Genomic DNA, 57,671 nt, shown 5'->3' on the forward strand with positions numbered 1-57,671 from the left:
TTGGTGAACAGCTTGTAATATTCGTCGTTGCTAATCTTTTTCATGACGCAAGATTACAACCCAAACAGTAATCAGAAAATATGGGGTTTATCGGACGGATACAAATCACTTCTTTGTTGATGCTTCATGAAATACTGTAGATAAGACTTAAGACCATAAATCCCACTGTAAATAAGGTTGTCTAACTCTTCAGATTTACCCAATTGGTCTTTTATTTGACTTTGAAAATTTTCAGAAACAGGTAGGTAATCAAACACTGGGATTCCAATAAACCCTTCTGATAAACAGGGCATAAAATCTTCATTAAATTTTCGTAATTTATTTTTCTCTGGTCGACTTAACGTTTCGCCTTTTGCCGATTTTATAGCTAATCTTCCATATTCGGCTGAAACAGGAAAAATTTTGGGATTTTTTATACTGAAATTTTCTTTTAGATACTCTTCAGTTTTCTTTAATTTATATACTAGAGGTTCCTTATCAGGATCAAGATCATCAATTCTATTTAAAATGAATATTATTCTATCATTACTATTTTTATGTTTCTTTAAAAATTCACTAATTTCTCTGAGAGTACCCAATTCGTCATTTGTTCTTAGCTGAGTAGCATTAAGAATATACATCAAAATTGGTTTATTCTTTTCATCTTTTAAATATGTGTATGTTGCTTCTCTATGATTTTCATTTTGAGAATTGTTAGGACCAGGAGTATCAATAAAAAACACATCCATACCAAAAGTCTCAAATTCAAAAACAGGCCCTTCAAGAAGTATTTCAAGTTTCGATTCAGGGTCATTAGCCTTTTCATTATGTTTTGATATCCAATTCTCGTCGATATTATCTTCAACTATATCAGAATCACCATTTATCACTTGACCTTTGAAAAAATCTAAATTGTTATTGATTTTTAATTTGCATATAGTCGCTGTTGTTGCTTCATTTTTTGTCGGAAGAATACTTTGTCCAATTAGTGCATTGAGTAAAGTCGATTTTCCAGCGCTCATTGTGGCTGCTGCAACTATATTTACCTCTTGTTGATGTTTTTGGATTATATTGTCTTTAATTTTCTCGAATTCTTTACTTACCAATTCATCGTTACAATTAAACAAAAAACTTTCAAAGCTTCTCATCAAATCATAAATTTTATCTATATCAAAAACCTCAAAAGAGTAATTTATATCGATTTTTTCATTTTCGTCAAGATGCTGTAATCCTTCTATTTGTCTAATAATTTCTTGCTTTTCAAATTCATCACATTTAATAAATACCTTAAATGAACGTTCATTTATTGAATCAGCATATTTGTTGAAAGCTTCTTCAGTCCAATTAAAAATTCTTTCTTCTTTTCCTATTTTTAAATTGATGAAATCATTGAAACTTGTATTAGAATAGTCGAAAGTAGACTCAATTTTAAACTTGTAAGTTACTGGACTGTAGTCTATTTTTAAAGTATGCATAAATAATATTTTTTTTAGTTTTTAATTAACCCTACCCAACCTTCACCACATCCAAATGTGCTGAATTTACTGCATTGGCTTTGCGGATATCCACATCGTACATGCGCTTGAAAGCATCGACAACGCGCTCACCTCTTTCGTGATTGAGAGGGTAGTGGGCTGCGTGATCCATAACCACATCTACTGACATGCCTTTTATAAGACGGACTCCGTTGCGGAACATAGGTTGCTTAACAGTGATTTTGAATAAAGCCATTTGGGTGAAGTTTTATCTAATTCAAATATATTTTTTTGAACAATACCAATCCGAAAGAATATATATCTGTCTGGATCTGATGTATATCTGTAGGTTTTTCGATTAAAAGTGTTGAAAAATACCTGTCTTCTCTAAAAGTTGGGCGAAAGGGAGGAGGAAGTAATCAATTAGAAAAAAATGAATAAGGTAGTTAAGGGTTAATAGTTAATGATTAAAAAAGTGACTTAGAAGTGAAATTTATAATTCTCCACCGCTTAACGGTTTTAACAATTAACGCACTTAGCGCTTAGCTTTTATGAATTTATCGCGTTACTCGGGATCTGGACTTGAACTTCGGTTCCTGACTCACTAGAAACAACCTCTATAAACTGTTTTTCTGCTCCAAAAATCAAAGCAATTCGCTTGTTGACCAATTCCATACCTTTTGATTCACGAAGTTGGTTGGTTTTTACCTTTTTGATGCCCACTCCATTGTCCTTTACGGTGCAGCGTAGCATTTGCTCGTCTTCTTTGCTAAATATAATCCGCAGGACAGGGTTCGGATGGTTGTGTGGAAAAGCATGAACAAACACATTCTCTATAATAGGTTGCAACAGCATAGGAGAGACGTAAACATTCTTGACTTCCAAACCCTCCTCAACTTTTATAGACCAATCCACACGGCCTCCCATGCGCTCGTTTTCAATCTCTATGTAGGTTTCGAGGTAGCTGATTTCTTCTGACAGGGAAATGTAAGCTTGTGAACTATTGGAAAGTGTTTTTCGGATCAATTTTGAGAATTTGCCCATAAACTCCATAGCCAAATCCACATCATTATTCAAAATGTAATATTGTATGGAATTGATGGCATTGAAGATAAAATGTGGATTCATCTGACTTCTCAAAGCCTCTAATTTCGTCTCGGAGAGTTGCATTTGAATGTCAAGCCTTATAGCTTCTTCCCACTTTAGTTTTCTAATTCTTGCTTTGTATATCAAAAATGCAAGACCTATTATGAGCATGATAAAAAGTGAAATTACCCATGGATTTTGATAATAAGGTCTGAGAATTTGTAAATCAAATAGCGTAAATATGGAAGTTTGACCTGTGTATTGATCATAAACTTCTACTTCAATCTGATAGGTTCCTGCTGGTAAATAAGAAAGAAAAAGTTGAGGTTCAGGACTGAAAGGACTCCATTCATCATCATACCTCAAGCGATAGCGGTACATGAGTTTCTCCGGATATTTGCTTCCTACTGCTTTGAATTTCAATAGAATCGTATTTTTGTCATGCGGGAGTCTAAGTTGATCGTATTTATAGGTAAACCATAAATAATCTTCTTCAGGGACAGGCTCTTGATTGATTTCAATGTATGACACTGCCAATTGAAATTGATTTGTTTCGGGCTCCAAAATCGAAGGTAGGTGAAGTGTATAATAGCCACGAGTTGTCCCTATGTAAAGCAAATCATCAATCACTTTCGCTGTTTTGAAAAGCATATGAATCAAGCCTTGTTCATCATCGAGCACACTTACATTTCATTTATGGTAAATATTCAGCCCTTGTTCGGTACCGATCAGCAAGTGATCCTGATAAGATTCAAGAAATAGAACCGTCTTTCCGAGAATTTTATTCCTGTCGATAGTTTCTAGAATTTTTAGCCCATTTCGATCCTCAGCCACATAAATCGAATCAAATTCCGTTGCCAAGACCAACTTCCCTTCTTTGGTAATGTGCATTTGCTTGATTTTGGATATCTCAAGTTTTCCGGAATTTTTGTACGAGTAGAAACCTTTTTTATCATAATGAAACAATCCTTCAAATACTGAAGAAAAATAGGTTTTTCCTCCATATTCTAAAACCTGGGTTACATTGGTAGGAGTGTTGGGCTGATTTTGATAAGGAAAATAGGTATAAGTCATTTGACTCAAATCCTCATAAATACGGACGCCACCATAAGGGTTTGTTTCTATAAATTTCCCTTCTGGGGTAAATCCAATTTTGAATGTATGAACAGGGACGTAAATAAGAATTCGACCAGTAAGATCAATTTGAAAAACCCCAATATTGCTACTGACCCAATAGCTATTTTGATTAAACTTCAATTCGTAAAAAAGAACATCTTCCGCAATTGTCTGATAGTCCAATTCATAAAAATCATCTTCGTATTTGGGAAGCTTGCTTTTATTAAGTTTTACATATTCATCTACTACTTTTTTAAGCTCGGATTTACTCAGACTTTTGATTGGCTTACCTTCAAAACTTGTGATAGAAAGTCCACCTTCATGGAGAATCGCCTTTTGATTTTTTTCAAAAGAAAAGCCTAACACTTCTTTATTTTCAAATTCATAATAAAGAATGTTTTGATCAAGATTCACTTCGTAAACTCCTTGTTCCAATGAACCAAGATAAAGAATCTGTTTTTCAGTATTATATGCTAAAGAAAGGATGTCAGTTGCATCTACATCAAAAGTTTTAGATATAGATTTTAATATTCCATCTTGAAGATTAAAAACCCCACCATTATTGGCATAAATCCCCCAAGCAGCTAGATAAAATTGATTTGTCCCAGCATTTAAATAATCCCAAACGATGGACTGACCGAAAGATCGAAGTGGTTTCTTACCCGCAATTAGATCTTTGATTTCAAATTCATCAATATGACCTTTATTACTCAAGTAAATTTGAGCCCCATTCAATCCTATGGCATAAATCAATTGATGTTCACTGACTTTCTCGATTTGCGGTTCGCTCAGTTCGGGATCTAAACGATAAATCCCCATTCCATAGGTCGTATAGTAGAGCATTCCTTCATGCAAAAAGAAACCTGAAATATAACTTTGAGGACTATTTAAGAGACTATTCTCTAAAGGTTTGATCTTGTCTGTTTTGATATCGATGATAGAAAGACCGTTTTCTGTCCCGACAAAAATCTTTTCCTTGTATGGGAAAAAGTGTCTAATTCTAGCGTCAATTAGACCAGAATCTAATGGAAAAGAAGTAAATCTTTCTCCATCAAATTTGGAAACTCCACCACCATAACTTCCAAACCACATTTGACCTTTACTATCTTCAGCTATTGCCCAGCAGCTTCCAAAAGCCAAACCATCATCGGTAAAGAAGTTTAGAAATCTACCATTTTCCTTTACGGAAATCCCATTTTCTGTACCAACCCAAAGCAAACCCCTTGAATCTACATATAGCGCTCTGACTGCATTATTTGGCAAGCCATTCAAAGTGGTGTATTGAAATGTCGGGTATTGCTGCGCTGTGCTCAAAAAGGGGAGGAGCAGGCAAAGAAAAAAGAAGAACTGAATGATTCTATTCAAAATATTTAAAGATATTAGTCCTCATTCGGATAGAAACAGATATTTTTTCCTCGTTTTTTAAATGGAGGAAGTTATTCTTCTTATCATATTTATCTATAAATTTCCCATTGACCAAAAAACTTTGATGGACTCTTATAAACCGTTCATCGGCCAACTGCTCTTCAATACTTTTTAGGTTTTTAGATATTAAAATTGTTTTAGCGTTTTCGAGATATATATAAGAATAGTTTTTCTCTCCTTTTATATATAAAATTTCATCCTTATGTAGAAAATGCTCAAATTCTAGCGTAGTAAATTTGATAAGATTGTTATCTTTTTTTTGAGGAATAACCTGATCAAGTCTTGATGACAAAGCAGCTTCTTCCTGCCTTGTCTCGAATTTGATCAAGGCTGATTTTAATTCTAGTATTTCTATAGGCTTCAACAAATAGTAAAATGCATCATGTTTGATGGCGCGAATGGCGTGATCGTCATGGGCAGTAGTGAAAATCACTTCGAAATCAAAAGAGCCCAATTCATCTAAAAGATCGAACCCATTTTTTTGAGGCATATTGACATCTAAGAATAGTAAATCAGGCTCTTCATTGCGAATTTTCTCTACAGCTTCATCCACAGAATGACAAGTAGCGATGATATCATACTTCCCAGGAAAAACATGATGAATCATCTTACTGAGCAAATCTTGCGCGTGTGTTTCATCATCTACTAAAACAACTTTGTACATAACAACTCCAAATTAAATAATCAATAAAAGAATAGTCTTTTGGGAGTTTTAAAAGCTAAAAAATAAAACTCGCCGGAAACTATGAGCAATTTATAGATTTATAAGTTAAAAAGAATTAATTCAGGTGTTTTTTAGGCCCATATCAATTGCTCCAAAATCTACCCTAAGAATAAAAATAGGTCAACTACTGATCTTGAGTTGTTGACCTATTTCTTTTAAAAAAATCTTATATAAGATTTATAAATGGGGATTTTAACAAAACTTATTTCTGCGTAATCCTTGGATTTAGCTCCACTTTCGTTCCTTCAGATTTTTTTCTCATACGCATGTTGATCAACTCTACACTAAGAGAAAAGAAAACAGCAAAATAGATGTAACCTTTTGGAACTTCTACATGGAACCCTTCGACTAACAGCATAAATCCTATCAAAATTAAGAAGGACAAGGCCAATACTTGAAGGGTGGGGTTCTTGTTGATGAATTTGCTGATGCGCCCAGCAAATACCATCATTACAATCATGGCAATGATTACTGCAATGATCATCACAAGCACCTCATCCACCAATCCCACAGCTGTTAATATACTGTCAAAGGAAAATATCACATCGAGCAGGATAATTTGAAAGATCACTTGTGAAAGTCCCTTGGCAGAATTGGCTTTGACTTCTTCGGCTTTTCCTTCCATCTTATGATGGATCTCCACAGTAGATTTGAATAACAAGAACAAACCTCCAAAGGCTAAAATCAAGTCTTTACCACTTAAATTAAAGTCAAATAGCGAAATTAAAGGATCGTTGAATTTGATGATATAAGATATTCCCAAAAGTAAACCAATCCTAAAAATCATTGCGAAAGCTAGCCCTAGAACCCTAGCTTTTTCTTGTTGATGTTCTGGTAGTTTATTCGAGATAATTGAAATAAAGATGATATTGTCCACACCAAGGACTATTTCTAGAAACGTCAGTGTAGCAAGAGCAATCCAAGTTTCAGTTAATAAGAAGATTTCCATTTATGATATATGTATGATTTTCAGAATGATAATCAAAACTTAGGAAATTCATTTCAAACTCCCTAAGTTCTTTGAATTAAATTATGCTTAATACGGCCCGCTTGGGAAGGAGCAAATCACCTTTTAAGCAGATGCTTTCATCTGTCAAAGCCCAAATGGTCGTTTCGATTTGATATGCCTGATTACTTAAATCCAAGAAGGTTAATTTAACTTTTCCATGTTCTAAATTGCCAAGTAAAAGAGCCTTTTCGAGTTCCCTATCGCGGGTTTTGATTTCCAAATCACTATGAAGAACTTCTTCTTTCGGGAATCTAATTTTTATTATATCCTCTTTCTGAATTAAAGTGGGTTGGTTCATATAGCGATCCGATTATTTTTCTGCTGATTTTTTACTAAAGATTGCAAGGTTGCTTCCCATTTCTTGATTATAATTGGTTCTCCAACCAAGTCTGAGAAAATTTCCCCATCATAGAATTCTAAATCACCTATTATTTTCCCATCATAATTGATCAGTTGTAAGCTTAAAGCATCAATGATTTTTCTGCTGTTACCTTTTGTTCCGATCACTCTGGAAACCTCATGAATTTTCACATGATTTACTTTATATAAATCAATTAAAATCGGATTGATTTCATTTAAGTTAGAGATATAGATCAGTTTATTTTTTTGTGTATCAATGCCAATAAAATAGCGATTTCTCCACTCTTCTTGCTCACTTAGACTGAGATCGTGATTTTTGAGGAACTCAGTTAATTTATTCGACTTTTGAGCCTTTTCTTTTTTTACTTTTTGGCTATTGAGATAGAAGGGGATAGCGAAAGCAACCATGCCAGCTACTGCCATGATTAATGTAATTATATCAATTTCAAACATTTTGATAAGAGTTTTTGGCAGGAAATATGACCGGCCTTGTTTATGATTTTATAAAATCTAGTCAAAGGACTAGTAGATTGGATCAAGCTATAAAGCTCAATCCTTGTAAAAAAAATAGGCTTACCAAAAGTAATGTGTAGGAAACTTTAATGCTTTAATATCAAAATTCAAATCAACTTTTTGGCTGATTTTAAAAATAGATTTAACCTGATTCTCAAAATGATTGATCGACGATTTATAGAAATTTCCTAAACATTCTCCACCACCAAGAGTGCCTTTGGAAGTAACAATCACCAAATGATCGGAGCTAGAAGCAAAAAGCAAATCACCCGAGTATTCACCTAAGTATGAGTTTGAATAAAGTTCAGCGGACTCCTCTGAATGCACCTGCTCAACAACTGAAAAATACGGCATCACCGTCCCTTGAATCATCAAGGAAATCAGAAGGGTAATTCCAATAAATTGCTTAAAATAGGTGTTCATTTTTAGATGCACTTAGCTTAGATTCTACACTCAAATTAGATACCAATTATTGATATCTTTTGGATGGTTTTGATTTATTTATACTTGCTAAGATAAATATTCAAATATTGAAGGCGCATTTATTTCTCAGGAGTTCTGAGCACCTTAATTAGGAAATATAAAGTAGCTGAGATCACCAATCCTTGAGTGATGATCAGCATAAGCAAGGCTGTGTTATTCATAATTTTTCCTTCCTTCTTTTAAGCGTTTTTGATGAGACAAAAAGACCAAGTAACAGATAAATACGAAGAGACTTATCAAGAGTACCCTAGCCATATTGATAAAGAATATTTTCTTTTTAATAAATGCTATATCCAATTGATTAGTAGAGTTCTGTAACTGCTCTTTTAAACCAAAATTGGTTATGTTTTTGATCAAGGAACTGTTATCCAAAACCCATGTTCCACCATTCAAAACATTTGAAATGCTATCCATCCATTCATTTTGATAGGGTGTGATTAATGAACTCAAAAATACCATCAACAGTAACAAAGGTGTGATGTATTTGATGATAAATTTATAGACCTGTGGAATCTTGATATCGGAGCCTTCATTGATTTCATTCCAGCCTTTGTTGATCCCAAAAACCCAAGAAAACAAAACTGCTTCCAATAAAGCAAATACTACCAAACTGACGGTTCCAGCCCAATAATCATATTCATCAAAAACGCCATATTGGTAAAGTAAAACGGTAGGTAAACCCATAATGAGTGCCAAGGCGCCAAATGACCAAGCACCTTTCTTTTTTCCCCAACCAAATTCATCTTTCATAAAACCCATCCAAGGTGTCCCCATAGCGAGCGAGGAAGTAATTCCTGCAAAGAATAAAAGTCCAAACCATAATACTCCTGAAAAAGCCGCAGCAACCTCACCCCATTGCTGAAAGAGAAAAGGCATGGTCTGAAAAGCCATCCCAAAGCCCGCATTCTCCAAAACCCAATCCAATCCCAAATAGCCAGCAGCTATAGGAATAACAATGCTGCTTCCAAGCACCACTTCAACAAACTCGTTCATAAAACCAGCAGAGACCGCGTTCAAAGCAATATCTTCATTGGCCTTGATATAGGCAGCATAACATTGAATAGTCCCCATACCCACCGATAAGGTAAAGAATATCTGTCCAGCTGCAGCAAGCCATACTTTTGGATTTGAAAGAGAATCAAATTGTGGAGTCCAGAGGAAATTCAAGCCATCCCAAGCATTTGCATCAGGAAAAAGCTCTGATTTCCCAGATTCTCCCAGCGTCAAACCTCTCACAGCTAAAATAACACCGAATAAAATGAGCAAGGGCATTCCAATTTTAGCTACTTTTTCGATGCCTCCTAATCCCTTGGAAAGAATAAATATATTTAATGTCAAGACTAAAATATAGAAAAATACCGCTTCAAATGGAATGCCTGTACTTGTAGTAAAGACATCCACATAGGAAGTAAAGAATATGGCTACATCTGATTGGGACATCCCCTCAAATGTTCCAAATACAGCATGTAGCACATAAACTAAACTCCAAGATTCTATATAAGTATAATATGCCACCACAGCGATGTTGGTGAAGATTCCAAAAACACCCACATATTTCCAAATCTTAGCTTTCCCCATGCCATCCATGATGTAGGGTGTACTGTGGTTATTGAATTTCCCTCCATATCTTCCTGATGACCATTCGATCAAAAGAAGTGGAATTCCCATCAACAAGAAGCAAATCAGATAAGGGATAATAAAAGCTCCGCCGCCGTTTTGAACAGCTTGAACAGGAAACCTCAGGAAGTTACCCAAGCCAACAGCATTTCCCGCCATCGCTAAGATTAGTCCCAACCTAGAGCCCCAAGCCTCTTTTGGCATTAACTTATTTTCCATAAAGGATAAATTTGAATTGAATCAGATAAAATGATGAAGATTAAAATCGATAGAAACTCACTTTTAAAATTGAGTTCTCAAAAATTCAATAAAAGAATAGATAGGGATGTAAAAAATCCAAGATTTTCGGAACTACCAAAGAGGATGGTTCAATGATATTAAAAGAAATGGTATTTAAAATTTGCTCAGGGCGAACAGGACTTGACAGACCAAAATCTTGACTGTTTATTTTGTTCTTTGAAAGGAATGAAATAGAATTTATTGAAGGTAAAAGCGCTTCTAAATTACCTAAATGAACATCGATTTCAGTGTTTGTCGTAACGAATGTTCCTTCATCAGAAAGCTCTAATTTGCAAGTATCCTCTTCTTTACTAGAAAAAGTATCTAAAGCCAAGACCTGAACTCCCAAGAGTACTAAGAGGAGTAAAAAAGCAAATTCAGATTTTTTCACAAGGAGCCTATAAATAACCGCATCAAATGTAAATGAAATTTTTACTTAATTATTAAAGTTGAAAAAATATTTATTTCAGGAAATTATTTCATTTTAAAAATGCCTTATACCAAATAGAAACGGCTATTTCGCATTTTTAAGCATTTCATATTTCTTCTGCTTATCCTTCCATCTTTTCATAGCATACTGTTGCATATCTTCAACCCGATCTTTTTCATCTACAATTTCAAATCCAAGCAATGATTCGATAATATCTTCAAGTGTAGTAATCCCATCCATTCCGCCATATTCATCTGTGATCAAGGAAATATGTTCTTTCTTCTGAAGCAGTTCATCCCATGCGTCAAATAAGGTCATGTCTTCGGGAAAAGTAATTATATCTCTTCGGATATCTTTTAGCTTTAAATCAAACTGATCTTCAGCTAATTTTTCAAAAACCAATTCTCGAAAAATATAACCTGTAATATTATCTCTATGATCTTGATAGATAGGTATTCTTGAAAAGTGCAAAAATTCCTTATTCTTCAAAAATTCCTGCATTGACATATCTTCGTTTGCTGTAACGACCACAATTCGAGGCGTCATTACTTCTTTGATTTTTATGCTTTTAAGCTTGATGAGGTTTTGAATTATTTTATTTTCCTTATCACCGAAGATCCCTTCTTGCAAACCAATACTCGCTAAAGCTGAAATCTCTTCTCTACTCGTAGTAAATTCTGCTTTTTCTCTTGAAAGGAGTTTTGTCAAGATAGAAGAAAGCCAAACCAAAGGATAAGTTATAAAAATCATTCCTTTGATAATTTTAGAGGAAATGCCAACTAATTCTCTGCTATAATTTGCTCCCAAGGTTTTGGGTATAATTTCAGTAATTACTAAAATCAGTATTGTCAAAACAGCTGAAACCAAACCAAAATATCCTTCTCCAAAAACAATAATTGCTTGTGCACCGACACCAGCAGCACCAACGGTATGTGCGACCGTATTCAATGTTAAAATTGCTGACAAAGGCTTATCGATATCTTCTTTGAGTTCGATCATCGAATTAGCTGACTTATCTCCATTTTGAGCATTTGATTTCAGATAAGAAATCGGAACGGACAATAAGACAGCTTCCATGATTGAGCATAAAAAAGAAGTAACAAGTGCAATGGCTAAATAGGTGAGTAAAAGTATCATGTGTTTTTCAGTGATAATGAATGCAATAATTTTTTTATTGTCTCAAAACTAGACAAAAGCAATCAATTATTAGCAAATCTATAGTAAAGTCTAATAAAACAAAAACTCGTGGATTTTTGAATCACCAAAATATATCATTAATCAGATTTTGAATTTTTATATGTTCTTATGGATGTTTGAAGGTATTCAATGGCTACTTTTTCATCTTTAACAGATAGAATTTCCACCTTACCATTTCCTTTATAATTTGCCAGCCAAATCTGTAAAATTTCCAAGATTCCTGGATAAGTGGCCTTCAATTCTTCCAAGGTGTTGACTCTCTGCAAAGGACCATGAATAGGTACGGCAATCAGCTTCCCATCTGCCTCACCACTGTCCATCATATCTATCAAACCTATGATTTTGCACTGAATTACTTGACCTCGAGCTATATTTTCTCCAAGAACAAATACATCAACAGGATCACCATCTCCTCCCAATTCTTCTGAAAGCAATGTCTGTGGAACAAAGCCATAATTCGCAGGGTAGGAGAGATAGTCGATGATGCGCATAGAATCACTAGATATCATTTCCCATTCCAACTGACCTGACAATTTATTGACTTCCCATTTTTGGCTGGTACCTGCCGGAATTTCGATGACAACATTCACCAGAGAATCGGAAGATCTCGGAGCAATACCATGAAGCAGATTAGTACTGACATTGTCATTTTCATGTTTTTCTGAGACTTGGCAAGAAAGAAGACAAGAAAGAGAAAAGGCAAAAAAGAAGTTTTTCATCTAAGCTGAAATTTGAAGTTTATTTAGCAAAGGTAAATAGTTTAATGTTTCCTATCTGTTAAATGGCAGCTCATTTACCCAATGAAAACCTCTGTTCATTAAGAGATAATCCTTTTTCAACTTTCGTTTTGCGGTGATTTGATATTTATTGGAGCTAATTTCTCCATGGATTTTATAATTTCCATCCTCCAACTCAGTAAGAATAAATCGATACGGATCTTCCTGTTCTTGACTTTCAATAAAATTGATTTCTCCTTCATTCCATATGTGCTCGATGGTATAATAGTTCTTAGTTTTGGCTTTATTTAAAGTCATGATGGTCTTACCCTGAATAAAAATTTTATCCCAATGTGCTGATTCTGAAAGACCAGGTTTATTTTCAATCTCAAAGGAGATCACTTCGTAAACTCCTTCCCATTCATTGAGGAAAGTTCGAAAAGATTGACTTCTCACATGCCCTACTGCTAAACTTAAGGGAATAAGCCCTACAAGAATGATTTTTGCAGCAATATATGCCCCCTTTTTCCATTTGGTATTGAAGAAATATAAAGTAGGTTTAATGCGCACTTGCTGATGTAAAATGAAGAAACCAAACAATGCCTTTAGACTTGGTAAAAGAATCAAAATAGAAAAGAATAGGAGATGACCTGAGAAGAGTTTGACAGGAACATCAAATGCAAGATTAACGATAAAAATATTAGTGCAAACAGCTATCGAAACCAACGCTCCTAAAATGGCTGTTCTTCTAAATAGCAATAAAAACCCTGCTAAAATCTCAGAAACACCCATAAATCCTTTGTACAAATCTGAATATCCAAAAAATCTCCATGCAAGACCCATTGGGGAAGATTCACCATAAGTTGATTCTAATGCGATTAAAGACATACTTGGAAACTGTCCTTGTAAAAACTTGACCACTCCATAAGAGATTAATGTCAATCCAACAAAGTATCGGGCATAGATAATCATCCAATTGTACAATCTGTTGATATGATCATGCTTTCTGACGAAAAAATAAAGAATCAGCGCCACAAGAAATCCAAGTGTAGCATAACTTATCAGTGCAATGTAATCGACCGTAGTATCTCCACTTCCATTCATAGCGATATATTTCAAATCTATGAATCCCAAGATTTCTCTACCAAAAAACAATGTGAATTTTGCTTTTAAGGCCTCTACATATTTACTGAAAAACTCATAACCATAAGGAATGTAGCTGGCTGGAAAAGGAAAGCAATAGATGAAAATGTAAAGACTTGTGAAAAGCTTTAGAAAATTGATCGAAGTTCTACAGAGTTGATTCATAAAGAATGGTTTATAATTCAACAAATTAAGACAAAAATCACTTTTTGCTTATCTTAAAAATTCTAAACACCTCTTAAATATTCTAAAAGCGATTCATGATATCACAAGACCGATGTCTTACTTTCATAAAATCAGGTATCCACTTCATCTCGTTTAGCTGGTTTTCCATTATCAGAAGAGTTCTTCTCTTCTTTCCCTTCACTATTTTTGTATTCTTCTTTTCTAGGTGGTCTTGCTCCCTTAGATTCTCCTGGGGTGTCTCTATTGGAGCCTTTATCTACTCCACTATCACCCTTCTTTTTGACCATTAAAATAGATGGCAGCACTCTTTTGAATTTGTTGATCGAAGTAAGCATGTTGGCTTTGATTTAGTTACAATTCATTTCATTCAACAAACTCAATAATCGATCCACATCCCAAAGGTTCATAGGTTCTAAAATATTAATCTGACTTTAGGGAATTTCTCTAAATTTTATAAACTGAATATCATACCAATAGCAGGTAAAATAAAAATAAAACCATCATTCTGGCACCTTATTAATTCTTTTTCGTAGAAATAAGAAGATAAAAGAAAAACAGCTATGCGAAACTCCTCAAAAAAAATTGCCTTGTTTTTATTTGTAATTCCTTTTCTTTTTAGCTGCACCGCACATTATGTAGCAACATGGCAAAATTACGATGAAGGTGCCGTCATTACTGAAAACAATAATTATACAATCAAAAATGACACAATAGGGGTCTCTCACATATTTAATAATCCAAATGGATCTATCTCGCTTAGAATTGAAAATTATACTGATCAATCCATGTTAATTAACTTAACAAAATCTGCTCTTGTCATTAATGGTAAAGCTTACAACTATATAGATGGAAAATCCACCTTTTTTGGAAGGTTGGATTACTTTGCAAGTCCTGTAATCCCGACTACAGGAACTTTTGAGGGAGAAATTTCTTCAAAGACAAATACAATATTTATCCCAGCAAAAACTTACGTAACTGGACAGTTCACTAATATCAGACAGGAACTTTTAAATGAAGTAGGGGATAATTATAAGGGAGTCAGTGGAGACTACCCTGTTTTCAATCAACATATACCTACCAAAATTATTTTTTATAAAAAAGAAGAAAGTCCACTTAATTTGACGAGTAATATCAGTTACTCTATTTTAGATGACAAGAATAATCCTGTGTTTACAAACCGAGTTACACAAAGCTATTATTTGTCAAGAGTTGCAAAAGCAAATTCTTTGTCAAACCAGCAATTAAATAACAATTTACTCACACGTGAGGACATGTCGAGCTATAGCATTACGAAAGGGGAAAATACAGCGGGGGTGTTAATTCTTTTGGGAATCGTTGGTTTGGCTGTACTTGCTGCAGATGTCGACGAGCAATGATAAAATTTAGCCATATCCACTTTTACAATAGTAGTCAAACAAAATGCTGTTATTTAAATCAATAGAAGCACTGATAACTAATCGACCGATAACGACAGCTATTATCCGCATGATTATTTGTGAAAAAAATCATATACTAAAGTCATTGTAGCTAATCATTTTACATAATAATATTGGTATTTATCTACTTTTTTCTAATTTGGATCGGTTGAAAGTCAAAAAACCAAATTTTGTCCGTTTTAGAACATAAATTTTAATCTTGAAAAATCTTATCTTATGAAAAACTCGCTCTATCTCACATCTATATTTTTAATGTTACTTTTCTATTCTTGTGACTTTCGTGTCTCCGAATACAAAGGAGAATCCATTGAAAAGGAAATGGATATTAAAGAATTTTCAAGTCTTCATGTAAAAGGAGCATTTGAAATTATTCTTATTCAAGGAGATAAAGCAGAATTGAGATTTGAAGGAAATGAGGAACTAATCAATGAAATTGAAATTGATCAAATTGAAGATCAACTATCCATTATCTTAAAAACGGACAAGAGCAAGACCTTCAAAAAAAATGAACTGAAAATTTTTATTACTTTGACAACCTTAGAAAATTTAGTTTTTGAAGGAGTGGGAGAGATTAAAACTGATGGATTTCTTGCGATTGAAAAAATTGAAATCAATGGCAAAGGGGTTGGAAATATAGAATTGAATCTTGATGCACAAGAAATAATTACCGAACTCAACTTTGTCGGCAATATGAAGCTTGTAGGATCCGCAGAACAAGTTTTTCTCTCAAATGAAGGTATTGGAAATATCGATGCGGCAGAATTGATTGCTCAAAATATGGAGATTATAAGCAGTGGAATCGGAGCAGTTTCAGTTTACTGCGAAAATGAATTGTCAATAGAAGTTAATGGTATTGGAAGTGTCACCTACGCAGGAAACCCAGAAGTAATCTCTGAAAAAGTCTCCGGCATAGGCAAAATCAACCGTAATTAACATTTACTAATTTTACAATCTGTCACGACGGACAAGTTTTTTCAATTTTGTAATCTTCCAATCCATTATTTCACAACTGTTCTTGGAATAGCAGCAGGTAATCTACTTAACATTTCATTGTTGAGAAGTTGCGTACTGTTGGTGAAACTGGATACATTGATTACATTATTAATTTGTCTCCCAATTAAAACCACTTCGTCGCCAAGAACCGCTTCTTTGATGTGTGTAATGTCAACCATAAAAAGATTCATGTTGATCAAACCAACGATAGGAGCTTTTTTTCCATGAATCAAAACATGTCCTCGATTGGATAGCGCTCTTGGATAGCCATTTGAATAGCCAAGCGGCATCACTGCGATGGTCATTTTGTGCGTAGCTTGAAAAGATGTACCATATCCGATGAATTCGCCTTGTTCCACGTCTCGGATATCCATGATATCTGTTTTCCAAGTAAATATACGCTTGAGTGAAGCATCTGCTTTTTTATTAGTTTCATGCAAATGCGCATAATAGATATCTGGGCTAGGCCAAAACCCATATTGCGCTACGCCAATTCTAACCATATCATATACAGTATCTTTCATTGCCAAAGCTGCAGCAGAACAAGCGATATGTCTGATATTTGGGACGATTTTCTTTTCCTTACATTGTCTTAAGAATGCCTTGTAACGCTTGTGCTGCATGTCTATCTTGAACTGATTAGATATCGATTCTGCTCCCCCAAAATGTGTGCAAAGTCCCTCAAAAATAAGATGCTCACTATTTTGCTTCAGAAAGGACAATACTTTTAGAAATTCCTTTTGAGGGAGTCCAGTTCTATTGGCACCTGTTTCCACTTCAATATGTACTTTGGCTGGCTTTCCTAGTTTTTTTGCAGCTGCAAGTGTTTTTGGAAGCCTTTCAAAGTTGTACACAAAAAACTCAATATCATGTGCTATAGCCCACGGAATATCCTCTTCATAGATAATTCCCATAATCATAATCCTACTTGAAGGAGAACAAACACTCAATACTTCCTCAGCTTCAAAGCTCGAGGCAACAGAGAAATGATCTACTCCACATTTCTCCGCCATAGGAACAAAGGTTCTGATTCCATGTCCATAAGCATTTGCTTTTACTACTGATGATACGATTACATTTTCGCCGATTTTCTTTTTGATAAAGTTGATATTGTTTTTGTATGCAGATTGTTTTAATTCAATCCTTGAGGAATGTTTTACCATATTTTTTTTGTTTCCAGCCAAGTATAAGCACGTCCCCAGCTTTCCCTAGCCAATTTTCTGATTTTCTGAACTTCTTCATCTGGAACGTTATCCATTTTGTCTGTAGCCTCCAAATTATTATAATGAAAGGCATAAATCCTTGCTGCAAATTCATGTAAAGGCAAAGATGATTCACCATATATTTCTCCATTTCCATAAACAGAAGGCTTGATATTTTGCCCCCAATCTTGGCGACCCTCGTTATTGGGATTAAGAAAATAGGCTCTGTATTTTCCTTTTGGATCTTTATCAACACGAAGCAATGAAATGGCATGAAAACCAAGCATATCACCTTTCGAACTTGTGATAAATATCCCCACAGGATTCGGATATATTAGCCTGTGTCCTCCATTGTATTTTGGATGACACATGGCATAGAATACCTTGATAAATCCATCAAAATCTACAATTGCATTGAATAAATAATCATAAGCAGATGCAAAGCCAATTTGAATCCATTGCCCGTAAAGTGCAGGATTTACCCATTTATGTGGATCTTCTGCTCTTCCTGAGGCGTTGAGCATCATTTCATTGTAGATTTTGTCTAGCATTGGAACCAAGGTTACCGATACGGCATCTAGGTTATGATCGAGATTTTGGACCAAACCTAAACCAACCTCTGATGCTTTGATCTCTTGCGCTTCAAATCTAAAAGTAAGATCATTGTAAGTGGCAGCAGTCTGAACCATATTTATTAGTTTGGCAGGAGCGTGCTGACTCCACATACTAATTCCACGGGCACTTTGACAAGTGGGGTTATTACCCTGACCGACGCCAAGAGGCTGTCCTAACACGCGGAATAATGCACCCATCAAATATTGTAGTGCACTCACTTTCTCATGTGGTGTTTTTGTTGATTTTAAGATTCGCTCCTCTACCTCAGGGTGAATTGTGACAGTAAGCATATTTGCTAAACCAGACCGGACAGCTTCCCTTGAGAATATCCCTGATTCTAGCATTTTAGCAAGACCGTAAATACATTGTGCATTAAAGGGATGAATCGTCTTGAGAATCAAGGTTGAAATAAACTTTTCATATTCCCTCCACCTAGCAGTTCCTGCTTCTGTCAGTCCTAAGCAAAAAGGAACGAGATTTTTGTGCCCATTTTCTATTAGAAATAATATCAAAACGGGATGATATTGGCTTACTAACCCAAAGCTCAACATCGACTTACTCATCGCAATTGATTCTTCCTCTAATTGCTCTTTGGATAGTTTCTTTAAAGATATTTTATACTCTTGATAATTCGTATTGACAGTTTTTATCGTTGGTCGATAGATGCATCTTTGAAATTTTAGCAATCTTGAATCTAAGTCAACTGTAGGGTCCAATTCAATTTTTTCTTTGACTAAAGCGATTATTTTTCGCTGTTTCTCTGTAACAACAGGTCTCTGCTCACAAATCAATGTAAGCTCTTCTACAAGTTTTTCTTTTACATTATCGAGTTTTGTTTTTTCAGAGATGAATTTAAACAAAGTATGCACTTTCTTCAATTCATGATCACTCATCACTAGTCGAGTTTCCTCCAAGGGCTCGTTGAAGACGAATTCCAAATTGGCTACAATAACTTCCTGAATGAAGTTTTCTGCATCATCTGAGCTACAGCCTTTTATTTTTATTTTTCCATTAGCAATAGCCAATAAGCGTAATTCACTTAAAATCTCTATCGTCGAGTTTGGGTGGCCACTTTTGAGTGTTCCATTCACCAAACTAGCAACTAACTTGGAAGGATCAGCCCAAGGTGAGCCATCAAAAATACCCGCTTTGGATAATCCTCCTATATTTTGGAAAATGAAATCGAGGCCTTCTGTTGTATCAATAAGTAAATCTATTTGGCCCATCATTTTCTGCGCCTTTTCGGGCCTAGTGAGTGCTGTCGCCTGACTAAAATCTTGTAATAGCTCTTCGAATTTTTGGTATGTATTGTCTGTAAGCACTTGATTATGCATAAAAAAGCAAAATTGATTATGATATTTATTCTTGTACTAGGTAAAATGAAAAAAATACAACCTTATTATTTGGGAAGGTTGTATTTTTCAATTGACTCAAATCAAAGTGTTAATGATAAAAATCAACATTTTCATAATGTAAAAGAAGCTCCTTCATTCTGTCTGGATCTTCACCTTTGAAATTCACAGTACCAAAATGATTACCAAAACCCTCTCGGCTATTGATTTTCTGATTGGTGTAAGGTGGAATCAAATTATGATCTAAGAAATAAGATTCTTCTTTCAATTCTTCAGGAATCTCAAGCTTATTAATCACATTCTTGTGAGGATAAATCATGACATTTCCGTAGAAATTTTTCGGTCTTGCATCCAAAGGAGGGAGGATCTCTTTCAACTCTTCTTCAGTCAAATTTGGATCATGACAAAGAACAAACGCACCTAGTGCATCAAAATCATAAGCTTTTGCAGCCAATTCTAAGATATGTCCTCCTGGAATCCTACAGGCTACTTCCCCGAAGCTTAATTCATCATTTTCTGTCAAGAACCATTCTGGGTGAATCATACCATATTCAATACCAAAGAGATCAACCAATTTTTGCATCTCTTTCATGATCTTATCACGCTTAGAATTTAAATGATGTCCTTCAGGAATAAAGTTAGAATATCCAAGCTTTACGTATTCTGTGATATTGAGGAACCTTATTTTTCCTCCATGAATAAATGCTTCGCAAGAAAACTCTGTTCCCGGCAAATGACTCTCGGCCAAACAAGGAAAATCACTTTCCTGACATTTATCTTCAATGTCTTGCATAGATCTTAAAAGCCTATGTCCAACTGTTCCCGCAGAAGCAAATGGTTTGATATGAACCCAGCTGTCTTGTTCTCCATCTATTTGTAGATTGGCTTGGTTCAATCGTTTCATGAAATTTTTAACGCCTTCTTTATTATAAACTTCCTCAAAAAGACCAACCCGAAGACCACCAATCAAAGCTTTTCTTTTCATCATTGCTTTATTGCGGAACAAAAAGGCTCGGTTGAGAACGCGTGGGTCACCTCTGTAAATAGAGTTGAGCGCTCCAGCCCATTCTACAGTCTCTTCAAATAGAGGCACTGCAACGTCTACTTCAAAAGGTTTTAATTTTTCATATAAATCCAGAGAATTCGAAGTATCACTCCACTCATCAAACTGGTAACTCACAAAAGGAATATTGTTCTCTTTTGCATATCCTTCAAAGTCAGGAAAGGAAACTACTACATAAGGTTTGTTGAGTTTTTGCATACTTTCTATCACAGGTAAACTCCAACCCATCAATGCAAAACACTTTGCCATAATTATATATTTGTTTAGTTTATCAAAAATTTATAAATAATTTCCCTCAAATACGGCTCCAATAACATGTTTTCAGCATATTAATTAAAAAATTATTTATATATGAAAAGTATTTCGTCCTATAATTATAAATAAATAGTATCTGTCAGTATAATTTAAGCTTTGGCATAATGTTCATATTGAATTTTTTCATTCTGATATTCGCACTAAAAAACTCTTTAAAACCTAAATTATCTTAATCCCTTAATGGTAAAAAATTAAAACCATTTAGAAGTTAAGGGTCATTAAGAACAATCCTTAATTTTCTTAATGCCTTAATAGTAAAAATATTGAAGCGCTTAATTCCTTAATGGTAAAATAATAGAACCATTAAGAAGTTAAGGGTCATTAGGAAAAATCCTTAATTTTCTTAATTCCTTAATGGTAAAAATATTGAAGCGCTTAATTCCTTAATTGTAAAGAAATAAGAACCATTAAGAAGTTAAGGGTCATTAGGAACAATCCTTAATTTTCTTAATGCCTTAATGGTAAAAATATTGAAGTGCTTAATTCCTTAATTGTAAAAAATAGAACCATTAAGAAGTTAAGGGTCATAAGAACAATCCTTAATTTTCTTAATGCCTTAATGGTAAAAATTTTGAAGCACTTAATTCCTTAATGGTAAAAAATAGAACCATTAAGAAGTTAAGGGTCATTATGAACAACTCTTAATTATCATAATTACCTAATGGTTAATAATTTAAACAGGTAAATAGTGAAGGAACTTTAAAAAGTATTGATTATTTTAAAGTTTTAATTGAATAACCAAAAGGAACTGATCATGACTAAAAGAGAGGTGACCCAATTATCATATGAAATTGTAGGTTGTGCAATCAAGGTTCATAAAGAGCTTGGCCCTGGACTGTTAGAGAGCGTCTACGAACACTGTTTAAAATACGAACTTTTAAAGAGCGGTTACGACGTCGCTCAGCAATTACGGGTTCCTGTTATTTATGATTCACTTGAAATGGAAATAAATTTGAGAGTGGATTTATTGGTTAACGATACTGTGGTTGTTGAATTGAAAGCAATTGAATACATCCTTCCTGTTCATGAAGCCCAATTAATGACCTACATGAAACTATTAAAAAAGCCACAAGGACTATTGATAAACTTTTTTACCGATAATATTACAAAAACAAAGAGACCATTTGTTAACGAATACTTTTCTCTGCTGCCTGAGTAGATGGTAAAAAAATAGGGACATTAAGAGCAATCCTTAATTTTCTTAATGCCTAAATGGTAAAAGATTTAAAAACCATTAAAAAGTTAAGGAACATTAATAGTACGCTTTAAAAACCTTATCGTGGAAATAAAAACCCTTAATTACCTTAATTCCTTAATGGTAAAAAAATAAAAACCATTAAGAAGTTAAGGGTCATTAAGAGTACGCTTTAAAAACCTTAATTTCCTTAATTACTTATTGGTAAAACATTAAAGCGTTTAATAAACTTAGTTTCTCAATAATTTACTTCCTATTCTTTTGATTCTCTGAATTCTCCAGGACTTAGACCAACAGCTTTTTTGAAAAATTTACTAAACTGAGAATATTCTTCATAGCCCAAATCATATCCTATGGATTTTATAGGCATGTCTGTGAATAGCAAAAGTCTCTTGGCTTCAGTCACTATCCTTTCATGAATTATTTGGAGAGGAGAAGTTTTACTTATCTTGGAAAACACATTAGACAATGTTTTGGGAGATTTGAATAGCAATTCAGCATATTCAGCCACTGTTTTTTTCTCCTTAAAATGTTCCTCAACCAAAACATTGAAAGACCTTATCAGGTCGATTTCGTCTTGCTTGCCTGAACTTTTGAGTAATTGCCTTCTTCCAAGTCTTGTCAGGCGAATGATAAATCGCTTCAATAATATGCGAAGCATTTCTTCCTGATTAGAATCATGAATAATAAATTCCTGTTGTAAGACATGAATTAGCATGCTGAGTTTTTCTTTTTCATCACTATCAAGCTGAAGGATCGCCGTGGGGTCTGACCCAAAAAAGAGTAATCCATTGCAGGACACTTCTTGATCATATGTATGAATACAATAAAATTCCCGATTGAAAAATAGAGCCACCAATTCAGTACGATCGGAGATTAACATTACCTCCTGATTATAATTAGTACAGGCAATCTGATTGGGCATCAGGCTAATTGGCAAGTGATTTACTTTCATTTTCACTTCCTTGCTTCCTTGATTCCAAAAAAACTTCAAATCCTTAGTGGCAGTTTCCAATGCAGCTGAGATATTATTGCCGGAAACAAGCGTAAATGATGACCCAATTTTTTTTTCTGAGTAGGTGTAATGCATCTTTTCGTCTTTTAAAACAAAAGCCAATCCCAAAGGGAATGGCTTTATGTCACTTAATATAAGCAGATATATTATAATTTCGGAGCTTCTGGAAAATCTACTGGAATATCAGTCGCATTATGTAGGAAATTGGTAATCGTTTTTTCACCTACATTTACAATCAGGTCTACAAAGTTTTCTTTGTTATATCCCGCAGCATAGAATTTATCAAGTGTTTCATCACTTACCTTTCCTTTATTTTCAGCAATCTCCTTTGCAGTTTTCACTAAAGCATCGAATCTTGCGTCAAAAGGTGCTGTACCCTTTCTTAAGGAAATAATTTGTTCATCTGTGAAGCCATTCATTTTGCCGATAGCTGTATGTGCAGCTTGGCAATATGAACATCCGTTGACTTGTGAAACAACAAGGTTGATCACTTCTTTCTCTTTATTGTTAAAGCTCGTTTTACCATTGGCAAATGTCGTGTATCGCTCTAAGGCATTTTCAGAAAGCGCATAAGTAGCATAAATGTTAGGAACCATTCCTACTTTTTCTTTGATGGCCGAAAGGATAGAACGATTTTTGTCTGATACATTTTCCAATGTTGGCACTTCGAATCTCTTTGTTTTAGTAGTCATAATAATTTTTTGTTTTAATGATGTGACAAAGTTGGCGGGAAATTGGCTCGGTTAAAATGGTAATAGCTCCCGTATATATGTCAATTCTTCCCGAAAGCTTATTAGTATTCAAATTTGCAAAATCGCAATCACATGCCTTGTCAGCTTGGCGACATAATTAGGGAAATGATTCAATTATCTTCAAATTCAAATCTTTTACTATGAAAATTGAACACGTAAATTTTAAAAACTCCAAGGGTCAAACCCTTTCTGGAAGACTTTATCTTCCTTTGGACAATCCCCCAAGGTTTTATGCACTTTTTGCACATTGCTTTACCTGTTCTCAGAATTTCAAGGCAGTTAGCAATATCAGCAACACACTTTCCCAATGCGGGGTAGCAGTGCTTAGTTTTGATTTTACTGGTCTTGGCACCTCAGAAGGAGAATTTGAGGACACAGGATTTTCTTCCAATGTTTCGGATCTGATTTCAGCGGCTGATTTTTTGGAGAAAAATTATGCATCACCAAAACTCCTAATTGGCCATTCTTTGGGAGGCGCTGCCGTGATTTTCGCAGCAGAAAATCTAGAAAATGTGAAAGCTATTGTTACAATTGGCGCACCTTCCGAGCCGAAACATGTGCAGCATCTATTTGAGGGAGATTTGGAAATTATTAAAAAGGAAGGAAAAGCAAAAGTGAATATTGGAGGGCGTCCCTTTTATATAAGCAATGAATTTATGGAGGATTTAGAATCCAAAAACCTTTCAGAAGTTCTTTCAAGATTGAGAAAAGCAGTTTTGATCATGCATGCTCCACAAGATCAAATCGTAGCTATATCTAATGCAGCTCAATTATATCAAAACGCTCACCATCCAAAGAGCTTTATCAGTCTTGACAAAGCAGATCATCTTCTTTCTGATGAAACAGAAAGCCGATATGCGGGGGAAATGATTAGTGTTTGGGCTAAAAAATACCTACCAACATTGATCAAAGAAAATGATACAGATGGTCATCAGGTTAAAGTCAGGCTATTTGGGAAAAGCTTTACATCCGAAATCCTCACACCATATCACCACCTTTTAGCAGATGAACCTAAATCGGTGGGTGGCGAAAATCTAGGGCCAACACCTTACGACCTTTTAATGGCAGCATTGGGAACTTGTACAGTAATGACATTAAAGATGTATGCAGAACGAAAAGGCTGGGATCTGGATGAAATCATGGTTTTTATGAATCATGATAAGGTGCACAAGGAAGACAGTCAAAATCCAGATAAAGCAGGTGCTAAAGTGAGTAGGTTTACGCGCAAACTTAAAATCACCGGAGAACTTTCAGATGAAATGAAAACCAAGCTTTTGGAAATAGCCGATAAATGTCCTGTCCACAGGACTCTGCATGAAGAAATCCGTGTAGAAACTTCTTTTTAACCAAAAATCAAACAAAGATGAAATTTAACCTCAACAGTATTCAAGAAAAATGGAATAGAGAAAATCCCTATGATTTTTCGGGTCTCAAGGCAGTATTCATCAACTGTACTTTGAAGAAATCGCCTTCTCTTTCACACACAGAGGGTCTAATGTCCATGTCCCAAACGATCATGGAAGCCAATGGAGTCAAAACTAAAATGATCAGAGCCGTGGATCATACAATCGCGTATGGTGTACAGCCCGACATGACTGAGCACGGCTGGGAAAAAGATGAATGGCCAGCAATTCAAGAAAAGGTTATGGATGCCAATATTCTGGTTATAGGAACTCCAATCTGGTTGGGTGAAAAATCCTCCATAGCTACGAAAGTTATTGAACGTTTATATGGGTTTTCTGGAAAACTTAACGATAAAGGCCAATCAGCCTACTACGGAAGGGCAGCTGGCTGCTTAATAACTGGAAATGAGGATGGAATTAAACATTGTTCTATGAACCTATTGTACAGCCTTCAACATTTAGGATATTCCATCCCACCTCAAGCAGATGCAGGATGGATCGGTGAAGCAGGACCTGGACCAAGTTACTTAGATAAAAATAGCGGGGGTTTAGAAAATGATTTCACTACCCGTAACACGACTTATATGACTTGGAATTTGATGCATTTGGCTAGATTACTGAAGGGTGAGTTTCCTGCTTATGGGAATATCAGAAATGAATGGGATGAAAGTAATCATGAGCACCCCAATCCTGAATATAGATAGGATAAACAGTTTTAAAACATCAATTTACAAAATGCGATATCACTAGCTTTCAAAGTATTTGTGAAGGTCTTTTAGACTTTCGATTTCTAAATCAACAGGTTCTGAAAAAGGATACGCTGGCATTCCTTTTCTCCTGATCAAACAAGTTTGGAGTCCAACTCTTTTTGCACCTAAAAGATCCCAAGGATGGCAAGCTATCATCATGACATCACTTGAAGCTAATTTTAATTCATTCAGCACAAATTGATAGGGAGAGGGATGGGGTTTGAAATAGCCCACTTCATCAATGCTAAAAATACGTTTCATGAACTTTCCAATACCACTATATTCCATTTGTGCATTTGCAGTTTCTAAACTACCATTGGTGAGCGCTACCATGGGAATTCCCAATTCTTGAAAACTTACCAAGCCTCCAATCACATCTTTATGAGGCGGTAAAGTTTTTATTTTGGAAAGCAGGACATTAATCTCTGATTGTGTGATTTTGCAATCTAGTTTTTCTGCCGTCATTCCTAAAGTAGCACCGGCTATTTCGCTAAAAGACCTATGTTTTCCTGTCAAACTTTCTACCCATGCATATTGTAACAGATACGCAAACCAAATGTCAAAAGCAGAAGAATGGAACAATCGACTATTGATAGCAGATTTTAACTGCGTCATGTCTAACAGCGTTTCATTGACATCGAAAACAAGAAGTGAAGGCTTATTCATATAGATTGAATTTATTGATGCATCAAGTTCAAAAGCTACAAAAAGAATCACGGTCTAAACTATTTATAGACAGAATTGTCTTTATCTTGACATTTAATCTATGTTATTGACTGCAAATTGCAAATCAAGGTCGTCAGCCATAATTTGATAGAAATTTAATAACAAACAAATAAAATATTTAAGATGAAAGCTATCTGGAATAATCAAGTAATCGCCGAAAGTGAAAAAACAATTCAAATCGAAGGGAATCATTATTTCCCAGCTGATACCATCAAAAAGGAGTTTTTCAAAGCTTCCGATACCTACACAACATGCCCTTGGAAGGGAATAGCATCCTATTATCATATTGAAGTTAACGGTGAAGTAAACATGGATGCTGCTTGGTTTTATCCAGACACAAAACCTGCTGCTAGAGAAATCAAAGACCATGTAGCGTTTTGGAGAGGGGTAGAAGTGAAGAAATAACTTGAAAATTATAGTTATCTCATATTCTTCAACTTGACGCCATGACTTTTCAATCCTTCAGGAAAACAACCAACTTCACCAACTGGATAGTTGCTATTTTCTGTGTTCTATTCTTGGGTTTTGCTTTTCTGATGCCCAATTCTTTCAGTACCATATTGGAAGATTTGACTCAGAATCTGCTCCAAAAGTTTGGGACATTTTATTTAATTTTAGGTCTATCGGCCGTCATAATCCTTCTTTTCTTGGCTTTTTCGAAGTTAGGAAAAATAAGGCTTGGATCAGGCAGTCCGGAATTCAACTGGGTTTCTTGGATAGCCATGTTATACAGCACGGGAATGGGAGCGGGCTTATTGCTTAGAGCAGTGCAGGAGCCAGTTTTCTATTATCAAAACCCACCTAGAGCATCTTCTTTAGACAGTGCTGGATTCGCCTTGGAATATACTTTTTTCCATTGGGGGATGACACCGTGGGCATTTTATGGGCTGTTTGGATTGATTATGGCTTATGTCATCTATATCAAGAAAGAAAATATCCTAAGCTCGTCTTTACTCCCAAAAGCCTATCAAACAGGTTTCATCGGGATTATGATGAATTCCCTCACGATTATTTGTACACTTCTTGGAGTTGTAGCAGCACTCGGGCTGGGTGGGAGGCAACTACTCGAAGCTTTAGGTCATATTACAAATAACAGTTTCAACCCTAACCATGCCATAGGTGTAGTGATGGTCGTTTGTTTAATTGCTACAACCTCTGCTTTACTAGGCTTAAAAAAGGGCATAAAGAACCTGTCCAATTTCAATATTGGAATAGCTACCATATTGCTCTTAATTGTGGCATATTTTGGTTTTCAGGATGGAATGTCGTTTAGTTTTATTGGTATCTTAGGCACATACATTTTAGATTTCGTTCCTATGAGTCTTAATCTGGGAAAATTTCAGGTTTCAGATGATTTTCTTCAAGATTGGACTTACTTCTACTGGGCATTTTGGCTGGCTTGGGCACCTTTCACAGGTGTTTTCATCGCTAGAATTTCCAAAGGAAGAAGTATTAGAGAATTTATTCTTGCAGTTTTAATTATCCCTTCTTTGGGTACATTTCTATGGTTTGCTGTTTTTGGTCAAAGTGCCTTTCATTTAATAGCTCAAGGTGATTTAGAAAAAGGAATGTTTGACTCTATTTATACAGGTATTTTTGTCTTTTTGGTGCAGCTGCCTTTAGCAAATATTACTCAAATCATGACTTTGTTATTGGTTTTTACATTTCTAATCACCTCCGTAGATTCGGCTATTTTTGTTTTGAGTATGTTTAGTGATGAAGGAAAAACCGAACCTAAAAAAAGGTTAAGATGGATATGGGGAATGATGATTGGCTTGTTTACAAGTGCAGTGATTATCATAGGACAGGAGACTTTACTACAATCGGTATCACAATTAATGATCGTATTTGCTTTTCCTTTTAGCCTGATGTTTTTGGCAATGGTGATATATTTTCTTAGCTTATTGTTTTTACAAAACTCGAATTATGAACAGAAGTAATTTTATAAAAAATAAACTTATAGATACCCGAAAACATACAGAAAAAATCTGTGAACCTTTGGAGATCGAAGACTATGTTCCTCAACCTGTGGTGGATGTTTCTCCTCCAAAATGGCATTTGGCACACACCACCTGGTTTTTTGAAACTTTCGTTTTGATTCCTTACTTCAAGGATTATCATGTCTATAATGATGATTTTGCCTTTTTATTCAACAGCTATTATAACAATGCGGGTGACCGTGTCCTTCGTCCCAATCGGGGTCTGATGACTCGACCACCAGTAAGAGAGGTAATGGCATATCGCAAATATGTCACTGAAAAGTGCCTCGCTTTGATTGAAACTCTTCCTTCTGATGGTATCCTAGACATCATCGAGATAGGGATCAATCATGAACAGCAACATCAAGAGTTATTGGTTTATGATATAAAATTCATTTTTGGGAACCAACCTACATTTCCTATATATGGGAGTGGGTTTGATCTTCAAAAAGAGGAGGAAAAGGGTTTTCTTAGTTTCAAGGCTGGCTTAAAACAAATCGGTGCAGCAGGGGAGGCTTTTTGTTTTGACAATGAGCTTGGTCAGCATCAAGTTTATATCCAAGACTTTGAAATTGCCCAAAATCTAGTTACAAATGGCGAATACCTTGAATTTATTCAATCAGGAGGATATACAGACTTTAATCTATGGCTTTCGGAAGGTTGGGATTTTATTCAAAAGGAGGACTTAAAAGCACCATTGTATTGGTTTGAAAAAAATGGAGATTGGTACAATTATACACTCCGCGGGTTCGAAAAAATAGACCATTCTCTCCCTGTGCAACATGTGAGCTTTTATGAAGCCTATGCATTCGCTGAGTGGAAAGGAGTGCGCTTGCCGACAGAATTTGAATGGGAAGTGGCTGCCGATCAACTTAATTGGGGACAACTTTGGGAATGGACTTACAGTGCCTACCTTCCATATCCTGGATTCAAAAAAGCGCCTGGTGCATTAGGCGAATACAATGGCAAATTTATGTCCAATCAAAATGTTCTACGTGGTGCTTCTGTTGCCACCCCAGAGGGACATAGTCGAAAAACATACCGTAACTTCTTTCATGCCTCCTCAAGGTGGCTTTTTTCAGGAATCAGATTAGCAAAGTAAATTATGAATCAATTTCTTAATGACGTCATCTCAGGTTTGACCTCAGTTCAAAAAACATTGCCTTCAAAATATTTTTATGATGAAAAAGGTTCTCGAATTTTTCAAGAAATCATGGCACTTGAAGAGTACTATCTTCCAGAATGCGAAGTTGAAATTTTACAGAATAGCTCCCAAGCCATCTTATCAGAAATTCAATCCGATGAATTGGATATCATTGAATTAGGCGCTGGTGATGGATCTAAGACCGTGATTTTTCTTAAAGAAGCTTTTAAAACGGGGAAATCTTTAACCTACATTCCAATGGATATCTCACCCGATATTTTAGAAATCAATAGAGAATTAATAAAATCAGAACTCCCTGAATTAAAAGTAAAACCTATACCAGGAGATTATGGTCATACTTCTGAATCATTAAAAGAGCGAAAATCACCAAAGCTTGTTCTCTTTATGGGAAGTAATATTGGGAATTTTCCTAGAGAAAAAGCAACTGAATTTATTCGCTTTGTGAATGACCTTCTTCAAAATGGAGATTTCTTTTTAATGGGAGTCGATTTGAAGAAGAATCCACATATAATTCGTGCTGCCTACAATGATAAAGAGGGGGTGACGAAGCGATTCAACCTCAATTTATTAGAAAGAATCAATCGAGAGCTTGACGCAGATTTTGAGCTGTCTTCTTTCGAACATTACGGCGTGTACAATCCACTTTCTGGTTCAGCATTAAGTTTTTTGGTAAGTCTTCAAGACCAAACTGTCACCATAAGTGGTCAAAAGATACATTTTGAGAAATTTGAGACCATCAACACTGAAATTTCTCAAAAGTACAGTTTGAAAGAACTTGATCAAATTGGAGCTCAAACAGGATTCAGCTGGGACAAACATTTTACTGACGAAAAGGGCTATTTCAGCTTAAGTCTTTTCAGAAAATGAAATAATTCTAAATCCTTTAAAAAAAGGAAAGCAAAAAAATGACTGCCTCTAAAAGAGACAGCCTTTTTAATCTAACCTGTTTTATATTTTTATTGTGGAATAATATCAATAACCACTGTTCTGTTGTATGCACGTTCTTCTGGGAATTTGTTGCTGAATGGCGATAGACCTTCATCCTCACCACTTCCTCTAACTTCAAACGTTACATCTTTTCTACCTTTATTAGCCAAGGCTTTTTCAAGGATTCCTTTTACATCATTTGCTCTAGCAAGAGACAAAGTTCTGTTGTAAGCAGGATCACCGATGATATCAGTATACCCAAGGATAACTACTTTTGCATTGACTGGAATTTTTTCTGCAACTACATCAGTCAAATACTTTTCGTATAGATTAACTGCATTAGATTCATCAAAATCATAGATTACACTGAATCTAGAATTGACAACATCAGTAGGAGGGGTCCACAATACCAAGTTCGCTGGAACTTCCTGCCTTACTTCTCTACCAGATTTGGTTTGACCTATCATGGTGATTTTATAATCTCCTTGAGGTCTTGCTCCAAGAATAGTTTGGCCAGGAATAGAAATCTTCTCTTCGGTATAAGGACCAAAATCTTGAATTCTTCCTTGCTCGTCTTTAACTTCAACCATCCAAGAATTGAATGCTGCATTCGAACCCTTTGCATTAAAGGTTATATAACTTTCCTCAGGAGCAGTTAATGTTTGAACTGATTTAAGCGGAGCGTTAGGACCAGCTTGGAATTCCATCAACATATTTGGTGTAGAACTTTCGATAGATACCTTACGGTCACCAGCACGAAGCAGGGTCTTATCATCCGATTGTCCTGATGCTGTGGTAGTATTTCTTCCTTCAGTTGAAATCCTACTACCATTGATCATAAAGACATCTACAAGATACTTTTTGATAGATTCAGCCATTGACTTTCCATCCGTAGGAGATTTCTCAGAATACCCAACTAGCTTAATGTTAGCATTTGGATTTTTATTCATACGATCTCCAAGGATGTTGAGGATATTATAATACACCACCATCTGTCTGTTGGCACGCTCAATATTTCTTTTTGGCGCAGTAGCCTCCAATTGATCCTCACTAAAATTGATAACTTGACTGTTGTTCAATTTTATATATCGACTAGGAATTTCTGTAGAATTAAGATCAAAGAACACATCATTTCTCAATGGGAATGTCTCACTCACATTTCTACTCACTGCAAGATTTCGGGGAGAATTTACAGAGAAGACCACTGTTGGATCTGCAGGCATCACTACTGCTGATTCTGGTACTCTTTCGATTTTACTACCCTTTCCTAATTTCAATGCTAGACCAAGTCTAAGAGTAGTATTGTTCCAGTTTTCTGTAGAACGTGGGTTCTGTCCGAAATATGGGTGAAATGAAGCAAAAGGTGCTAAGATGACTTTTGTTTTACTTGTACTCGAAGAGAGTGGAATATCTACTCCAGCCCCAACTTGAAAAGAAATTAAGTTTTTTTCTACATTAGAAAATTCACCATTCACCGCTGCAGGAAGCTGCTGATTACTCGCAGCAGGATTTACGCCTAGCTGATAAGTGAAATCTTTATCTCTATTGAAGGCAAATCTAGGACCTGCAAAAAGAAAGAAACTTGACTTAAATGGCGCAAATCTTAAGCTAGGCTCTAAAGTGATATAGCTCAAATTCGTGGTCAGATCCGCAGGGCAATTACATGGTGTGGTAATTTGATCAAAATCTCCCTGACGGTTATCATAACCACCTTGTAACATAAAACCAAAACGTGTATTTGCTTTGTGGTATTCAATCACTGGTGCTAAGAAAATTCCAAGGCCATTACCTTTTCTAAAGCCTGCTGGAACAGACAGATCATTATTCAATTGTTGTGTAGTTCCTCTGTAGAAGTTGAAGTTTCCTCCAGCTGCCACACCAAATCTCCATGAAGGGCTGGTGTAGGTATCTTGCGCTTGAAGTGGTGATTGTAATCCAATTAGGATCAATCCCGCCACCGCAACCGGCTTGCTGATGCTTAGCACCCATTTGGTGCTCTGAGCCAATATATCTTTAATGTTATTTTTCATCTGAATAGTGAGATATGTTTTTTAAGAATTTGGATAAAATATTGAAGTAAAAGAACCCGTAAAGGCCTTCTACTTCAATGATTTTTCCTTATGGTCTTTCTATAATATTGGTATTGGTAAGTACAACAGAACCATTTCTGGCAAGCATTCTACCAACGGCAGTCGCTCCTGAGTTCATGGTAATAGAAGTCAATGCAAGAACATTTCCTTGGAAAGAAGTATTGTCACCAATAGTAGCAGAGCTACCTGTTTGCCAATAGACATTCTTTGCTTGTGCACCACCTGTCAAGATGACGTTTCCTCCTGCACCTCCAACTGTTGTGAAGTCTGAAGCGATTTGGAAAATAAATACTGCATCAGGATTTCCTTGAGCATCAAGTGTCAAATCACCCGCTTGGATAAGTAGAGTAGAAGTTGATTTGTAAATTCCAGGTGCAAGTGTTAGTCCACCTTGATCTCCTGAAACTGTCACAGGCGCAGGAGATGACGCACCTTCAAGGAATAAATAAGCATCAGTCAAATCTTGTTTAGCTTGAACAAGACGAGCAGCAATGCCTGTTGGCAAAGGATCATCAGAAGCATGGATAAAACCATTGATTACAATTGCTGGCGGGAATCCTGTGATAGAAGATCTAACACCAGGAGAAATTCCAACACTCAAATTTCGGATTTCACTAAATCCTGCATTATTGCTAATGCCTACACCTGCTAAAATTCCAAATTCTTCTGCTTCACCTAGGTCTATTGAAGAAGCTTCAACAGGAGGAATGACAACAGGAATGGTTGTAAAGGACCAAAGGAAATTGCTTGCTAAAGATTTGTCTAACATGCTTGTAGCAGCTGTCGTGATGGTAGCAGAATAAGTATTACCCGCCAATAAAGGTGAATCAGGAGTAAATGAAGCCCTTAGACCAGTATAGGTAACATTCCCTGCCACTGGATTGTCATTCAAGGAAACTAAGAATGAGGTTTCTGTGATCGTAGAGGCTTGCATAGCTTCGCTAAAATCAGCCGTAATCACTTGATTGAGGGCAACATTGGTCTCCATATTACGTGGAGTAGTCAATTCAATAGTAGGAACTGGAAGCAATACTGTGTTGAAAGTCCATACAAAATCCTCTTGCATCAAATTTCCTGTTACATCTTTGACAGTTCTAAAAACTGTTGCCGTGTAGTTAGTATTTTCTTCTAAAGGTTCATTAGATTCAAAGCTTAAAGTTCTAGTACCTTCATCAAAAGAAAAAGAACCTGCAACAGCAGCACTTCCCATCAATCTAAATGAGTCCGCTGTTAGGGTTGTAGGATCCATATCTGTATTAAAAGTGGCATTCACCACTTGGGATAATGGCACATTTCTATCTGTGCTATTGGCTGGGTCGGTGCTGATAACCACAGGACATTCGCCAATTACTTCGATATTTTCATCGATACATCCTCCAATAAATATCGATAGGAGCATTACAAGAATTGACTTTAGCCAAAGTTCTTTTCGGGTTTTGATTTTCATTTTGTTGTTCATTTATTTAAGCGTTCTAAAAAAGAGCATAAAGCTGGGTCAAATATTAAAATCTTAATAGTCGATACTTTACCCTACAAAAGTCAGATATTACACAATCCAAAAACTTACACTTTATGAAATATTTGTTATATAAATCTCACTTTTTCAAAACAATTCTATTGTGTATTAGTTAAAATTAGTTTATTATTTTGTTTTGGTATCATAAAAAATGTTTTTTACATTATAAAAAACCTCTTTTGTTTTCAGAAAAACTGCACTTATTTGTAAAATTTGCTAGTTAAAACACAGAGAGTTAAGGAGAATGAATAGAGAAATAGGAATATGTAAAAAGGAAGGCAGATCTGATACTCAAGCATCTTGGTGAAAGGGTCAATGAATCTAGCTAAAAAGGAAGTTTGGATGGGCTTAAAGATTAATTTCAACTAAATAGGTCAGTTTTATAAATTATAAAAATCCATTTTACAGTACAGCGTTCATGCCATTAACCAAACAAAATGGTGTATTATAAAGCCAATGATGTAGTGATAAGCAATAACGCTTATCCAAAAGATTATTTGTGATAAAAATGTAACTGATGTCAAGCGGGTATTTATAAGAATATAATTATACCACTTTAACCAGCAAACTGAGGCGTTTCTTTTTGATCGATTGAAAAAAACTAGGGTTAAGCCCTGTTACTTTTTTGAAATGTCTATTAAGTTGAACAGTATTTCTGAAATTCAATTGTTTTGCGACTTCTTTCAGGGTTAACGAATCGTAAAGGATCATTTCCTTGGCTTTTTCGATTCTGAGTTCCATGATATAATGCGTCATTGTACAGCCGCTTACTTCTGCAAAAATAGTAGAAAGGGAAGAAAAGCTAAGTCCTAAATTTTCAGTAAGAAACTCTTGATAGCTACTTTTAGTAAACACTTCATCTTTGGCCATCATTTGATCTAAAATCAATTTGACTTTTTCAATGAGGTCTTCATGGTCTTTATCTAACAGAACAAGTCCATGACGTTTCAGACTATTTCTGAGCACCCCATGATCGGCCGATGACAATTCTTTCTTCAGCTCAACAATTCCAAGCTTTTTAATTACTGCTGGAATTTCAAGATTTTTTAGAATTTCCCTGACGTTTGCCTTACAACGCAAACTAACCATGTAGCGAATATATATTTTCATACTATTGGATAGGCATCCATTGGTTTAGAGATTTTCAAGATTGGTTGTTCTTTTTAACTTCAATTGCTTGAAAAAGGAGGGAGTGACCCCTGTTACTTTTTTAAACTGACTTGAAAGATGGGCTACACTGCTATAGTGCAATTTGTACGCGATTTCAGATAGATTTAATTCATCATATAAAAGAAGCTCTTTGACTTTCTCGATTTTATGAATGATGATGTATTGTTGTATCGTTAGTCCTTTTACTTCTGTGAATATATTAGAAAGATAGGTATAATCATAACCTAATTTTTGACTGAGGTGAATAGAGAAGTTTTCTTTGGGCATTTCGTCCGAATAATGGATAATCTCTATTATAGAATTTTTGATCCTCTCGATCAGAATACTTTTCTTATCATCCATCAGCTCCAAGCCAGATTTCAACAAATTCTTATTCAGTTGCTCGCGTTGTTCTTGAGATATGGGTTCGGCAAGTTCTACTGTACCCAACTCAACCTGATTATAGTCAATACCCAAACAGCAAAGTTCTTCTTTGACCACCATCTTACAACGAAGACTTACCATGTATTTTATATGCAGTTTCAAAATTGATTGATCAGATTTAAGGAATTAAAATTGAAAGTCATCCATTGCCCTGCTAAGCATTTTCCCTTTCCTGTTATCATTATTCGTGTGATAGGCTTTTAAATTTTGGATGTGCATAAAGATGATCAATTTAAGTCGGTTATCAACCGTATGACAATTAATATTAGCTATAATTTATAAAAAAATTAGAGCTAAAATGTACCCATACTGCTCAAATAACCAATTTTTAGTGATATCAACCGATCCTCAGACACATCTTACTAGGTAATGTTTACCCACAATAATGATAGTTTGAGTCGTTATAACTGAATACGTTTTAAAGCTCTCTATTGAAGCTTATCAATTAATATTTATCTTTAAGAATTGAAACAAAAGCGATGTGGTTCAAAATTATATTTTAATAAATTTCAACACAGATAAATAATGAAACGATTAACCTTAATTCCTCTTTTGATGTTGTTATTTTTTACTTCATCTACCTTTGCTCAAAATAATGTGGATCAACCATTTAAATTTATTGAAATAGGAGAGGTGAGGGTTTTTGGTAAATCAGTGGATAAGCAAACACGCTGTGTACATTGGCATTCTGACTTAGATATCATCGCTATCAAATTCAAGTGCTGCGACAAATACTACCCTTGTTTTTCCTGTCACGAGGAAGAGGCAGATCACAAACATACGGTTTGGCCAAAAGGAGAATTTGACGAAAAAGCAATTCTCTGCGGCGTTTGCGGACATGAACTGACCATCAAAGAATACATGGCCTCAGGCAATACCTGCACAAACTGCAAATCCAATTTCAATCCCGGCTGCAGCAATCATTATCACCTGTACTTTGACGTGGAAGAGAAGAAGGTGGAAGACGAAAACCCAGATTTTTCAAGGATGAGATCAACTCTTAAAATAAAAAACTAAATCAATCGCTTTTTCTTTGCCTCCTCGATCGCTTCAATTTTAGAGTGAACTTTTAATTTTTGATAAATATTTTCAATGTGCCGACGTACTGTATAAGGCGAGATAAAAAGATTCTCTGCAATTAAAGTGTAGGGAATTCCGGTGGATAGTTGCTCTAAAACCTCTACTTCTCTTTTAGAAAGCTGAACTGAGCTTTCAATATCCGGTTGAACTACTTTTTTTATTGGCGTTCTTAAAAGATTCAAGGTTTTTAATGCTATGGATGGAGTCATAGCTGCTCCACCATCTAGTGTTTGCTTAATTGCATTATGCAATTCCTGTGGTGCTGTTTCTTTTAAAAGATACCCATCTGCTCCTGCTTTTATAGCATTAAATATTTTTTCGTCATCATCAAAGACAGTAAGAATAATAATCTTGATTTGAGGATATCTGTTTTTAACTAATGCCGTTGTTTCTATACCATTTAACAGTGGCATTTCTATATCCATAAGAATTAAATCAGTATTTCGAAAAGTTTGCAGTTTATCCAAACACTCTTTTCCATTTGTAGCAGTAAAGCCTATTGTAAAATCATCGAAAAAAGAGAGTTTTTCTCTCACACTCGTTATTAAAAAATTATTGTCATCTACAATAGCTATTTGCATTTTATTAAAAATTAACGATTTTAAAAACTAAATGACTGAAAAGGAAATCTTTGTTCCTTTTCCCAATTCTGATAAAATTCCCAATTCACTCCCGAGGTCTTCTGCTCGTTTCCTCATATTCACTAAACCATTACCAACCTCTATTTCTTGCTCTATAAAACCTATACCATCATCAGTAATTCTAAAATTTATTCCACTATGATTATCAACTTCAACAAAGATATGGTTTGCATTTGCATATTTTAGAGCATTATTTATTGCTTCTTGAATGATCCTAAAACTATTTAATCCTTGATTTGCAGTAAACGATGTTTTTTGGATCATTTCCTCGTCTACAAGAATTGAAATTATTATATGCGGCTGTGAATGTTTTGCTTTCTCAATGAAATTGGCTACCCTAGACTTCAAATCAACAAGGGAGATTTCGGACTTGTTCATGGCCCAGATAGTGTCTCTAAGTTCTTGTATGGCTTCATTTGCAAAAAGTGCTATCTGATTTAGCTTAACCGAAAGTTGTAAATTGCTCTCTTCAAGAAAATATTTTGTTGTGTAAATAGAAGATACAATAAATGAAAGTTGTGCACCAATGTTATCATGCAAATCTCTAGATATCAACAACCTCTGTTCATGAAGCCTATTTTGCGTCTCAATTTTTTCAAAGGCAAGTTTGAGATCAATATCCTTTTGTTGCTTAATGTTTTTTAGCAACTGTTGCTTATAAAGTAGAAACCCAAGAAGACCTATGATTATTGCAAAAGCTAATAACCCAAATATCCATAGGTTTCTGTTTTTTAAAACGAGCTGATCTTCAGCTATTTTTGCATTTTGAATCAAGATTTGATTCTCTTTTTCAGCAGTTTCATATTGGATTGTTAGCTCGTTTAGCTGATTGATCTTTTCAATAGAAAGCCTTTCATCTTCATTGATCTTATATTTTTCATAATAGGAGAGTGCTGTTTTGAAATCTCCTTTTTTACGATACAACTCATTTAGCCTTAAATAAACTTCCGATAAGTATGAAATTTGACTTGTTTGAAGTAATTCTTCTAAAACTCCTTTAAGTACAGTCTCTGACTTTCCTAAATTACCTTTTTCAAGATAAATTTTCCCTAAATTTATTTTTGTGACATACCTATTATTTTCAGGTTCTTCCAATGCAAGTAATGTATATTTCTCCGCTAGATCATAATCACCTATTTTGATATAAGTATTTCCAATATTTGAATACCAAGAATAGAGAAACATCGAATTAGGGCTTTTTTTGAAATATTCAATAGCTTTCAAATTATAGGTAATCGCCTTTTCATAATCCTTCAATTCATCATATGCTATTCCTATTAAACCATAATTTCTACCTATGTATTCCTCTTTTTGAACACCATTAATCTCCAAGCCTTTTTCATACCATTCAATCGCTTTTTGGTATTCTCCAGTACGGTCATAGGTATAACCAATTTGAAGAATGGCATTCAGTTCCTTATCTCTACTGGATAACACTTTTCTTATTTTCAACTCTTTTAGACCTGTTTTTAGCGCTTCTTTATATTGTCCCTTATTTGCCAAAAGCATTTGCTTGTAATAAAGAGCATCCGCTGCTATAGAGTCATTTAATCCGATCAATTTATTAAAAGTAGAATCAAGAAAATAAATAGCTTTATCCTCTTCTTCTATAAATCGATAAAATAGCGCTTTTTCAAAAAAAAGTTCTCCTTTAATTTCTTCCGATGAAGCATATAAAATAGCCTGGTCAAGAAAAAATAGCACACTATCTGGTTCATTTGCGACATATCGATATGCCATTTGAAGCAAAATTTTAGATTTTTCTGATAGTTCGCTGGCTTCAAGGACTTGTTTTAAGCTATCTTTTTCAGAAATTTTTACTTCGCTTATTCCATTTTGAAAGAACCCTAAACAAAAAATGACAAGAAGATAAAATTTTAAAACATAAATCTTACTTTGTTCTACGGCCATATTTTTATGAATTACACCTTGTAAATTGGCATTTTTCATGTTTACAACAAAGTGAATTGCAAAAAATCATAATCGAATGACAAAGGATCAATTGCTATTTGAGTGTTCTAAGAATGTAGAAATGAAAATCTCTAAATAATCATCAATTGCAAGAGTCACTTTTTCGATATAAGCTGCTCTATCTGCCTTGACTGGGTTAGTAATTGTAATCTCTTTTTTTTGTGCATAAATGATTCCTGAACCCCAATCTGTTCTGAATTCACCAACGGCCCGGTTCTTAATTTTTTCTCTGGGAATTACGCCTTCAATTTCAAAAGCCTTATAATTCTTGGGAGAAAAGACAATACTAGATTCCAAATTTCCCAACTTACCACCGCCTTTCCAGCTGATAGCACTTTTATATGGATAGGCACCTAATCCAAATTCACCTTTCAACTCTGATGAACCACCAGCTTTTCTATCTTCCATGATTTCCGCAAAAGTGATGTTCATACCGAAATCCAAAACAGGCACATTTCCAAGCTGATCTGATATTTTGCCAACATTGTCTCTTATACTTCCTTTTTCAAGCAATTGACCCATTGGAAGATTTCCAAGTATTTTAGATTGCTTTGAAACTGCCTCTTTAACATCTTTTACCCCTTCATTAAAATTAGATGTAACATCAAAGAATATAGTTCCTGTAGGCTGAGTGTAAACAAATCCATTCTTGTAACTGAATTCTCCACCTACCGTAGTATTCACTTTTTGTTGGAATTCCTCAATCTTTTTTGCCTCTTCATGAGCAATAACCTCGATTCCCGCAGCAGTCAGTTTAGCTATCACTTTTTTGTATGCATTATCGGTAATGCTTTGAATATCGGCCTCAGTAAGTTCACTATCCAAGCCTGCCGTCATTGAAATTTTTGTAGATGCTTTCCTATCAAATCCCGTTGTATTGCTCTCTATAATTGTCTGATAACCGATGTTAAACTCTCTGAAATAGACTTTCTTTGGTGCATTTTTCAATTTTTTTGCTCCAAATTCATCGATTCTAACATCTGATTTCGAAATAATTGGTGTATCGGCTAAAAATGGAAGGAAAAATAGACAGAGGTACATGATTGGTTTCATAGCTGAAAATTTTTGGTTGTGGATTTGAATTATAATTTGTTGCTTGACATCACTAATATTTACAAAGAATAAATACCTCTAAACTGTTAAGTATCATATGAATAGTACAGACAAAGAAGCGCTGATTAGCAATATGCAATATTAATTGAAAGCTTAAAGTCTTGGAATAGGGCATATGCCCCATTTTAAAAAAACAATATTTTCAAATAACCATTAAAAGGTAAGAAGCGAAGCCTTTTAGCGTAATGAAGTAGTAAGGTGGTGAATATACACCCTCTCTTATTATTTTTAATATGCATATCCGCTTTCATGCCAGTAGCCATCCAAAATAATGTAATTATCATATTTAGATCATCAGTTGACTCTTGTCCGTGGAGGCTGTTGACAATTATCCGCTATAATTCAGGTTTTAATCTTAGATACTGACGTAATTGCGGATAATCATAATTTTTAAATTTTTGGAATGTTATAGCAAATACACTCTTGACTAATAAATTGTCTTTTATTTATATAAAAAGTAAAAAAAATACCCACAACAGGGTATTTTTTTTACTCTTAATTTTTAATAATTTTATTGTGTTATTTTAATTTACTACACTTAATATCAGTCTTTTAATTTCCACTATAGACTGTACACCAAGAGCGTTTTTATCGATTAATTTTTATAGTATATAACTTAAATATTTAAAACTATGAATAAAAATAGGTTTTCAATTCATTCAAGACAAAAAAGTTTAGGGAAACTAAAAGTCGCAGTAGAAAAGGATTCAAAGGGAAAAGAAGCAATGACAATCAATAGGATCAATGCATCATCAACCCTTATTGATTCAAATTTAGATCGTGCCACAGCTCTTAAGAAGGCCAAAGAATATGAATTAACGGGCGTTCCCATTGATATAGTGGTAAGTCCGGCGATCTTAAAAACAACAGAAGATGGTCAAATAGTACATTTTGATTTTAGTACAGGTGAAGCTTATGATCCAAATCAAAAGATTATTGGAAAAATAACGGGTGGAGAATTGATCAATGGAACAGCCGATGATAAAAGACTAAGGATAATCACAAGGTTTGGAAGGAAGTCGACAAGTCTTAATAAAAAATCCTTAAAATTTGGACCCTCTCAATCTAATGTGCATTTTAATATTCCTTTGAAATTTAGCCAAGCTTCTATTTTTGTCGCAGAGTTAAGATTTTTAGTAAGCAGTTTCAATGAAACGAGAATTAACTTATTGGAAGGACAGTCTCCCGGTTTTTCAATTTCAATGAGGAAATACCAAAACAAATATTACCTCCATTATTCAGTAGCGACTAATGAGGGTTGGAAAAGCTTCTCACACTATGCTACGCCAGTAAGTTTAAACAGATGGCATGAGGCTGCATTCATTTTTAAGTCAGGAGAAATATCGGTTATTCTTGATGGCCATCTAATCTCACAAGGTATCGTTCCTGCTAAAAAGCTAATTTCGGTAGGCAATGGAGGAATTTACTTAGGCACTTGGGTGGATGGAAGAAGAAATCAATTTAATGGTAAAGTTGAATTTATGCGACTATGGTCTAAAATTCCAAATCACATACTTAATTCTTACCAAACCAATCAAGAATTGGATAAATTACAATCATGTGGATACAAATTAGATGTAAATGCAACCATAAAAACTGGTGAGTTCATTTTCCCTGGAGAGTCAGTGCCTACTCGTGTACGCTATCGTTCCTTAGATGGCATGGTTGTATTAGATGGCGGAAATATCCTCGGTAAGGAATCTGATCTTCTGGCAGAGGTCAAAAATTCGACTGCTCCAGCTTCTTCTTCTCAAGATAAACCATACGATGGACTTCGAACCTCTCGCCAAGCTTTATTAGCAGTTTCCGGCACAAATAAGCTCTGGGATAATGGGATATTTTATTACCAAACTTCTAGACTTAGTAGCCTTTTACAGAACAGGTTAGATGAGGCCATTGAAACGTTGGAAAAAGAAACCAATATCAGGTTTGTACCTGCCTCTAGTTATCATAAAGATGTTGTAATTATCAAAATCAATAATGATGCTGGAAATCATAAAGTTTCTTATTCCACTGGCTTAGGCAGGACTGGCGGTAAGCAATACATCGCTTTATATGAATTGGCTACTGTTTCTACCATAATTCATGAAATATTTCATGCACTCGGTGTGATGCACGAACAATGCAGAAATGATAGAGATGCCTATATTGATATTCATTGGGATAACATGGATTTTGGGAAAAACAATGAAGATGAAAAAAGTGTCAAATATCAATTCGAAAAATTCCCAAATAGCAGAGATATGGGTCCTTATGATTTTAACTCTATAATGCATTATCACAATACAGCATTTGGTAAAGATGACCCAAGCGGAAATAATAAGTTGATTACGATCACAACTAAATCTGGGGCAGTAATAAGCAAAATAAATAGATATCCTTATTTAAGCACCAATGATATACAGCAAATTAATAAACTTTACCCAATCAGTACCTCATTTGACGGGGGACATACTTGGGGAAGTAGTGCTTATACAACTGGTATTGCCTTTGGAGATATCAATGGCGATGGTGCTGATGAATTACTAGTAGCGAGAAAACATGGATCTGGACCAAGATTTTTCTTCTTCAATAGTGAAAAAGGAAGTGAACCATATGAAGAATTAGCTTCTGGTGGAAATAGTTGGGGAAGCGGAGCTTATGCTACTTGTATCGCAGCAGGTGATGTGGATGGTGATGGTATCGATGAAGTAATTATCGGAAGGAAAAGTAGCACAAATATGCGATTTGAAATACGAAAGTATAATCATTCCAGCCCAGAAAAATCTATTCAATTGTTTGAAGGAGGAAAGGAATGGGGAGATCAATATTACACGACTGGAGTTGCTATTTCAAAAGATCAAAGAGGTAGAATATTAATCGGTGTATGTCGAAGAGCAGGTTCAAATGCAAGGTTTTTCATTTATGGAGGAGCTAGAGAGAATTTTAAACTTCTTTTTCAAGGTGGTGGAGATTGGGGCAAAGGAAATTATGCTACTGGTATAGCTTTTGGTGATGTAGACGGTGACGGATACCTTGAAGTAGGAGTAACAAGATATGCCAAGTCTGGACCTAGATTTTTGATATATAAATCCCATAATGGGAATTACGAATCTTTCAATGTTTTACACTCTGGTGGTATGGATTGGGGTGATTCTTATTACGCTACCGCTATTGCTTTTGGAGATATAGACGGTGACGGTAAGCAAGAAATAGGTGTAACCAGGAAAGCTTCAAGTAATGCTCGATTCTTTATATATGGAAATGCTTCACAAAATTTTAGGCTTAGACATTCAGGTGGAAAAGATTGGGGAGGAGCTTATTATGCAAATAGTATAGCGATGGCGGATGTGGATAATGATGGTCGCGATGAAATTCTTGTGGGGAGATATGCCAATTCAAATGCAAGATATTTTCTTTACGACGATAGCAGAAATGATTATGAATTATTGGCTGATGGAGGCAAAAATTGGGGCAATGGTTATTATGCATCTGCTGTTGCTCTTGGCAATACAAGAGGAGGTACCTCTGATCCTTTTATAGGAATAGGTAGAAAAGCAGGATCAAATGGGCGTTTTTCAATCTTCAACTTTAAACCTTAATCTCTCCAAAATTTCTTTTACTAACTGCTCCTCGATACTTGTATTGAGGAGCAGTTTTGATTGAAATTCGTTTGTTTTCACTTGAAACTTGATCAATTAGTTTTTCGCAACTTTCTATCCAACATTACAAGCAATAACTTCCTGATTTTTTTCATAGGTATAACCTTAACCTTACGCTAGTATCTCAAAGGATTGACCTAATGAGCTTACTTTTAAGCTAATGAAAAAGGTACGCGTTTATGAAGGGGCATGCGAAGCTTGCAACAAGATCTAACCATTTTTAACTCAAAGCAACTGAATCTAAATTTAATTGGGAACAAGTCAAATATCCTTTATTGACCATTTACCTTAAATTTCCACAATTCAATTTACTTACCCTTTTCCTAAAACAGTGGCGGAATTAACCCAATTCACTTTGCTGCTGTCAATGAAAAAACCTCCTACTCAATTACCAAGATTTCTATGTGATCCCAAGTACCCACTCACAATATTAATTTGAGATTTATTCTCAGTTAAAAGACTCCCTAAATTCCACAGGCGTCATATTCGTCTTGCTTTTGAATAATTTGCTGAAAGATTGAGAATGCTCAAATCCGAGTTGATACGCAATCTCACTTACAGATAAACGAGTAGTTGCCAAATTGAATTTCGCTTTCTCTATCAGTTTATTGTGGATATGCTGCTGTGTACTCTGACCAGTTGTCGTCCGAAGCATGTCACTCAAATAATTTGGTGATACATTTAACTTATTGGAAAAATACTGAACCGAAGGAATTCCATTTAAAGCTAATTCTGAATGCTCAAAGTATTCCTCTAACAATTGCTCCATGCTTGTTAGCAAATCACTAGATGCAGTTTTACGCGTAATAAATTGCCTGTTGTAAAATCTATTGCAGTAATTCAGCAATAACTCAAGGTGTGAAATCATCACATCCTGACTAAATTGATCGATGGAGGTCTGATACTCCTGCTCTATATTCTTAAAGATCCCCTCAAGCATCTGTTCTTCCCGATCCGATAGATGAAGGGCTTCATTCACAGCATAGGAAAAAAAACCATAATTTTTGATCGCTTTGCCTAAGGGATAATTTAAAATAAAGTCTGCATGAAATACCAACCACCAGCCTGAAACTTGGTAGTTTTCCTCATTACCCACTGAAATCACTTGTTTTGGTGCAGTCATTGCCAATACACCTTCATCAAAATCATAATAATTTTGTCCGTATTTCAGTTTCCCAGTTAGATTTTTCTTCAAAGAAACCCCATAAAAATTGAGGAGAAAGTGAACTTCTTCAGCATGGAGCGAAGATTTGACTTCATCCATATTAATCAGACTAATTAATGGATGAAGCGGTTTGGATAAACCTATTAATCGATGCAGCTCCGAAACAGAATTGATACCAAAATGATTTGTATTTTTTGACATGATGACGAATTTAGAAAAATCAATACTATTTGCGTCTATTTGCAAATAGTATTGATTAAAAAGATTGATGTTATACCTTATTTTTTTGTAAACATCCAAGCCCAGGCAATGAACAGAAACTGAATAGGCAATCTTATAATACTTGCCACAAATTTCTCATTTTCTGTTTGGTAATAACCAATACTTTCCGGAATGTGAATGGCAAAGAAAAACACAAGCAACATCGCTATAATTAATTTTGCTGAAATCGCTCGTGTTTTGGAAGGTATTAGCAATAAAGCCAAAACGATTTCAACAATACCACTTACTGAAATTAAAAACGCATGCGCGGGAAGCCATGATGGCATCATTGCAAAATATTGCTCAGGATTAATAAAGTGCATCGACCCCATAAAAAGGTAGAAAGCGACTAAAAGATAGAGCAAAATGATTTTTGTTAGTTTCATTTTTGATGCGATTTATTGAGCGTTTTCTGATACTTCTTGCCACTCTTTCCACGTCTCCAAACGCTTGTTGTAAATAGGCTCAATCATCATTAATGGAAATTTGCCTAAAAACAAACGCAAAGGTGGGTTTTCAACATCTACTACTTTTAAAATAGCTTCAGCAGTTGCATTGGGATCGCCAAAAACCATATTCGCACCATTCGCTCTCATGGCATTTCTTAAACCATCGTATGCATCAATTGATATGCTATGACTTGCGGATGAAGTAGACCAATCGGTAGCATAGGCCGCGGGTTCAATCAAAGTAGTTTTTATTCCAAATTGAGAGACCTCTTGAGATAGCGACTCGCAAATTCCTTCCATAGCCCATTTAGAAGCATGGTAGATTCCTAAACTCGGAAATGCCATCACCCCACCAATACTAGATACTTGTAATATATGCCCACTATTTTGCTTCCTCATATGTGGCAATACTGCCTGAATCATCCATAGTGAACCAAAAACATTCGTCTCCATTTGTTCCCTTGCTTCGGTCTCCGAAATTTCCTCTACAAATCCAAAATGACCAAATCCGGCATTATTGATAAGGACATCAACTGCCCTAAATTTCGATACTGCTTGTTCTACTGCTTCAAAACAAGCCGCACGATTATTTACATCTAGCGCAATAGGTAAAATAGATTCTCCATATTGACTAACTAATTCCGTTAAAGCATCTATATTCCTTGCTGTTGCGGCTACCTTTTCACCACGTTTTAAAGCTGCCTCAGCCCAAATTCGACCAAAACCTTTTGAACTTCCTGTGATTAACCAAACTTTTGATTTCATGATATTTATAATTTAAAATTCGTATGTATGATTTGTTAATTTTTCAGATATTTCCCACAATTTTTTAGCTAGATTTTTGTCATAAGACGTATCGCTTGAGCGAACCAATTCAGGATAACCCTTCATTTCATTCATTTTGGTTGGTCCAAAATATTCGGCTCCTTTCAAATTAGGTTCAGTGGCTGCTCTCAAGATCGGTAATGCGCCCATGTCTACCTTCTGTGCGATAAGGACATTCATTACTTTCATCATAAATCCCGCATCTTTTTGAAGGTTGGTGGCAGTATATCCTGGGTGAGCTGCTGTAGCGATTGAATTAACCTGAGCATTTTTTAATCTGCGATCGAGTTCGTACGTGAACAGAAGATTAGCAAGTTTACTTTGAGCGTAGGCCTTTTTTGTATCAAAACCATTTGAAAAATTCAGGTCATCAAAATAAATAGTTGGCTCGAAATTTTGCCCCTGACCTTTTTTATGCAAGACACTGCTTTGTGTAATGACTCTGCAATATGGCGTTGATTTAAGCAATGGTAGCAACAAGCCAGTAAGCAAGAAATGCCCTAGGTGGTTTGTTGCAAATTGAGATTCTTGTCCCTGCTTGGATAGTTCCTTTTGAGGAGTCCACATGATGCCCGCATTGTTAAGCAGCAGGTCTAGTTTACTGTATTTCTTGGTAAACTCAGCTGCAAAAAGACGTACAGAATCGAAGTCTGCAATGTCCATTTTCATGATTGTAAGATCAGCCGATTTGACTTTTTGCTTGATTTGCTGAATGACACGATTTCCTTTATCCAAATTCCGAACAGGTAATATGATTTTAGCTCCTTTTTCACTTAATACTGTTGCTGCTTCGAGTCCGATACCACTCGTCGCACCGGTGATGAGGACGGTTTTACCTTGCTGTGAAGGAATATTTTCTTTTGTCCAATTGCTTGTTGCCATATCTTTTTAATTTATCTGTTAGTGATGACACAAAGGTGGAGCGAATTTAGTCAGTGCATGTAGCCAAATCTCTGAATGTTGTATACAAATCAAGAATCGCTTATAAATTTTCACCAAGCAGTCTAAAATCGATTTATTCCTGTGGTCTGAGAGATCAATGAAAAGCTGAGTGTGTCAAACAAAAAATATAGATAAGAGAGAATTTATAAATTCTGAGTCAATCTAAAATCTACCTTCCCAAATCTAATATCCAAACCGTCTTTATCTGCAGTAAAAAAAATCCGCGTACTTGTCTTCCTAAGGAGGAGACTCAATTTAAAATCAATACCGTGATTATCTGTTGTAAATCAAAAAAAATCAGTGAAATCAGCGTGCAATCTACTTTCCGATACAAAACTTACTAAAAATATTATCCAACAAATCATCAGTCGTAATCTCCCCAGTAATCTCTCCAAGATAATGGAGCGATCTTCGGATATCCATCGCCAAGAAATCATTCGTGATTTCATTGTCTAAGCCTGTCAACACATCAAGTAAAGATTGACGTGTTTTGACCAAAGAATCATAATGCCTGATATTGGTAACTATGGTATTGCCAGTTCTAAATTTATCTAGATTAACCAATTCCAAAACCCTATTTTTCAAGGCATCCAAATTCTCTTTCTGTCCAGCAGATATAAAAACTGTATCCGGATATTTCCTATTTAAATCATTGATAAATTGACCATTAGCCTTATCGGTCTTATTCGCTACTTTAACAAATGGAACGCCTAGATTTTCTAGCTTTTCTACATCTTGATTGATCTCTTCCATGTTGGTATCCGTCAAATCAAACAAGTACAGAATCAAAGAAGCTGTCTTCATCTTTTCATGTGTACGGCTAACACCAATAGACTCGATCACATCTGTAGTTTCTCGCAATCCTGCAGTATCGATAAACCTAAATATCACCCCGCCAATATTGATTTCATCTTCTATAAAATCACGGGTGGTCCCGGCAATTTCGGAAACGATAGCTTTTTCTTCATTCAAAAGTGCATTGAGTAGGGTGGACTTGCCTGCATTGGGTTTACCAGCGATGACGGTTGGAACACCATTTTTGATCACATTCCCCAAATCAAAACTACTGATCAACTGTTCTACAACCCGCAGTAATTTCTCTACTAATATTCTTAAATCATCTCTGCTGGCAAACTCTACATCCTCTTCGGTAAAGTCTAACTCTAACTCTATCATGGAAGCAAAATGGATCAATTCAGCACGAAGCTTGGAGATTTCTCCGCTGAATCCACCTCGCATTTGATTTAAAGCAGCTTGGTGGGAGGTTTCTGAATCTGCATGGATCAAATCTGCCACAGCCTCAGCTTGTGCCAAATCAAATTGTCCATTCAAAAATGCCCTTTGGGTAAATTCCCCTGGTTTGGCAGGTCTTGCGCCGTTTCTTACCAAGAGTTTGATCACCTGATTGACAATGTAGGAAGAGCCGTGTGTAGAGATCTCTACTGCATTTTCTTTTGTAAATGACCTTGGGGCAACAAAAAGTGAAACCAATACTTCATCAATAATGCGCTCCCCATCTCGGATAGTACCAAAGTGGATGGTGTGGGAATCTTGTTTTTCTAAATCTTTTCCCTTGAATACCTGATTACAAATCTTAATCGCATCCTTTCCGGATAATCTTATCACTGCAATCGCTCCAACGCCCTGAGGGGTCGCCAAAGCGACAATTGTATCTTCTTTCTCGTGTAAACTGAACATGCTTATTTGGTAAAACGCTGCACAATGCCTTCTAAGCCATCTATAAAAGGCTGCGGCTGTCGGTATCCCGGTAATTGAGTAATATTTTCCATGGTAGCATCCATGACCACAAAGTTAGGGTAGGAGGTAACCCGCATCGTTTTGGCCATACTGGCTTCTGTATATTCTTTGCCTTTAAAAGTAAATTTACGATCTGTCTTTTCGGCATGTAATTTTACTGCAAAAAAATGATCATTCACATAGGCAATTACCTTATCATCTGTAAAAGTCTCCTTATCCATCTTTTTGCACCAACCACACCAATCCGTGTACACGTCAACCAAAATCATTTTTGGAGTCTCAAGAGTAGCGGCAGAAGCCTCTTCAAATGTCATCCAATTAATTTTTTCCTGTCCAATAGCATTAAATGATAGAACAAATACTAAGAATAATAAGGCTCCCAATCTTTTCATATTTCAAATTTATATAATTCGATTCATTTCCACTTCAAAACCGATTACATACACAGTAAGTTCACAACATAATGTACAAAGTACGATGTATTAAGTACGAAGTAAAGGCTCAAGTTTAATTGATCATGATTTAATTTAAGATCAAGCACAAGATTTTCCCCAAAGCTTCCAATCCTAAATTACCTAATAACCGATCCCTATTAAACTCAACAGACCCCAACTTTCAAACTTTCCAACTTTTTAACGCCAAAAGCAACTTCCAATCACTAATCACCTAGTAACCGATCCCTAAATAACTCAACAAACCCAAACATTCAAACCTTAAAACCTTCTAACTTTTTAACGCAAAAAGCAATCTTCCAATCACTTATCACCTAATAACCGATCCCAACATAACTCAACAAACCCCAACTTTCAAACCTTAAAACATTCCAACTTTTTAACGCAAAAAACAATCTTCCAATCACTAATCACCGATCCCAACATAACTCAACAAACCCCAACTTTCAAACCTTAAAACATTCCAACTTTTTAACGCAAAAAGCAATCTTCCAATCACTAATCACCTAGTAACCCATCCCAACATAACTCAACAGAGCCCAACTTTACAACCTTTAAACATTCCAACTTTTTAACTCCAAAAGCAACTTCCAATCACTAATCACCGATCCCAACATAACTCAACAAACCCCAACTTTCAAACCTTAAAACATTCCAACTTTTTAACGCAAAAAGCAATCTTCCAATCACTAATCACCTAGTAACCCATCCCAACATGACTCGACAAATCCCAACTTTCAAACCTTTAAACATTCCAACTTTTTAACTCCAAAAGCAACTTCCAATCTAAAATCTACTCACTAAAATTTAAAGCATCACCAATATATTCACAGCAACATCCTTGGACATAAAGATCGTTTTTTTGTTGTCAACAAGTATTTCTACAGAACCGTCAAACTCCACTTTTTCTAAGACTTTTATCCTTGCACCTATATAAGCTCCGACCTTATCCAAGTACCTCAAAAAGGCAGCACTTTTGTCATTGACAGCGACGATCTGACCTGTTCCGTTTAGCTCAATTTCGGTGAGTGGAAGACGAGGACGAGAGCGAACATCTCCATGCTCATCGGGTATAGGATCACCGTGAGGATCAAACTTTGGAAAGCCCAAATATTCGTCAAGTCTTTGGATCAAAATAGGGGACTGAACATGTACTAATTCATCTGCTACTTCAGCCACCTCATCCCAAGAAAATCGGAGTTTATCCACTAAAAAAACTTCCCATAATCTTTGTTTTCTAAGCGTTCTCAAGGCTAAAATTTTGCCCTCTTGAGTAATATGAACCCCATAGTATTTTCGGTATTCTATCACTTCTTTTTCACCCAACTTGCGAAGCATATCACTCACAGAGGCGGGCTTTGTTTTCATCTCAGCTGAGATGTCATTGGTGGAAACACCCTTCTTTCCGGCATCCGAAAGCTTATAGATAGCCTTCAGGTAATTCTCCTCCGCATGGGTCAATTTAATCATAACTCTTTTTTGAATAGGATAACAAAGATAAGGTTTTAGACGACACTAAAAAATAATTTATTGTAGACTAAATCAGCTGTGGATAACCCAATTTCAAATGTGTTTAACGATTTAGTCAAGGCTAAAAATATAATAAGTTATAGCTTAAAATAACTATATAATATTGATTTATAATGTATTAAAATCTCTTTTAAGGTTAAATGAAACGTTAAAACTCTCATTTACCAGAGTTTCCAAAATGTAAAAATTGGTTTCCAAAACGGCATAAAAACAAAAGTTTTCCACGAGGATGTGGATAAATCAAATGAGCTTCAAAAGAAAGTAAAAGGCAAATATGTGATTTGGTGAATGAGCAGTTCTAATTCCAGAACATAGAAATTAATAAAAAAATGTGTGTAAGGTATTAGAAATAGCCTTCAATTAATCTGAGAAAAACCGCTCGATCAAACCTCACCTCCTGCTTGGGAGCCTTACAATAAAACGTGAGCTTCAAAAAATCCTCGAGATTTGATACTGCATTTTTAAGATCTGTAAACTCAAACTCAAGACCGGACTGGTATTGATTTGCAATCTGTTTCCACTCTGAGTTTGGTGAAAAAATAAAGGGCTTCCCCAGTGCCAAACATTCATACATTTTGCTAGGAATTTTTGGACTGATACTTGGCAATTGATAATAAGGTAAAAGCACAATACCACAGGTCTCGTACGCTTCCAAAATCTGCTTATAATCCACAGGATTTTCAGAAATCTCTAAGCTAATTTGTGGGACTTTTGAAGCGAGTTCTCTCATCTCTTTCCCATAAAATTTGATTGGATAATGTCCAACAATTTTCAAGTGAAAATTAGGATATACTTTCAAGATTTCAGCAAACCAATGCATGGCTTCAATCACACCATAAACTGGGGTAAGTGTACCTGAAATCAAAAATTCAATTGCTTGATTTGACTCAAACTTGGTTGGGCTTACTGACTTGATTTCACCATAAAATTTATTCTCCAAAACAGTGAAATTAGCAATACCTGGGAACTCCCTTTTGTAACAATCCTCTGCAAAAATGTAATGATCAACAAATGGCTTACTCATATTTTCAACCAAAACAATCCAAAAAACTGCTAAATTTTGCTTCCACTTTGGGAGTGTTTTATTCTGCTTAACATTCAATATGTAATTTTCTTGAAGATCATAAATCAACTTATATCTCAGCAAGAACTTCATGATGAGAGCCGCAGGCAGCAGTTCGTATGTAGTGACAATTAAAAGCTTTGGCTTGATTTTTTTAAGTAATCCGAGGAACTTTATGTTAACAAAAAACCTTTTCCAAGCTGATCTTTCTTGATCAAAAAGTTTAAAATGGCTTAAATCTTCTTCTAAAGGTTCATTTTTTAATGAAAACCCTATGATGTTAAGGTGGTATTTATTTGTTTCACGCAGCGAAAGACCTAAGCGATAAAAAGCACGAGCATCCTGTAATGGCTTAAGTACTGATGCTATGGCTATCTTTGGTTTTTCCACAGGTAATTTATTTTGAACAATAGCGAAAATAATAAAAAATATGGATTTAAAGACAATCATTGAAAATGCATGGGACAACAGGGAGTTGTTGAAAGAACAGGACATTCAAAGCGCCATCAAATCTGTTATTGCTGATTTGGATACAGGTAAATTACGAGTAGCTGAACCTTTGGAAGATGGTTCTTGGAAAGTAAACGATTGGGTAAAGAAGGCGGTAATTCTCTATTTCCCTATTCAAAAAATGCAAACCATCGAAGTTGGACCTTTTGAATTTCATGACAAGATGGCTCTAAAAACCAATTACGCTGCACAAGGTGTACGGGTGGTTCCCCATGCAGTGGCGAGATATGGTGCGTACCTTGCCTCAGGTGTGGTCATGATGCCCTCTTATGTAAATATTGGAGCATATGTAGATAGTGGAACGATGGTTGATACTTGGGCTACTGTAGGTTCTTGTGCACAAATCGGTAAGAATGTTCACCTGAGTGGTGGAGTGGGTATAGGAGGGGTATTGGAACCTGTACAGGCGGCTCCCGTAATTATTGAAGATGGCGCATTCATTGGCTCTAGAGCAATTGTTGTTGAGGGTGTCAGGATTGGCAAAGAAGCAGTAATAGGCGCAGGAGTAACATTGACCGCTAGTTCAAAAATTATAGATGTGACAGGTGCGGAACCTGTAGAATATAAAGGTTTCGTACCACCTCGCTCAGTTGTTATTCCAGGAACTTTAACTAAAAAATTCCCTGCTGGAGAATTTCAAGTTCCATGTGCCTTGATCATCGGTCAAAGAAAAGCATCTACAGACTTAAAAACATCTCTAAATGATGCACTTAGAGAAAATAACGTAGCAGTTTAATTAAAACAAACCTATGAAATCCAAATTTCAAATTTACTTAAGCCTATTTCTATTGATAGTATTAATTTCCTGTGAAAGTTCTTCAAATGAAGGTGACGATCTTTTTGCAGCTGAAAAATATGAAGAAGCAATCAGCGCTTATGATAAATTTCTATCCACAAATCCTCGAAATATCAAAGCGCTTTACAATAGAGGGAGATCATATGAGGAATTAGGGAATTTTGAGCTAGCTGAAAAGGACTTCATAACTGCCTTAGACAATGACAGCAAAAATGTTCAAGTGATGCTGAGCTTATCTAACCTTTTCCAAAAACAAAAGAACCATAGTTCTGCCTTATTGTATGCTGACAGAGCAGTAGAAACACCCGGGGCTCCAGCGATGGCCTATTTTATGAAAGCAAGAGCTTTACATCAATTAGGAAATACGGATGAAGCTTTAAAAGAATACAGTGCTGCAATTAAAATGGAAACAGATTTTGGCCAAGCCTATTATAACAGAGGCTTGCTGAAGTTGGCAACCAATAAAAAATCATCTGGTTGTGAAGATTTAACTATGGCCATGAAGTTAAATTACGCCGCTGCTACTGAAGCCAAAGAGAAATATTGTAATTAATATATAACTTGACTTTCATTCAAAATAAAAAAGAGGAGCTAAAAAGCATCCTCTTTTTTTATTTCCATGATATTAAGGTCAGTGTTTTTTATGATAAAAACCTTTAAACTTTTTAAACCAATTTATAACCATTAATTATTACTCCCTTTTTTCAAATCTTTTCCACACTATTCCACTACAAACCAATCAATTTTAGTATAATAGAACAGCTGATGACCAACCTACCATTAACTAATCGACTGATAACTTTTAAATAACACTTCCAATCTTATCAACACTATTCCACTGGGAACCAATCAATTTTAGAATAATAGAACAACTGATAACCAATCTACCAATAACTAATCGACTGATAACTTTTAACAATCACCCTCCAATTCCACCTTTCCTCAATGCCCCTTCATTCTATTGAAAAGCATTGATAAATGTCTTGGCTCTTCAGCTTTATGGTCACAAATCTGATCAGACTGTAATCGTCCAACACCTTGGCATGTTCTGCAAGCACTAGTTTCTAATTTGCTACCCTCACAGGTAGGGCAAGTCAATCTTCCTTGACCAGAACACCTTTCGCATTCAAAATACTCAACGATATTAAAAACATTCCTTTTGGTGATTAAACCGCTTCCAACACACCTGCTACAACCTACGATTCCTTTAGCCTTACAGTAGCTACAATCCTGTTCCAAATGCTTTGATCCTTCACAGGTAAAACAAGTTTGAAACTGATAACCACGTCTATCACAAAGCTCACAAGTCTTGATGTCATTCAAAGGCTTCTCAAGCATTCCCTCAAGTGCTTTTGCCCTTTCATAATTATCTCCTTTGAAGCCATTCAATTCTAGATATTTATTCAAGAAATTGGCACTATTGTCATATTGCTTCAATTGATATAGCGTTTCGGCAAAATAGTAAGGCATTTCTGGAGGAATGGGAAGGTTTGAATCAATGATTTGCCTGAACAGCTCATTGGCTCGTTGATATTCTCCACGTTCCATTTCAGATAATGCATTGGTCATCAATCTAGAAGATCCGCCTAGACTCGGCTGAACTTGACTAATTGCAATATTGACGAATAGGGTAAGGGTAATTCCTGTTAAAAAAACAGTTTTAAGCAATAAATTTTTAGCGTTTATTAGAATCATATTGACTTTTGATAAAGGAAGCTCAAATTAATCAGGATTGATGCATAAATCAACTTTTATGTTCAATTGAATTTACATTGGTTTTTAATAAATAAAATAATTATGTTTATCACGTATTTTATGTACTTCAAATATATTAATTGTTATGACAGAGCTTTTTAGTAAATTATCACCTGAGTTGATTTCAAACCTTACGAGTTCGTTTGGTCTGAGCAACGATCAAGCCTCCCAAACCATCTCAACTACAAAAGACAGTTTGGTAAGCTCATTAGGAAAAGAGGTTTCATCTGGTAATATGGATGGAATATTAAGTATGGTTAACAACTCTTCTAACTTGACATCCAACCCAATGTTTAGTGGACTTGTAAGTAAACTTGCGCAAGATTATGGCTCAAAACTTGGTTTGTCAAGCGAGAAAACAATGGCGATTGCATCTTTTATTTTACCAAAAATAATCTCAGCAATCTCCGGTAGTAAAAGTGGAAATATAGAAAAAACAGATCTTATGAGTATGGTAGGGTCAGCAGCAGGCGACGCAATTAAAAATAAAGCCTCAGATGCTTTAAAAAAAGGATTAGGAAATTTCTTTAAATAAAACAACCAATAAAAATCAATTAACAATGGCAAAAACAATAACAGAAATCGAAGGTATAGGACCAGTTTTTAAGGAAAAACTAGGTAATGCTGGCGTAGCAACTGTGGAATCACTTTTAGCAAAAGGCGCAAGTAAAAAAGGTAGAAAAGAAATCGCTGAAGCATCAGGAATTGATGAAGGAAAGATTTTAGATTGGGTAAACATGGCTGATCTATTTAGAATTAAAGGTGTAGCAAGTCAATTTGCAGAATTATTGAAAGCAACTGGAGTTGATACCGTGAAAGAATTAAGGACAAGAAATGCCGAAAATCTTCACAAAGCTTTAACAGAGAAGAATGCTGAAAAAAAGCTAACTAGAGTAGTACCAGCTCTTTCACAAGTTGAAGGTTTTATCAGTCAAGCGAAGGAATTGGAACCGATAGTGACACATTAAATTATTAAAAACTCATTACAAAAAACCTTAATCCATATTCATGAATTAAGGTTTTTTGTTTTAGATTGTATCCTAATACCATTTAACTCTACTTTATGAGCCAAGCAGATCTTTTCAAATCACACCTTGAACAAGGATATACTTTCAAAAATGATTATTTTATTTTAGGAACAGGTATCCTTAATCAAGAGCCTATTCAGCAAGCACAAGTCAAAATCCCACTCAAAACCCTCAATAGACATGGTCTAATCGCAGGTGCAACGGGTACAGGAAAAACGAAAACATTACAAGTTATAGCCGAGCAACTTTCTCTCAAAGGCATTCCGTCAGTACTTATGGATTTGAAAGGTGACTTATCTGGATTAGCAATGCCAGGATCCAATAATTCACATATTGAAAAAAGAAGTACTGCTATAGGTGTGGATTATGAACCATCAGGACTTCCTGTAGAATTAATGTCTATCAGTCAGGAGAAAGGCGTCAAACTTAAGGCAACCGTGTCTGAATTCGGACCCGTACTGATGTCACAAATCATGGAGCTAAATGATACTCAAAGAGGGGTTATGGCTTTGGTATTTAGATATTGTGATATGGAGCATTTGCCACTTCTTGATCTTAAAGATCTCAAAAAAGTGCTTCAATACATTACAAACGAAGGGAAAGAAGCTATTACGAAAGAGTATGGTTCTGTATCTTCTGCATCTGTAAATACAATTATGAGAAAAATCATTGAACTCGAACAACAAGGTGCAGATCACTTTTTTGGTGAATTATCCTTCGAAGTAGATGATTTTGTCAAAACCAAAGAAGGAAGAGGCGTAGTATCAATTATTCGCTTGACTGACATTCAAAACAGACCTAAGCTCTTTTCTACTTTTATGCTAAGCCTTCTTTCTGAGATTTATGAAACTTTTCCAGAACAAGGTG

The 57,671-nt window shown here is 35.4% G+C and carries 53 protein-coding genes (1 of these 53 running past the window's edge); 16 read left to right on the plus strand and 37 right to left on the minus strand.

Going from position 1 to position 57,671, the window contains the following annotated elements:
- Window positions 1–71 precede the first annotated feature (71 nt).
- The 15 genes from IEV57_RS02685 to IEV57_RS02755 form a co-directional block, all read right to left on the minus strand.
- Window positions 72–1,454 (minus strand): dynamin family protein, encoded by a 1,383-nt coding sequence (locus tag IEV57_RS02685; RefSeq protein ID WP_188439408.1) that lies wholly within the window; start codon window positions 1,452–1,454, stop codon window positions 72–74.
- A 31-nt stretch (window positions 1,455–1,485) separates the two neighbouring features.
- Window positions 1,486–1,710, minus strand: a complete 225-nt coding sequence (locus IEV57_RS02690) for a DUF6140 family protein (RefSeq protein ID WP_188439409.1) — start codon at window positions 1,708–1,710, stop codon at window positions 1,486–1,488.
- Between the two features lie 293 nt (window positions 1,711–2,003).
- Complete coding sequence (locus IEV57_RS02695; RefSeq protein WP_188439411.1) at window positions 2,004–3,191, minus strand: sensor histidine kinase; 1,188 nt, start codon at window positions 3,189–3,191, stop codon at window positions 2,004–2,006.
- Window positions 3,192–3,230: 39 nt separating this feature from the next.
- A complete protein-coding gene (locus IEV57_RS02700) occupies window positions 3,231–5,021 on the minus strand; it encodes a ligand-binding sensor domain-containing protein (RefSeq protein WP_188439414.1) in 1,791 nt (596 codons plus the stop codon).
- Window positions 5,014–5,745: a LytR/AlgR family response regulator transcription factor gene (locus IEV57_RS02705; protein WP_188439416.1), complete on the minus strand. Its 732-nt coding sequence runs from the start codon at window positions 5,743–5,745 to the stop codon at window positions 5,014–5,016. Before IEV57_RS02705 ends, IEV57_RS02700 begins: the two co-directional genes overlap by 8 nt.
- 262 nt (window positions 5,746–6,007) lie before the next feature.
- Window positions 6,008–6,754 (minus strand): TerC family protein, encoded by a 747-nt coding sequence (locus IEV57_RS02710; RefSeq protein WP_188439418.1) that lies wholly within the window; start codon window positions 6,752–6,754, stop codon window positions 6,008–6,010.
- A 76-nt stretch (window positions 6,755–6,830) separates the two neighbouring features.
- On the minus strand, window positions 6,831–7,112 hold the full coding sequence (locus tag IEV57_RS02715) for a hypothetical protein (RefSeq protein WP_188439420.1): 282 nt from the start codon (window positions 7,110–7,112) through the stop codon (window positions 6,831–6,833).
- Window positions 7,109–7,627, minus strand: a complete 519-nt coding sequence (locus tag IEV57_RS02720; protein WP_188439423.1) for a hypothetical protein — start codon at window positions 7,625–7,627, stop codon at window positions 7,109–7,111. Before IEV57_RS02720 ends, IEV57_RS02715 begins: the two co-directional genes overlap by 4 nt.
- A 120-nt stretch (window positions 7,628–7,747) precedes the next feature.
- Window positions 7,748–8,110, minus strand: coding sequence for a hypothetical protein (locus IEV57_RS02725; RefSeq protein WP_188439425.1), 363 nt, complete (start codon window positions 8,108–8,110; stop codon window positions 7,748–7,750).
- Between the two features lie 213 nt (window positions 8,111–8,323).
- A complete protein-coding gene (locus IEV57_RS02730) occupies window positions 8,324–10,006 on the minus strand; it encodes a sodium-dependent transporter (protein WP_229744211.1) in 1,683 nt (560 codons plus the stop codon).
- An 85-nt stretch (window positions 10,007–10,091) separates the two neighbouring features.
- A complete protein-coding gene (locus IEV57_RS02735; protein ID WP_188439427.1) occupies window positions 10,092–10,457 on the minus strand; it encodes a hypothetical protein in 366 nt (121 codons plus the stop codon).
- 123 nt (window positions 10,458–10,580) lie between these two features.
- On the minus strand, window positions 10,581–11,633 hold the full coding sequence (locus IEV57_RS02740; RefSeq protein ID WP_188439429.1) for a CNNM domain-containing protein: 1,053 nt from the start codon (window positions 11,631–11,633) through the stop codon (window positions 10,581–10,583).
- A gap of 137 nt (window positions 11,634–11,770) precedes the next feature.
- Window positions 11,771–12,412 (minus strand): inorganic diphosphatase, encoded by a 642-nt coding sequence (locus tag IEV57_RS02745; RefSeq protein ID WP_188439431.1) that lies wholly within the window; start codon window positions 12,410–12,412, stop codon window positions 11,771–11,773.
- 51 nt (window positions 12,413–12,463) lie between these two features.
- Window positions 12,464–13,717, minus strand: coding sequence for a hypothetical protein (locus IEV57_RS02750; RefSeq protein ID WP_188439433.1), 1,254 nt, complete (start codon window positions 13,715–13,717; stop codon window positions 12,464–12,466).
- A gap of 131 nt (window positions 13,718–13,848) precedes the next feature.
- A complete protein-coding gene (locus IEV57_RS02755; RefSeq protein ID WP_188439435.1) occupies window positions 13,849–14,073 on the minus strand; it encodes a hypothetical protein in 225 nt (74 codons plus the stop codon).
- Window positions 14,074–14,298: 225 nt separating this feature from the next.
- Here IEV57_RS02755 and IEV57_RS02760 point away from each other — a divergent pair, with 225 nt between their 5' ends.
- Both IEV57_RS02760 and IEV57_RS02765 read left to right on the plus strand, forming a co-directional pair.
- Window positions 14,299–15,114, plus strand: a complete 816-nt coding sequence (locus IEV57_RS02760) for a hypothetical protein (protein WP_188439437.1) — start codon at window positions 14,299–14,301, stop codon at window positions 15,112–15,114.
- Window positions 15,115–15,390: 276 nt separating this feature from the next.
- Complete coding sequence (locus IEV57_RS02765) at window positions 15,391–16,107, plus strand: head GIN domain-containing protein (RefSeq protein WP_188439439.1); 717 nt, start codon at window positions 15,391–15,393, stop codon at window positions 16,105–16,107.
- 65 nt (window positions 16,108–16,172) lie between these two features.
- On the opposite strand, the gene alr is transcribed toward IEV57_RS02765, so the two are convergent.
- The 3 genes from alr to IEV57_RS02780 all read right to left on the minus strand — a co-directional run bounded on the left by alr (window position 16,173) and on the right by IEV57_RS02780 (window position 20,648).
- Window positions 16,173–17,330 (minus strand): alanine racemase, encoded by a 1,158-nt coding sequence (gene alr / locus IEV57_RS02770; RefSeq protein WP_188439441.1) that lies wholly within the window; start codon window positions 17,328–17,330, stop codon window positions 16,173–16,175.
- A complete protein-coding gene (locus IEV57_RS02775) occupies window positions 17,324–19,318 on the minus strand; it encodes a hypothetical protein (protein WP_188439443.1) in 1,995 nt (664 codons plus the stop codon). The genes alr and IEV57_RS02775 overlap by 7 nt, the downstream gene beginning before the upstream one ends.
- Window positions 19,319–19,427: 109 nt before the next feature.
- Window positions 19,428–20,648, minus strand: coding sequence for an ATP-grasp domain-containing protein (locus IEV57_RS02780; protein ID WP_188439445.1), 1,221 nt, complete (start codon window positions 20,646–20,648; stop codon window positions 19,428–19,430).
- Between the two features lie 820 nt (window positions 20,649–21,468).
- Between IEV57_RS02780 and IEV57_RS02785 the strand changes: the two genes are divergently transcribed.
- Window positions 21,469–21,873, plus strand: coding sequence for a GxxExxY protein (locus IEV57_RS02785; RefSeq protein ID WP_188439447.1), 405 nt, complete (start codon window positions 21,469–21,471; stop codon window positions 21,871–21,873).
- Window positions 21,874–22,162: 289 nt separating this feature from the next.
- On the opposite strand, the gene IEV57_RS02790 is transcribed toward IEV57_RS02785, so the two are convergent.
- Window positions 22,163–22,999: a helix-turn-helix domain-containing protein gene (locus IEV57_RS02790; protein ID WP_188439449.1), complete on the minus strand. Its 837-nt coding sequence runs from the start codon at window positions 22,997–22,999 to the stop codon at window positions 22,163–22,165.
- A gap of 71 nt (window positions 23,000–23,070) precedes the next feature.
- On the minus strand, window positions 23,071–23,616 hold the full coding sequence (locus tag IEV57_RS02795; RefSeq protein WP_188439451.1) for a carboxymuconolactone decarboxylase family protein: 546 nt from the start codon (window positions 23,614–23,616) through the stop codon (window positions 23,071–23,073).
- A gap of 200 nt (window positions 23,617–23,816) precedes the next feature.
- Between IEV57_RS02795 and IEV57_RS02800 the strand changes: the two genes are divergently transcribed.
- Window positions 23,817–25,022, plus strand: a complete 1,206-nt coding sequence (locus IEV57_RS02800; protein ID WP_188439454.1) for a bifunctional alpha/beta hydrolase/OsmC family protein — start codon at window positions 23,817–23,819, stop codon at window positions 25,020–25,022.
- A 17-nt stretch (window positions 25,023–25,039) separates the two neighbouring features.
- Window positions 25,040–25,783, plus strand: a complete 744-nt coding sequence (locus IEV57_RS02805) for a flavodoxin family protein (RefSeq protein ID WP_188439455.1) — start codon at window positions 25,040–25,042, stop codon at window positions 25,781–25,783.
- Between the two features lie 42 nt (window positions 25,784–25,825).
- Here the strand turns inward: IEV57_RS02805 and IEV57_RS02810 are convergent, their stop codons facing one another.
- The gene (locus IEV57_RS02810; protein ID WP_188439457.1) at window positions 25,826–26,494 is read right to left on the minus strand and encodes a haloacid dehalogenase type II; all 669 of its coding nucleotides are present in this window, start codon (window positions 26,492–26,494) and stop codon (window positions 25,826–25,828) included.
- Window positions 26,495–26,677: 183 nt separating this feature from the next.
- Between IEV57_RS02810 and IEV57_RS02815 the strand changes: the two genes are divergently transcribed.
- The 4 genes from IEV57_RS02815 to egtD are packed head-to-tail and all read left to right on the plus strand — an operon-like array spanning window position 26,678 to window position 30,565.
- On the plus strand, window positions 26,678–26,959 hold the full coding sequence (locus IEV57_RS02815) for a DUF427 domain-containing protein (RefSeq protein ID WP_188439459.1): 282 nt from the start codon (window positions 26,678–26,680) through the stop codon (window positions 26,957–26,959).
- A gap of 41 nt (window positions 26,960–27,000) precedes the next feature.
- Window positions 27,001–28,494, plus strand: a complete 1,494-nt coding sequence (locus IEV57_RS02820) for a BCCT family transporter (RefSeq protein WP_188439461.1) — start codon at window positions 27,001–27,003, stop codon at window positions 28,492–28,494.
- Window positions 28,481–29,635 (plus strand): ergothioneine biosynthesis protein EgtB, encoded by a 1,155-nt coding sequence (egtB, locus tag IEV57_RS02825; protein WP_188439463.1) that lies wholly within the window; start codon window positions 28,481–28,483, stop codon window positions 29,633–29,635. Before IEV57_RS02820 ends, egtB begins: the two co-directional genes overlap by 14 nt.
- 3 nt (window positions 29,636–29,638) lie before the next feature.
- Window positions 29,639–30,565 carry an L-histidine N(alpha)-methyltransferase gene (gene egtD, locus IEV57_RS02830; protein ID WP_188439465.1) on the plus strand — a complete coding sequence of 309 codons (927 nt, stop codon included), beginning with the start codon at window positions 29,639–29,641 and terminating at the stop codon, window positions 30,563–30,565.
- 89 nt (window positions 30,566–30,654) lie between these two features.
- Here the strand turns inward: egtD and IEV57_RS02835 are convergent, their stop codons facing one another.
- The 4 genes from IEV57_RS02835 to IEV57_RS02850 form a co-directional block, all read right to left on the minus strand.
- Entirely contained in the window at window positions 30,655–32,655 is a 2,001-nt protein-coding gene (locus tag IEV57_RS02835) for an outer membrane beta-barrel protein (protein ID WP_188439467.1), read from the minus strand.
- A gap of 88 nt (window positions 32,656–32,743) precedes the next feature.
- A complete protein-coding gene (locus IEV57_RS02840) occupies window positions 32,744–34,162 on the minus strand; it encodes an ice-binding family protein (protein ID WP_188439469.1) in 1,419 nt (472 codons plus the stop codon).
- A 615-nt stretch (window positions 34,163–34,777) separates the two neighbouring features.
- A complete protein-coding gene (locus IEV57_RS02845; RefSeq protein ID WP_188439471.1) occupies window positions 34,778–35,341 on the minus strand; it encodes a helix-turn-helix domain-containing protein in 564 nt (187 codons plus the stop codon).
- A 24-nt stretch (window positions 35,342–35,365) separates the two neighbouring features.
- Window positions 35,366–35,905: a helix-turn-helix domain-containing protein gene (locus tag IEV57_RS02850; protein ID WP_188439473.1), complete on the minus strand. Its 540-nt coding sequence runs from the start codon at window positions 35,903–35,905 to the stop codon at window positions 35,366–35,368.
- A 444-nt stretch (window positions 35,906–36,349) separates the two neighbouring features.
- On the opposite strand from IEV57_RS02850, the gene IEV57_RS02855 reads away from it, so the two are divergent.
- Window positions 36,350–36,841 carry a CHY zinc finger protein gene (locus IEV57_RS02855; RefSeq protein ID WP_188439475.1) on the plus strand — a complete coding sequence of 164 codons (492 nt, stop codon included), beginning with the start codon at window positions 36,350–36,352 and terminating at the stop codon, window positions 36,839–36,841.
- Here IEV57_RS02855 and IEV57_RS02860 read toward each other — a convergent pair.
- Genes IEV57_RS02860 through IEV57_RS02870 form a run of 3 tightly spaced genes read right to left on the minus strand, consistent with a single transcriptional unit; the run spans window position 36,838 to window position 40,569 of the window.
- Complete coding sequence (locus tag IEV57_RS02860) at window positions 36,838–37,485, minus strand: response regulator (RefSeq protein ID WP_188439477.1); 648 nt, start codon at window positions 37,483–37,485, stop codon at window positions 36,838–36,840. The genes IEV57_RS02855 and IEV57_RS02860 overlap by 4 nt on opposite strands.
- Window positions 37,486–37,512: 27 nt before the next feature.
- Window positions 37,513–39,495 carry a tetratricopeptide repeat-containing sensor histidine kinase gene (locus IEV57_RS02865; RefSeq protein ID WP_188439479.1) on the minus strand — a complete coding sequence of 661 codons (1,983 nt, stop codon included), beginning with the start codon at window positions 39,493–39,495 and terminating at the stop codon, window positions 37,513–37,515.
- 48 nt (window positions 39,496–39,543) lie between these two features.
- The gene (locus IEV57_RS02870) at window positions 39,544–40,569 is read right to left on the minus strand and encodes a hypothetical protein (RefSeq protein ID WP_188439481.1); all 1,026 of its coding nucleotides are present in this window, start codon (window positions 40,567–40,569) and stop codon (window positions 39,544–39,546) included.
- Window positions 40,570–41,261: 692 nt separating this feature from the next.
- Between IEV57_RS02870 and IEV57_RS02875 the strand changes: the two genes are divergently transcribed.
- Window positions 41,262–44,210: a M12 family metallopeptidase gene (locus IEV57_RS02875; RefSeq protein ID WP_188439483.1), complete on the plus strand. Its 2,949-nt coding sequence runs from the start codon at window positions 41,262–41,264 to the stop codon at window positions 44,208–44,210.
- 508 nt (window positions 44,211–44,718) lie between these two features.
- Here the strand turns inward: IEV57_RS02875 and IEV57_RS02880 are convergent.
- The 8 genes from IEV57_RS02880 to IEV57_RS02915 all read right to left on the minus strand — a co-directional run bounded on the left by IEV57_RS02880 (window position 44,719) and on the right by IEV57_RS02915 (window position 53,105).
- A complete protein-coding gene (locus tag IEV57_RS02880; protein WP_188439485.1) occupies window positions 44,719–45,636 on the minus strand; it encodes a helix-turn-helix domain-containing protein in 918 nt (305 codons plus the stop codon).
- 77 nt (window positions 45,637–45,713) lie between these two features.
- Entirely contained in the window at window positions 45,714–46,082 is a 369-nt protein-coding gene (locus IEV57_RS02885; protein ID WP_188439487.1) for a DoxX family protein, read from the minus strand.
- Between the two features lie 12 nt (window positions 46,083–46,094).
- Window positions 46,095–46,910 carry an SDR family NAD(P)-dependent oxidoreductase gene (locus IEV57_RS02890; protein WP_188439489.1) on the minus strand — a complete coding sequence of 272 codons (816 nt, stop codon included), beginning with the start codon at window positions 46,908–46,910 and terminating at the stop codon, window positions 46,095–46,097.
- A 12-nt stretch (window positions 46,911–46,922) separates the two neighbouring features.
- Entirely contained in the window at window positions 46,923–47,852 is a 930-nt protein-coding gene (locus tag IEV57_RS02895) for an oxidoreductase (protein WP_188439491.1), read from the minus strand.
- Between the two features lie 378 nt (window positions 47,853–48,230).
- Window positions 48,231–49,610, minus strand: coding sequence for a tRNA uridine-5-carboxymethylaminomethyl(34) synthesis GTPase MnmE (gene mnmE, locus IEV57_RS02900; protein ID WP_188439493.1), 1,380 nt, complete (start codon window positions 49,608–49,610; stop codon window positions 48,231–48,233).
- 2 nt (window positions 49,611–49,612) lie between these two features.
- The gene (locus IEV57_RS02905; RefSeq protein WP_188439495.1) at window positions 49,613–50,062 is read right to left on the minus strand and encodes a thioredoxin family protein; all 450 of its coding nucleotides are present in this window, start codon (window positions 50,060–50,062) and stop codon (window positions 49,613–49,615) included.
- Between the two features lie 867 nt (window positions 50,063–50,929).
- Window positions 50,930–51,592 carry a metal-dependent transcriptional regulator gene (locus IEV57_RS02910; RefSeq protein WP_188439498.1) on the minus strand — a complete coding sequence of 221 codons (663 nt, stop codon included), beginning with the start codon at window positions 51,590–51,592 and terminating at the stop codon, window positions 50,930–50,932.
- A gap of 403 nt (window positions 51,593–51,995) precedes the next feature.
- Window positions 51,996–53,105, minus strand: coding sequence for a glycosyltransferase (locus IEV57_RS02915; RefSeq protein ID WP_188439500.1), 1,110 nt, complete (start codon window positions 53,103–53,105; stop codon window positions 51,996–51,998).
- 40 nt (window positions 53,106–53,145) lie between these two features.
- Here IEV57_RS02915 and IEV57_RS02920 point away from each other — a divergent pair, with 40 nt between their 5' ends.
- Together IEV57_RS02920 and IEV57_RS02925 are read left to right on the plus strand one after the other, a co-directional pair.
- Window positions 53,146–53,961: a 2,3,4,5-tetrahydropyridine-2,6-dicarboxylate N-succinyltransferase gene (locus IEV57_RS02920; protein WP_188439502.1), complete on the plus strand. Its 816-nt coding sequence runs from the start codon at window positions 53,146–53,148 to the stop codon at window positions 53,959–53,961.
- Between the two features lie 13 nt (window positions 53,962–53,974).
- Window positions 53,975–54,574: a tetratricopeptide repeat protein gene (locus IEV57_RS02925; protein ID WP_188439504.1), complete on the plus strand. Its 600-nt coding sequence runs from the start codon at window positions 53,975–53,977 to the stop codon at window positions 54,572–54,574.
- Window positions 54,575–54,963: 389 nt separating this feature from the next.
- On the opposite strand, the gene IEV57_RS02930 is transcribed toward IEV57_RS02925, so the two are convergent.
- Window positions 54,964–55,716 carry a molecular chaperone DnaJ gene (locus IEV57_RS02930; RefSeq protein WP_229744212.1) on the minus strand — a complete coding sequence of 251 codons (753 nt, stop codon included), beginning with the start codon at window positions 55,714–55,716 and terminating at the stop codon, window positions 54,964–54,966.
- 145 nt (window positions 55,717–55,861) lie between these two features.
- Here IEV57_RS02930 and IEV57_RS02935 point away from each other — a divergent pair, with 145 nt between their 5' ends.
- The 3 genes from IEV57_RS02935 to IEV57_RS02945 all read left to right on the plus strand — a co-directional run.
- Entirely contained in the window at window positions 55,862–56,311 is a 450-nt protein-coding gene (locus IEV57_RS02935) for a DUF937 domain-containing protein (RefSeq protein ID WP_188439506.1), read from the plus strand.
- 25 nt (window positions 56,312–56,336) lie between these two features.
- A complete protein-coding gene (locus tag IEV57_RS02940; RefSeq protein WP_188439508.1) occupies window positions 56,337–56,744 on the plus strand; it encodes a DUF4332 domain-containing protein in 408 nt (135 codons plus the stop codon).
- A gap of 95 nt (window positions 56,745–56,839) precedes the next feature.
- On the plus strand, window positions 56,840–57,671 hold the 5' portion of the coding sequence (locus IEV57_RS02945; RefSeq protein ID WP_188439510.1) for a helicase HerA-like domain-containing protein. The gene runs 710 nt beyond the window's last position; 832 of the gene's 1,542 nt are visible here — the first part of the coding sequence; the start codon lies at window positions 56,840–56,842; its stop codon lies beyond the right edge, outside the window.

This window comes from Belliella aquatica (assembly GCF_014637795.1).
GTDB lineage: Bacteria > Bacteroidota > Bacteroidia > Cytophagales > Cyclobacteriaceae > Belliella > Belliella aquatica.

Coding starts and splice junctions, on each gene's coding strand:
- IEV57_RS02930 (WP_229744212.1), bottom strand. CDS start 55,716: ATGATTCTAATAAACGCTAAAAATTTATTGCTTAAAACTGTTTTTTTA.
- IEV57_RS02730 (WP_229744211.1), bottom strand. CDS start 10,006: ATGGAAAATAAGTTAATGCCAAAAGAGGCTTGGGGCTCTAGGTTGGGA.
- IEV57_RS02800 (WP_188439454.1), top strand. CDS start 23,817: ATGAAAATTGAACACGTAAATTTTAAAAACTCCAAGGGTCAAACCCTT.
- IEV57_RS02790 (WP_188439449.1), bottom strand. CDS start 22,999: ATGCATTACACCTACTCAGAAAAAAAAATTGGGTCATCATTTACGCTT.
- IEV57_RS02875 (WP_188439483.1), top strand. CDS start 41,262: ATGAATAAAAATAGGTTTTCAATTCATTCAAGACAAAAAAGTTTAGGG.
- alr (WP_188439441.1), bottom strand. CDS start 17,330: ATGGTAAAACATTCCTCAAGGATTGAATTAAAACAATCTGCATACAAA.
- IEV57_RS02920 (WP_188439502.1), top strand. CDS start 53,146: ATGGATTTAAAGACAATCATTGAAAATGCATGGGACAACAGGGAGTTG.
- IEV57_RS02780 (WP_188439445.1), bottom strand. CDS start 20,648: ATGGCAAAGTGTTTTGCATTGATGGGTTGGAGTTTACCTGTGATAGAA.
- IEV57_RS02705 (WP_188439416.1), bottom strand. CDS start 5,745: ATGTACAAAGTTGTTTTAGTAGATGATGAAACACACGCGCAAGATTTG.
- IEV57_RS02745 (WP_188439431.1), bottom strand. CDS start 12,412: ATGAAAAACTTCTTTTTTGCCTTTTCTCTTTCTTGTCTTCTTTCTTGC.
- IEV57_RS02895 (WP_188439491.1), bottom strand. CDS start 47,852: ATGGCAACAAGCAATTGGACAAAAGAAAATATTCCTTCACAGCAAGGT.
- IEV57_RS02850 (WP_188439473.1), bottom strand. CDS start 35,905: ATGGTAAGTCTTCGTTGTAAGATGGTGGTCAAAGAAGAACTTTGCTGT.
- IEV57_RS02775 (WP_188439443.1), bottom strand. CDS start 19,318: ATGCATAATCAAGTGCTTACAGACAATACATACCAAAAATTCGAAGAG.
- IEV57_RS02820 (WP_188439461.1), top strand. CDS start 27,001: ATGACTTTTCAATCCTTCAGGAAAACAACCAACTTCACCAACTGGATA.
- IEV57_RS02855 (WP_188439475.1), top strand. CDS start 36,350: ATGAAACGATTAACCTTAATTCCTCTTTTGATGTTGTTATTTTTTACT.
- IEV57_RS02880 (WP_188439485.1), bottom strand. CDS start 45,636: ATGTCAAAAAATACAAATCATTTTGGTATCAATTCTGTTTCGGAGCTG.
- IEV57_RS02810 (WP_188439457.1), bottom strand. CDS start 26,494: ATGAATAAGCCTTCACTTCTTGTTTTCGATGTCAATGAAACGCTGTTA.
- IEV57_RS02865 (WP_188439479.1), bottom strand. CDS start 39,495: ATGAAAAATGCCAATTTACAAGGTGTAATTCATAAAAATATGGCCGTA.
- IEV57_RS02835 (WP_188439467.1), bottom strand. CDS start 32,655: ATGAAAAATAACATTAAAGATATATTGGCTCAGAGCACCAAATGGGTG.
- egtD (WP_188439465.1), top strand. CDS start 29,639: ATGAATCAATTTCTTAATGACGTCATCTCAGGTTTGACCTCAGTTCAA.
- IEV57_RS02935 (WP_188439506.1), top strand. CDS start 55,862: ATGACAGAGCTTTTTAGTAAATTATCACCTGAGTTGATTTCAAACCTT.
- IEV57_RS02940 (WP_188439508.1), top strand. CDS start 56,337: ATGGCAAAAACAATAACAGAAATCGAAGGTATAGGACCAGTTTTTAAG.
- mnmE (WP_188439493.1), bottom strand. CDS start 49,610: ATGTTCAGTTTACACGAGAAAGAAGATACAATTGTCGCTTTGGCGACC.
- IEV57_RS02755 (WP_188439435.1), bottom strand. CDS start 14,073: ATGCTTACTTCGATCAACAAATTCAAAAGAGTGCTGCCATCTATTTTA.
- IEV57_RS02765 (WP_188439439.1), top strand. CDS start 15,391: ATGAAAAACTCGCTCTATCTCACATCTATATTTTTAATGTTACTTTTC.
- IEV57_RS02740 (WP_188439429.1), bottom strand. CDS start 11,633: ATGATACTTTTACTCACCTATTTAGCCATTGCACTTGTTACTTCTTTT.
- IEV57_RS02845 (WP_188439471.1), bottom strand. CDS start 35,341: ATGAAAATATATATTCGCTACATGGTTAGTTTGCGTTGTAAGGCAAAC.
- IEV57_RS02890 (WP_188439489.1), bottom strand. CDS start 46,910: ATGAAATCAAAAGTTTGGTTAATCACAGGAAGTTCAAAAGGTTTTGGT.
- IEV57_RS02870 (WP_188439481.1), bottom strand. CDS start 40,569: ATGAAACCAATCATGTACCTCTGTCTATTTTTCCTTCCATTTTTAGCC.
- IEV57_RS02905 (WP_188439495.1), bottom strand. CDS start 50,062: ATGAAAAGATTGGGAGCCTTATTATTCTTAGTATTTGTTCTATCATTT.
- IEV57_RS02685 (WP_188439408.1), bottom strand. CDS start 1,454: ATGCATACTTTAAAAATAGACTACAGTCCAGTAACTTACAAGTTTAAA.
- IEV57_RS02795 (WP_188439451.1), bottom strand. CDS start 23,616: ATGACTACTAAAACAAAGAGATTCGAAGTGCCAACATTGGAAAATGTA.
- IEV57_RS02925 (WP_188439504.1), top strand. CDS start 53,975: ATGAAATCCAAATTTCAAATTTACTTAAGCCTATTTCTATTGATAGTA.
- IEV57_RS02725 (WP_188439425.1), bottom strand. CDS start 8,110: ATGAACACCTATTTTAAGCAATTTATTGGAATTACCCTTCTGATTTCC.
- IEV57_RS02760 (WP_188439437.1), top strand. CDS start 14,299: ATGCGAAACTCCTCAAAAAAAATTGCCTTGTTTTTATTTGTAATTCCT.
- IEV57_RS02805 (WP_188439455.1), top strand. CDS start 25,040: ATGAAATTTAACCTCAACAGTATTCAAGAAAAATGGAATAGAGAAAAT.
- IEV57_RS02750 (WP_188439433.1), bottom strand. CDS start 13,717: ATGAATCAACTCTGTAGAACTTCGATCAATTTTCTAAAGCTTTTCACA.
- IEV57_RS02710 (WP_188439418.1), bottom strand. CDS start 6,754: ATGGAAATCTTCTTATTAACTGAAACTTGGATTGCTCTTGCTACACTG.
- egtB (WP_188439463.1), top strand. CDS start 28,481: ATGAACAGAAGTAATTTTATAAAAAATAAACTTATAGATACCCGAAAA.
- IEV57_RS02815 (WP_188439459.1), top strand. CDS start 26,678: ATGAAAGCTATCTGGAATAATCAAGTAATCGCCGAAAGTGAAAAAACA.
- IEV57_RS02720 (WP_188439423.1), bottom strand. CDS start 7,627: ATGTTTGAAATTGATATAATTACATTAATCATGGCAGTAGCTGGCATG.
- IEV57_RS02910 (WP_188439498.1), bottom strand. CDS start 51,592: ATGATTAAATTGACCCATGCGGAGGAGAATTACCTGAAGGCTATCTAT.
- IEV57_RS02690 (WP_188439409.1), bottom strand. CDS start 1,710: ATGGCTTTATTCAAAATCACTGTTAAGCAACCTATGTTCCGCAACGGA.
- IEV57_RS02860 (WP_188439477.1), bottom strand. CDS start 37,485: ATGCAAATAGCTATTGTAGATGACAATAATTTTTTAATAACGAGTGTG.
- IEV57_RS02785 (WP_188439447.1), top strand. CDS start 21,469: ATGACTAAAAGAGAGGTGACCCAATTATCATATGAAATTGTAGGTTGT.
- IEV57_RS02695 (WP_188439411.1), bottom strand. CDS start 3,191: ATGCTTTTCAAAACAGCGAAAGTGATTGATGATTTGCTTTACATAGGG.
- IEV57_RS02885 (WP_188439487.1), bottom strand. CDS start 46,082: ATGAAACTAACAAAAATCATTTTGCTCTATCTTTTAGTCGCTTTCTAC.
- IEV57_RS02840 (WP_188439469.1), bottom strand. CDS start 34,162: ATGAAAATCAAAACCCGAAAAGAACTTTGGCTAAAGTCAATTCTTGTA.
- IEV57_RS02715 (WP_188439420.1), bottom strand. CDS start 7,112: ATGAACCAACCCACTTTAATTCAGAAAGAGGATATAATAAAAATTAGA.